General features: G+C 69.5%; 52 protein-coding genes and 6 pseudogenes (1 of these 58 cut by a window edge). 38 read left to right on the top strand and 20 right to left on the bottom strand.

Annotated features, from left to right (window positions below; genetic code table 11):
- Together E4N62_RS26220 and E4N62_RS26215 are read left to right on the top strand one after the other, a co-directional pair.
- Window positions 1-808: the 3' portion of an SGNH/GDSL hydrolase family protein gene (locus tag E4N62_RS26220; RefSeq protein ID WP_230218636.1), read on the top strand. The gene continues 497 nt to the left of window position 1, outside the view; only the last 808 of its 1,305 coding nucleotides appear in the window; its start codon lies off the left edge, out of view; its stop codon occupies window positions 806-808.
- A gap of 101 nt (window positions 809-909) precedes the next feature.
- Window positions 910-1,410, top strand: coding sequence for an Asp23/Gls24 family envelope stress response protein (locus E4N62_RS26215; protein ID WP_230218634.1), 501 nt, complete (start codon window positions 910-912; stop codon window positions 1,408-1,410).
- Window positions 1,411-1,789: 379 nt separating this feature from the next.
- On the opposite strand, the gene E4N62_RS26210 is transcribed toward E4N62_RS26215, so the two are convergent.
- The 3 genes from E4N62_RS26210 to E4N62_RS26200 all read right to left on the bottom strand — a co-directional run bounded on the left by E4N62_RS26210 (window position 1,790) and on the right by E4N62_RS26200 (window position 3,745).
- Window positions 1,790-2,128: a hypothetical protein gene (locus tag E4N62_RS26210; RefSeq protein WP_230218680.1), complete on the bottom strand. Its 339-nt coding sequence runs from the start codon at window positions 2,126-2,128 to the stop codon at window positions 1,790-1,792.
- Entirely contained in the window at window positions 2,059-2,469 is a 411-nt protein-coding gene (locus E4N62_RS26205; protein ID WP_374117066.1) for a trehalase-like domain-containing protein, read from the bottom strand. The genes E4N62_RS26210 and E4N62_RS26205 overlap by 70 nt, the downstream gene beginning before the upstream one ends.
- A 226-nt stretch (window positions 2,470-2,695) precedes the next feature.
- Window positions 2,696-3,745 (bottom strand): S1C family serine protease, encoded by a 1,050-nt coding sequence (locus tag E4N62_RS26200; protein ID WP_230218632.1) that lies wholly within the window; start codon window positions 3,743-3,745, stop codon window positions 2,696-2,698.
- A 564-nt stretch (window positions 3,746-4,309) separates the two neighbouring features.
- On the opposite strand from E4N62_RS26200, the pseudogene E4N62_RS26195 reads away from it, so the two are divergent.
- The 4 genes and pseudogenes from E4N62_RS26195 to E4N62_RS26180 all read left to right on the top strand — a co-directional run bounded on the left by E4N62_RS26195 (window position 4,310) and on the right by E4N62_RS26180 (window position 8,435).
- Window positions 4,310-5,370 (top strand): annotated as a pseudogene (locus tag E4N62_RS26195) (PP2C family protein-serine/threonine phosphatase).
- A 717-nt stretch (window positions 5,371-6,087) separates the two neighbouring features.
- On the top strand, window positions 6,088-7,440 hold the full coding sequence (locus E4N62_RS26190; protein WP_230218630.1) for a DUF2254 domain-containing protein: 1,353 nt from the start codon (window positions 6,088-6,090) through the stop codon (window positions 7,438-7,440).
- 444 nt (window positions 7,441-7,884) lie between these two features.
- Entirely contained in the window at window positions 7,885-8,094 is a 210-nt protein-coding gene (locus E4N62_RS26185; RefSeq protein WP_230218627.1) for a hypothetical protein, read from the top strand.
- 20 nt (window positions 8,095-8,114) lie between these two features.
- Entirely contained in the window at window positions 8,115-8,435 is a 321-nt protein-coding gene (locus tag E4N62_RS26180) for a hypothetical protein (protein ID WP_230218625.1), read from the top strand.
- A gap of 140 nt (window positions 8,436-8,575) precedes the next feature.
- Here E4N62_RS26180 and E4N62_RS26175 read toward each other — a convergent pair.
- Window positions 8,576-9,809: pseudogene (locus E4N62_RS26175) on the bottom strand (IS110 family transposase).
- Window positions 9,810-10,285: 476 nt separating this feature from the next.
- On the opposite strand from E4N62_RS26175, the gene E4N62_RS26170 reads away from it, so the two are divergent.
- Window positions 10,286-10,561: a hypothetical protein gene (locus E4N62_RS26170; protein ID WP_230218623.1), complete on the top strand. Its 276-nt coding sequence runs from the start codon at window positions 10,286-10,288 to the stop codon at window positions 10,559-10,561.
- A gap of 503 nt (window positions 10,562-11,064) precedes the next feature.
- Here the strand turns inward: E4N62_RS26170 and E4N62_RS26165 are convergent.
- Window positions 11,065-11,456, bottom strand: a pseudogene (locus tag E4N62_RS26165) (transposase); the annotation flags it as partial.
- 340 nt (window positions 11,457-11,796) lie between these two features.
- On the opposite strand from E4N62_RS26165, the gene E4N62_RS26160 reads away from it, so the two are divergent.
- From E4N62_RS26160 to E4N62_RS26095, 14 genes and pseudogenes are all read left to right on the top strand, one after another.
- The gene (locus tag E4N62_RS26160) at window positions 11,797-12,801 is read left to right on the top strand and encodes a substrate-binding domain-containing protein (protein ID WP_230218621.1); all 1,005 of its coding nucleotides are present in this window, start codon (window positions 11,797-11,799) and stop codon (window positions 12,799-12,801) included.
- Between the two features lie 5 nt (window positions 12,802-12,806).
- Window positions 12,807-13,877: an ABC transporter permease gene (locus E4N62_RS26155; protein WP_230218660.1), complete on the top strand. Its 1,071-nt coding sequence runs from the start codon at window positions 12,807-12,809 to the stop codon at window positions 13,875-13,877.
- Window positions 13,878-13,882: 5 nt separating this feature from the next.
- The gene (locus tag E4N62_RS26150; RefSeq protein WP_230218619.1) at window positions 13,883-14,794 is read left to right on the top strand and encodes an ATP-binding cassette domain-containing protein; all 912 of its coding nucleotides are present in this window, start codon (window positions 13,883-13,885) and stop codon (window positions 14,792-14,794) included.
- Window positions 14,795-14,910: 116 nt separating this feature from the next.
- Window positions 14,911-15,888 (top strand): 5-dehydro-2-deoxygluconokinase, encoded by a 978-nt coding sequence (gene iolC, locus E4N62_RS26145; RefSeq protein WP_230218617.1) that lies wholly within the window; start codon window positions 14,911-14,913, stop codon window positions 15,886-15,888.
- Between the two features lie 4 nt (window positions 15,889-15,892).
- A complete protein-coding gene (locus E4N62_RS26140; protein ID WP_230218614.1) occupies window positions 15,893-16,765 on the top strand; it encodes an aldolase in 873 nt (290 codons plus the stop codon).
- Complete coding sequence (iolB, locus tag E4N62_RS26135) at window positions 16,762-17,634, top strand: 5-deoxy-glucuronate isomerase (protein ID WP_230218612.1); 873 nt, start codon at window positions 16,762-16,764, stop codon at window positions 17,632-17,634. The genes E4N62_RS26140 and iolB overlap by 4 nt, the downstream gene beginning before the upstream one ends.
- Entirely contained in the window at window positions 17,634-19,517 is a 1,884-nt protein-coding gene (gene iolD, locus E4N62_RS26130) for a 3D-(3,5/4)-trihydroxycyclohexane-1,2-dione acylhydrolase (decyclizing) (protein WP_230218602.1), read from the top strand. The genes iolB and iolD overlap by 1 nt, the downstream gene beginning before the upstream one ends.
- A 29-nt stretch (window positions 19,518-19,546) precedes the next feature.
- Complete coding sequence (locus E4N62_RS26125; protein ID WP_230218600.1) at window positions 19,547-21,049, top strand: CoA-acylating methylmalonate-semialdehyde dehydrogenase; 1,503 nt, start codon at window positions 19,547-19,549, stop codon at window positions 21,047-21,049.
- 30 nt (window positions 21,050-21,079) lie between these two features.
- On the top strand, window positions 21,080-22,063 hold the full coding sequence (locus E4N62_RS26120; RefSeq protein ID WP_230218598.1) for a TIM barrel protein: 984 nt from the start codon (window positions 21,080-21,082) through the stop codon (window positions 22,061-22,063).
- Between the two features lie 225 nt (window positions 22,064-22,288).
- Window positions 22,289-23,071 carry a TIM barrel protein gene (locus E4N62_RS26115; protein ID WP_230218596.1) on the top strand — a complete coding sequence of 261 codons (783 nt, stop codon included), beginning with the start codon at window positions 22,289-22,291 and terminating at the stop codon, window positions 23,069-23,071.
- A 96-nt stretch (window positions 23,072-23,167) separates the two neighbouring features.
- The gene (locus tag E4N62_RS26110) at window positions 23,168-24,211 is read left to right on the top strand and encodes a Gfo/Idh/MocA family oxidoreductase (protein WP_230218594.1); all 1,044 of its coding nucleotides are present in this window, start codon (window positions 23,168-23,170) and stop codon (window positions 24,209-24,211) included.
- 173 nt (window positions 24,212-24,384) lie between these two features.
- On the top strand, window positions 24,385-25,425 hold the full coding sequence (locus E4N62_RS26105) for a LacI family DNA-binding transcriptional regulator (RefSeq protein ID WP_230218592.1): 1,041 nt from the start codon (window positions 24,385-24,387) through the stop codon (window positions 25,423-25,425).
- A gap of 156 nt (window positions 25,426-25,581) precedes the next feature.
- On the top strand, window positions 25,582-25,770 hold the full coding sequence (locus E4N62_RS26100; RefSeq protein ID WP_230218590.1) for a hypothetical protein: 189 nt from the start codon (window positions 25,582-25,584) through the stop codon (window positions 25,768-25,770).
- Between the two features lie 114 nt (window positions 25,771-25,884).
- Window positions 25,885-26,982: pseudogene (locus E4N62_RS26095) on the top strand (RNA-guided endonuclease InsQ/TnpB family protein); the annotation flags it as partial.
- Window positions 26,983-28,198: 1,216 nt separating this feature from the next.
- On the opposite strand, the gene E4N62_RS26090 reads toward E4N62_RS26095, so the two are convergent.
- Together E4N62_RS26090 and E4N62_RS26085 are read right to left on the bottom strand one after the other, a co-directional pair.
- Complete coding sequence (locus E4N62_RS26090; RefSeq protein ID WP_230218579.1) at window positions 28,199-28,903, bottom strand: TetR/AcrR family transcriptional regulator; 705 nt, start codon at window positions 28,901-28,903, stop codon at window positions 28,199-28,201.
- Window positions 28,904-28,954: 51 nt separating this feature from the next.
- Window positions 28,955-30,574: a gamma-glutamyltransferase family protein gene (locus tag E4N62_RS26085; protein WP_230218577.1), complete on the bottom strand. Its 1,620-nt coding sequence runs from the start codon at window positions 30,572-30,574 to the stop codon at window positions 28,955-28,957.
- Window positions 30,575-30,828: 254 nt separating this feature from the next.
- Here E4N62_RS26085 and E4N62_RS26080 point away from each other — a divergent pair, with 254 nt between their 5' ends.
- From E4N62_RS26080 to E4N62_RS26070, 3 genes are all read left to right on the top strand, one after another.
- Entirely contained in the window at window positions 30,829-31,701 is an 873-nt protein-coding gene (locus E4N62_RS26080) for an ABC transporter substrate-binding protein (protein WP_230218567.1), read from the top strand.
- A gap of 105 nt (window positions 31,702-31,806) precedes the next feature.
- Entirely contained in the window at window positions 31,807-32,679 is an 873-nt protein-coding gene (locus E4N62_RS26075) for an amino acid ABC transporter permease (protein ID WP_230218565.1), read from the top strand.
- 115 nt (window positions 32,680-32,794) lie between these two features.
- On the top strand, window positions 32,795-33,538 hold the full coding sequence (locus tag E4N62_RS26070) for an amino acid ABC transporter ATP-binding protein (protein ID WP_268269865.1): 744 nt from the start codon (window positions 32,795-32,797) through the stop codon (window positions 33,536-33,538).
- Between the two features lie 206 nt (window positions 33,539-33,744).
- Here the strand turns inward: E4N62_RS26070 and E4N62_RS26065 are convergent, their stop codons facing one another.
- Together E4N62_RS26065 and E4N62_RS26060 are read right to left on the bottom strand one after the other, a co-directional pair.
- Entirely contained in the window at window positions 33,745-34,329 is a 585-nt protein-coding gene (locus E4N62_RS26065; protein WP_230218563.1) for a hypothetical protein, read from the bottom strand.
- Between the two features lie 205 nt (window positions 34,330-34,534).
- Window positions 34,535-34,735: a hypothetical protein gene (locus E4N62_RS26060; protein WP_230218562.1), complete on the bottom strand. Its 201-nt coding sequence runs from the start codon at window positions 34,733-34,735 to the stop codon at window positions 34,535-34,537.
- A 137-nt stretch (window positions 34,736-34,872) separates the two neighbouring features.
- On the opposite strand from E4N62_RS26060, the gene E4N62_RS26055 reads away from it, so the two are divergent.
- The gene (locus tag E4N62_RS26055) at window positions 34,873-35,205 is read left to right on the top strand and encodes a glyoxalase superfamily protein (protein WP_230218561.1); all 333 of its coding nucleotides are present in this window, start codon (window positions 34,873-34,875) and stop codon (window positions 35,203-35,205) included.
- 147 nt (window positions 35,206-35,352) lie between these two features.
- Here E4N62_RS26055 and E4N62_RS26050 read toward each other — a convergent pair whose 3' ends face one another.
- Window positions 35,353-36,381 (bottom strand): SDR family NAD(P)-dependent oxidoreductase, encoded by a 1,029-nt coding sequence (locus E4N62_RS26050; RefSeq protein WP_230218558.1) that lies wholly within the window; start codon window positions 36,379-36,381, stop codon window positions 35,353-35,355.
- Here E4N62_RS26050 and E4N62_RS26045 point away from each other — a divergent pair.
- A complete protein-coding gene (locus tag E4N62_RS26045; RefSeq protein WP_308185632.1) occupies window positions 36,281-36,703 on the top strand; it encodes a heme-binding protein in 423 nt (140 codons plus the stop codon). The two genes, E4N62_RS26050 and E4N62_RS26045, sit on opposite strands and share 101 nt — an antisense overlap.
- Here E4N62_RS26045 and E4N62_RS26040 read toward each other — a convergent pair.
- Window positions 36,627-37,565, bottom strand: a complete 939-nt coding sequence (locus tag E4N62_RS26040) for a LysR substrate-binding domain-containing protein (RefSeq protein WP_230218547.1) — start codon at window positions 37,563-37,565, stop codon at window positions 36,627-36,629. The genes E4N62_RS26045 and E4N62_RS26040 overlap by 77 nt on opposite strands.
- 71 nt (window positions 37,566-37,636) lie before the next feature.
- Here E4N62_RS26040 and E4N62_RS26035 point away from each other — a divergent pair, with 71 nt between their 5' ends.
- Genes E4N62_RS26035 through E4N62_RS26025 form a run of 3 tightly spaced genes read left to right on the top strand, consistent with a single transcriptional unit; the run spans window position 37,637 to window position 40,187 of the window.
- Window positions 37,637-38,842, top strand: a complete 1,206-nt coding sequence (locus E4N62_RS26035) for a thiolase family protein (RefSeq protein WP_230218545.1) — start codon at window positions 37,637-37,639, stop codon at window positions 38,840-38,842.
- A complete protein-coding gene (locus tag E4N62_RS26030) occupies window positions 38,839-39,534 on the top strand; it encodes a 3-oxoacid CoA-transferase subunit A (protein WP_230218543.1) in 696 nt (231 codons plus the stop codon). Before E4N62_RS26035 ends, E4N62_RS26030 begins: the two co-directional genes overlap by 4 nt.
- Entirely contained in the window at window positions 39,531-40,187 is a 657-nt protein-coding gene (locus E4N62_RS26025; RefSeq protein ID WP_230218541.1) for a 3-oxoacid CoA-transferase subunit B, read from the top strand. The genes E4N62_RS26030 and E4N62_RS26025 overlap by 4 nt, the downstream gene beginning before the upstream one ends.
- Window positions 40,188-40,269: 82 nt before the next feature.
- Here E4N62_RS26025 and E4N62_RS26020 read toward each other — a convergent pair whose 3' ends face one another.
- Entirely contained in the window at window positions 40,270-40,752 is a 483-nt protein-coding gene (locus E4N62_RS26020) for a hypothetical protein (protein ID WP_230218539.1), read from the bottom strand.
- A 419-nt stretch (window positions 40,753-41,171) separates the two neighbouring features.
- Here E4N62_RS26020 and E4N62_RS26015 point away from each other — a divergent pair, with 419 nt between their 5' ends.
- Both E4N62_RS26015 and E4N62_RS26010 read left to right on the top strand, forming a co-directional pair.
- Entirely contained in the window at window positions 41,172-41,729 is a 558-nt protein-coding gene (locus E4N62_RS26015; protein ID WP_230218531.1) for a PadR family transcriptional regulator, read from the top strand.
- 155 nt (window positions 41,730-41,884) lie between these two features.
- A complete protein-coding gene (locus E4N62_RS26010) occupies window positions 41,885-43,609 on the top strand; it encodes an acyl-CoA dehydrogenase family protein (RefSeq protein ID WP_230218529.1) in 1,725 nt (574 codons plus the stop codon).
- 159 nt (window positions 43,610-43,768) lie between these two features.
- Here E4N62_RS26010 and E4N62_RS48155 read toward each other — a convergent pair whose 3' ends face one another.
- Window positions 43,769-44,485 carry a chromosome condensation regulator gene (locus E4N62_RS48155; RefSeq protein ID WP_308185645.1) on the bottom strand — a complete coding sequence of 239 codons (717 nt, stop codon included), beginning with the start codon at window positions 44,483-44,485 and terminating at the stop codon, window positions 43,769-43,771.
- A gap of 191 nt (window positions 44,486-44,676) precedes the next feature.
- Window positions 44,677-44,760: pseudogene (locus E4N62_RS25995) on the bottom strand (DUF664 domain-containing protein); the annotation flags it as partial.
- A 70-nt stretch (window positions 44,761-44,830) separates the two neighbouring features.
- Here E4N62_RS25995 and E4N62_RS25990 point away from each other — a divergent pair.
- The 3 genes from E4N62_RS25990 (at window position 44,831) to E4N62_RS25980 (ending at window position 47,537) form a co-directional block, all read left to right on the top strand.
- Window positions 44,831-46,207 carry a radical SAM protein gene (locus E4N62_RS25990; protein ID WP_230218527.1) on the top strand — a complete coding sequence of 459 codons (1,377 nt, stop codon included), beginning with the start codon at window positions 44,831-44,833 and terminating at the stop codon, window positions 46,205-46,207.
- Window positions 46,204-47,220 carry an aspartate aminotransferase gene (locus E4N62_RS25985; RefSeq protein ID WP_230218517.1) on the top strand — a complete coding sequence of 339 codons (1,017 nt, stop codon included), beginning with the start codon at window positions 46,204-46,206 and terminating at the stop codon, window positions 47,218-47,220. The genes E4N62_RS25990 and E4N62_RS25985 overlap by 4 nt, the downstream gene beginning before the upstream one ends.
- 131 nt (window positions 47,221-47,351) lie before the next feature.
- Window positions 47,352-47,537, top strand: a complete 186-nt coding sequence (locus E4N62_RS25980) for a hypothetical protein (protein WP_230218515.1) — start codon at window positions 47,352-47,354, stop codon at window positions 47,535-47,537.
- 86 nt (window positions 47,538-47,623) lie between these two features.
- Here E4N62_RS25980 and E4N62_RS25975 read toward each other — a convergent pair whose 3' ends face one another.
- Window positions 47,624-47,956 (bottom strand): hypothetical protein, encoded by a 333-nt coding sequence (locus tag E4N62_RS25975; protein WP_230218513.1) that lies wholly within the window; start codon window positions 47,954-47,956, stop codon window positions 47,624-47,626.
- A gap of 457 nt (window positions 47,957-48,413) precedes the next feature.
- Here E4N62_RS25975 and E4N62_RS25970 point away from each other — a divergent pair, with 457 nt between their 5' ends.
- Both E4N62_RS25970 and E4N62_RS25965 read left to right on the top strand, forming a co-directional pair.
- Complete coding sequence (locus E4N62_RS25970) at window positions 48,414-48,845, top strand: hypothetical protein (RefSeq protein WP_230218511.1); 432 nt, start codon at window positions 48,414-48,416, stop codon at window positions 48,843-48,845.
- Window positions 48,846-49,018: 173 nt separating this feature from the next.
- Window positions 49,019-49,291 carry a hypothetical protein gene (locus E4N62_RS25965; protein ID WP_230218509.1) on the top strand — a complete coding sequence of 91 codons (273 nt, stop codon included), beginning with the start codon at window positions 49,019-49,021 and terminating at the stop codon, window positions 49,289-49,291.
- Between the two features lie 93 nt (window positions 49,292-49,384).
- Here E4N62_RS25965 and E4N62_RS25960 read toward each other — a convergent pair whose 3' ends face one another.
- Entirely contained in the window at window positions 49,385-50,083 is a 699-nt protein-coding gene (locus E4N62_RS25960; RefSeq protein ID WP_230218654.1) for an alpha/beta fold hydrolase, read from the bottom strand.
- A 231-nt stretch (window positions 50,084-50,314) separates the two neighbouring features.
- On the opposite strand from E4N62_RS25960, the pseudogene E4N62_RS25955 reads away from it, so the two are divergent.
- A pseudogene (locus E4N62_RS25955) lies at window positions 50,315-51,284 on the top strand (helix-turn-helix transcriptional regulator).
- Here E4N62_RS25955 and E4N62_RS25950 read toward each other — a convergent pair.
- From E4N62_RS25950 to E4N62_RS25940, 3 genes are all read right to left on the bottom strand, one after another.
- Window positions 51,281-51,898 carry a hypothetical protein gene (locus E4N62_RS25950; protein ID WP_230218652.1) on the bottom strand — a complete coding sequence of 206 codons (618 nt, stop codon included), beginning with the start codon at window positions 51,896-51,898 and terminating at the stop codon, window positions 51,281-51,283. The pseudogene E4N62_RS25955 and the gene E4N62_RS25950 sit on opposite strands and share 4 nt — an antisense overlap.
- Before the next feature lie 237 nt (window positions 51,899-52,135).
- Window positions 52,136-52,930: an alpha/beta fold hydrolase gene (locus E4N62_RS25945; protein ID WP_230218507.1), complete on the bottom strand. Its 795-nt coding sequence runs from the start codon at window positions 52,928-52,930 to the stop codon at window positions 52,136-52,138.
- Between the two features lie 126 nt (window positions 52,931-53,056).
- Entirely contained in the window at window positions 53,057-53,431 is a 375-nt protein-coding gene (locus E4N62_RS25940) for a hypothetical protein (RefSeq protein WP_230218505.1), read from the bottom strand.
- Window positions 53,432-54,492: 1,061 nt separating this feature from the next.
- Here E4N62_RS25940 and E4N62_RS25935 point away from each other — a divergent pair.
- Window positions 54,493-55,446: an aminoglycoside phosphotransferase family protein gene (locus E4N62_RS25935; RefSeq protein ID WP_230218503.1), complete on the top strand. Its 954-nt coding sequence runs from the start codon at window positions 54,493-54,495 to the stop codon at window positions 55,444-55,446.
- Between the two features lie 33 nt (window positions 55,447-55,479).
- On the opposite strand, the gene E4N62_RS25930 is transcribed toward E4N62_RS25935, so the two are convergent.
- The coding region (locus tag E4N62_RS25930) for a FadR/GntR family transcriptional regulator (RefSeq protein ID WP_230218500.1) at window positions 55,480-56,104 on the bottom strand (625 nt) is incomplete at its 5' end.

Genomic DNA, 56,104 nt, shown 5'->3' with positions numbered 1-56,104 from the left:
CGACAGCCCTCCGGCCCCGGTCCCCCGGGCCGAAGGCCCGCCCCTGGGCGACGTACGGGCGGTAGCCCTGGGAGACTCGACCGCCGCGGGAAGCGGCAACCGCCCTCTGCCCGACCCCAGTGACCTCGACCGGGCATGCTGGCGCAGCGCGGACTCCTACCCGCAGGCGCTCGCCAGGGCCAACGACTGGAACGTACTCAACCTCGCCTGCTCCGGCGCCACCGTCCGCGACGGCATCCTCGGCGTGCAGATCCTCGGTGAACAGATCGCCCCGCCCCAGATCGCCCAGGCACAGCGAGCCGCCGAGGCGTCCGTCGTCCTGGTCAGCGTCGGAGCCAACGACGTGCGCTGGGCGGACCTGGTCCAGCTCTGCGCGATCTCTCCATCGTGCGACGACCGCGCGTCAACGGCGTTCTTCCAGGACCGGCTCGCCCGCTTCGCACTCGACTACCGCAGGCTCCTACGCATCCTGGCCACCCTTCCCCAACACCCAGCGGTAGTGGTCAACGAGTACTACGACCCCTTCGGCCCGGACGTCAGCTGCCTTGAGGACGAAGGTCTCACCCGGCAGAAGACACAGGTACTGCGCTCACGACTGGCCGCCCTCAACGCCATCCTGCGGAAAGGAGCCGAAGCCGCCGGCTTCACCACGGTGAAGCCGGACTTCGAAGGGCACCGGCTGTGCAGCGCCCAGCCGTACGTCCAAGGGCCGGCGGACCGCGCCCCGCTCCACCCGACGGCCGCCGGAGCCCTGGCCATCGCCCTCGCCCTCGCCGACCAGCAAGCCCTCCTCACCGACGCGAACTGACTGCCCGTCTGGCCACCTTTTTCCCATTAAGTCCGACTGGTCTAGCGTGGGAAGGGAAGACAACACTCGCAAACCCGCTCCGAGAGCGCGAGGTGACCGCCATGTCAGAGACCACGGACCGCACCGGCACCAACACGACGACGAGATCCCGCAACGAAACGGGCGAGAAGGGGACGACCCTGAAAGGCCGCAGGGGCACCGACGCTCCTCCGGGGATACGCGGAGACACCACGGTCGCTGACCGGGTCGTAGCCAAGATCGCAGGCATGGCGGCCCGTGAGATCCCCGAGATCCACAACCTCGGCGGAGGAATGGCCAGGGCGTTCGGGGCAGTGAAGGAACGCGTTCCTGGGGGCGGCAGCGACATCACCCGAGGGGTCAGTGTGGAGGTCGGCGAGCGTCAGGCGGCTGTGGACCTGGACATCGTCGTCGAGTATGGCGCCTCCATCGTCGACACCGCCGGGGACGTGCGCGCCAACGTCATCCAGGCGGTGGAGAGCATGACCGGTCTGGAAGTCGTGGAGGTGAACATCGCGGTCCACGACGTCCACCTGCCCGACGAAGAGGAGGAGTCCGAGCAGGGCGGCGGGCGCGTGGCCTGATCGTCGCACCTCTGACTCCCGGCCACCGGGACCCGCATATGCCCGTTCGTCGTTTTGCTGCACCGTCACTCGGCCCGCAGCCACGGCGGCTCCCACACGGACGGCCGGGTGGTACTCCGACCAGAACTTCGATCCTGCCCACCTCGCCCACCCCCAGGGTCAGCAGTGGAAGAGCAAGGACGACGCAACGACGGAAATACGGCTGCACAACGGAGCCCCCGGACGCTGATCAGCTGATCAGGCACGCGAGTCCTACCACCTGCTCCCGCGTGCCCCGTCGTCTTCGCCGGCTTGTACGGACGGCGATTTCGTCGAATTTGACCATGCGTGTGGAAGAAGCAGGCTCCATGACGTGCAACGTGCACCCGTAGATCCCCACCTACGACCAGGGCCCGCCCCAGCCCATAGCCCGTCGTTCACTCGGCACCGCTCGCCGTCGCCCAGCGGCCAGACCTAGCCAGGAGGCACCCATGACGCGCAGGATGGTTCCGGGGCCCTCGTGCCGGTGCCCGCCCTGCTCTCCTGCGGTCCGGCCCAGGTGGAAGTGCACCGCGTCGCCTGCGGAGACCTCGAACTCGGAAACAGCGTGGCCATCAGGGTGCACGTCGAAGTCGACGCCGGAGTCGACGGTCAGGTGGTCAGGTCCCGCTATGACCTGCAGTCGCCTGCCGTCCGGCCGCAACCAGGGCACGATGCCGCCGTAGTCGAAGCGTGACATGAAGCTGCTGCCATCGGCACGCGACCACGTACGCCCTCGACTCTGCGCATTACATCCGGCCAGCGGTTGCGGGTGGGCATGCAGTCGATGACGCGGACTTCTCCCTCCACGCAGGAGAAGCTGGTCTCCAGGACCAGGCTGTCACCGCGATACCACCCTGTCGCCGCGGGTGACAGGGACCAGTGGCCCTGCTCGGGCCTCCCGAGCAGGGCGGCGAAGCAGGCTCCGGAATCGAACCGCGGGAGACAGAGCCAGTCGATGGAGCCCCTCCGGCTCACCAGCCCGGCCGTGTACGTATCGCCGATCATGACGTAGTCCTCCAACGGTACGGACACCCGCATACCTCCTCACGTGGTACCCCGCCGGGATCCACGATGTATGCGATCTGCCGGGTACCGCCGTACCTGGATGGAAAACACAGCACCGGCGGGACCGGCACCACTGAGCTGCGCATCGACTTCATGGAAGGGGACGAGGAGTCCGCTGCAGGAGCCGGTCGGGGGCGAAGTGCTTGCAGATCCAGGGTGTCGGCCGGACCCTTTGATCACGCTGAGTCGGTCCGTTGATTCATGCCTCGCCCAATGTCACGTTCACCGCCCCCGGCTCTCCGTCCCGCAGGTACATCACCCGCACCGTCTCACCCGGTCTGCGCGACGCCAGCTCCTCGGCCAGGGAGGTGATGGTCCGGATCTCCGCGTCATCCACCTTCGTGATGATGTCCCCGCGCCGCAGTCCCGCCTTGTCCGCTGGGCCCCCCTCCGTCACCTCGACCACCGCTACACCCAAGGGCTCGTAGTTCTCATTGAGCACCGTGCGGGCCGTGATGCCCAGCGCCGCCCGGCCCGAGTCCGTGACCCTGCCATCCCTGATGAGCTGGTCGGCGATCTTCTTGACCGTCGAGGCAGGGATCGCGAATCCGATCCCTGGTGCCGCACTGTCGTCCAGCCCCGGATCCCTCGCCGCCAGCGTCGGGATGCCGATCACCTCACTGTCCAGATTGACCAACGCGCCCCCGCTGTTGCCCGGGTTGATCGGAGCCGAGGTCTGCACCATGTTGGCGATGGTCACCGTGGGGCCGCCACCTCCGCGGCTCTCGCTCACGGTGCGGCCGACCGCCGAGACAATGCCTTGGGTGACGCTGCCGGACAGGCCCAGCGGCGATCCCATGGCCAGTACGATCTGGCCCAATTCCACCTTCGACGAGTCGCCGAGCACTGCGGGCTTCAGGTCGGCAGGGACCCGGTCCAGCTTCACGACGGCCAGGTCCTGCTCCGGATAGGAGGCGACCAATTTCGCGGTCAGCGGCTGCTCGCCTGTCGCCACGGTGACCCTGAACTCTCTGGCGACACCGACCACATGCGCGTTGGTGACGATGTGCCCCTCGTCGTCGTAGACAATGCCCGAACCAAGACCTCGTCCCGTCTCGATCTGGACGACCGACGGCAGCACGTTGTCAATCACGGTCTGATAGTCGTTCTGCAGATCGTTCTCGGCCCTCTGAGCCGCCGCACGCGCAGGACTCGTCGGCGCCGGGCTACCGGAGCAGCCGCCGGCCAAGGCGACGACCGCGGCGGTCACTGGCAGCAGCAGACACAGGCGCGCAAGCCATGGAACCATGTCCGGAGTATCACATTTGTCAGGCCGGATCATGCGGCGCACACGAGGACCTGGTCTGAGGCAAGCGGCCTTCAGCCCAGGTGGGTCGGCGGTGGGTCGGCTCTGCAGTTGTCCGGTGCGGCGGGCACCTGAGCGGTCCTTCCCGCGCTGGTTGGCCCCGTGAGTTCTTCGACGGCGAGAAGCAGCCAGGCGGAGCTCTCCTTCGCCAGTGCTTTAACCAGTCGTGTGCGGTTCGCCCCGGAGCCCCCGCCTTCGGGGAGTGTGGACAAGCCCGCGCCCCGCCCCCGCCTAACCTTCCGCCGCTGCGGAGGTCAGCCCGCCGGCTGTGTACTGCGCGAGCAGCCAGCCGCGGCAACGCCCCACCGGCCAGTACCCACCCGCCCAGGAAAGCCGGTTGCCTCATCGCGTCTCCCCGAAGGTCGGGTGATGTCGGATCGCGGCCTCGGTTGGGTAGAGGGCCGCGACGAGAGCCGTCGCCGTAACAGCCACTGCATGGCTAAAAGTGTGGGAGGGGCGCCGGGGGTCTGAGGCGCTCCGGTGTCGCGAAGCCACTGGAGTACACCAATGACCGTGAAGAAGCCGCAGTCAGGTACCCGGGTGCTGTCCAGCATGCCGGTCGTAGTGATGGCGGTGGTGGCTTGTGTCGACATCATGGCCGGCCCCAGGGTGGGGCTGCTGCCGCTGGTGTCGCTCGGGCCGGCGTTCGCGGGGTTGGTCGGAGGCTGGCGCCGTACGGCAGTGATCGGCGCGGGGGCGTTCCTGCTGTGTGTGGGGCTCGGCCTCTACAACGGACTGTTCGAGGAGCGCCGGGGTTTCGCGGCCATGGGGTCAGTGGCGGGGGTCACCGGCGCTGGGATCGCGGCCGCTGCGATGCGCTCCCGCCGGGAGGCGGAACTGGCCAGCGTGCGCTCGATCGCGGAGGCCGCCCAGCGCGTGCTCCTGCGACCGGTCCCCCTGACAGCCGGCCCCTTGCGGCGGCGGTGTCGTACACCTCGGCCGTCGCGGAGGCACGGATCGGGGGAGATCTGTACGAGGTGGTTTCCTCCCCCCCCCATGGGATCCGAGTAATCGTGGGCGATGTGCAGGGCAAAGGGCTGGCCGCGGTCGAGACGGCCGCCGTAGTGCTCGGCGCCTTCCGGGAAGCGGCCCATGACGAACCCGACCTGCTGGGACTCGGTGAACGGCTGGAGCGCAGTGCGGCACGGGAGTTGGAGGATGAGAAGTTCGTGACGGCGATCCTCGCCGAGGTCAGTTCCGACCATGAGGTTGTCTTCCTGAACTACGGCCATCCGGCACCGATGCTCGTACGCCGGAACAGCACCGCCGAGTTCCCGCAGCCCGCCTCGTACGCGCTTCCCCTGGGACTGGGCACACACGGAACCGAGAGCCCGGAGCCCTTCCGTGTGAGGTTCGGGCCGGGTGATCAGCTGCTGCTGTACACCGACGGCGTCACCGAGGCCCGTGACGACCACGGCCACTTCTATCCGCTCGCCGAGCGGGCCGATCTGCTCAAGGACCCCAACGCGCACCGTGCCCTGGAAGCGCTGCGCGAGGACGTGGCGCGACACGCCGCCGGCCCGCCGCATGACGATGCCGCGATGCTGCTGCTGCGCTACCGCAGTTAGCCATCGGCGTGCGCGCGGTGGAGAGATCGCATGCCGGAGCCCGAAGCCCCCGGGAGGGCCTGTGTTGACGCGCTCTCTTCGCCTTCCGCGTACCGGCAGGGTGTCGTCGACCACGGCGCCTGTCCGCCACAGAGGCGGCTGGTAGCCCGGAAGGCAATGACCGCTGTGCATATGGTGAGGACCACGGCGCGGTCACGTGGCAGGAGGGGAAGCTCGCTGTCGACGGCAGCTCGGAGGTCCGACGCGGAACGTCCGGCCGGTGGCGGGCCACCAGTACGGGAAGAGCGTCACCTGACCCACCAGTGCCGGGCCGAGCAGGACCAGCGGTGCCGCAAGCTACGAGGCACGGTCACTGCGAGCGTGCCGACTACGGCGACGCATGCCGCGATCCCCAGGGCGCCCCCGAGAATCCGCATCCCCTCGGCGATGTCATTCATCCAGGGGGTGCTCATGTTCGCCAGACCCTGCGCAACCGCTCGGTCTCAGCCACGCGGGTGTGCGCCCCCTCTGGCCTCCGGCCCTCTGCCGAGGATCCCCACGCCGTACAGGGCGCCGGCGACCAGTGTCCAGGCGATCAGAAGTGGCGTTTCAGCGTTCGCCCGAGTTGTCACGGTCTGTACCGTGGGCTCGTGCCAATGCCCAAGCACTTGCCCACTCCTCCCGCCTCGGCGGCCCCCTCGCTCCCGACCGGGCTACCGACTCACATCCCCTGTGCCCATGCGTGACACGCTCCGGGCGCAGCTGTGGCCGCTACCGACGCTGGGAGTCACGCTCGCCGTCGTCGCAGGCGTGGGAATGCCGCGGGTGGACAAACGAACCCAGCACGACATGCCGTCCTGGCTGAGGGACTACCTGTTCAGCGGCAACTCGGACGCCGCGCGCTCGGTGCTGGAGGCGATCGCCGGCTCCCTGGTCACGGTCACGGCACTGACCTTCTCGCTCACGGTGCTGACGCTGCAACTGGCAAGCAGCCAGTTCTCCCCGCGCCTGCTGCGGACCTTCACCGCCGACCGGTACGTCCAGACGACTCTGGCACTCTTCCTCACCACGTTCACCTACGCCCTGACCGTGCTGCGCACCGTACGCACCGGCGAGGACGAGCAGAGCGACTTCGTCCCGCAACTGTCGGTCACGGTGGCCTTCCTGCTCACGCTGGCCAGCATGCTCGCCCTCGTGCTCTTCCTGTCGCACCTGGCGCGAGAGATCCGCGTCGAGACGATGATGAGCAGCGTCCACTCCGCCGCCGACCGCACCATCCAACGGCTCCTCCCGGACATGAAGGACACGCCACGTGGGGACCCAACTGCCAGAAACCATCGTGGCGCACCACCGGAACCACCCGCGAACGCGCTGCCCCTGACCGTCGGCGCTTCCGGCTTCTTGACTTCCGTGGACGAGGAAAGCCTTCTGAAGGCAGCCATGGAAGCCGACGCCGTCCTGCTCATCGACCGCAGCCCCGGAAGCTCTCTGATCCGCGGAACACCCATGGGAGCCGCCTGGCCACGCGCCGGCGAGCCGTTCGCCCTCCAGACACGGGCACGTCTGATCGAAGCAGCCGCCGAAGCAGTGATCACCGGTGCCGAACGCACCGACCTCCAGGACATCGCCTTCGGCCTGCGGCAGCTCACCGACATCGCCGCCAAAGCACTCTCCCCCGGCGTCAACGACCCGACGACCGCTATCCACGCCCTGTCCCACTCCTCCGCGCTGCTGTGCGAGCTGGCGCAGCGCGACCTCGGCTCCCACCTGCTGTTCGACGACGACCAGCAGGTCAGAGTGGTGCTGCGACGCCCGAACCTGGACGACCTGCTGGATCTGGCGGTGACCCAACCGCTGCGCTACGGCGCCGCCGAGCCCGCCGTCCTCGCCCGCATCGCGATGCTGCTGCGCGAGCTCGCCTGGAGCAGCGCACCCGACCGGCATCCGCCCGTCGTCGCCGCACTCACCACGCTGCGCTCCACCATCGAGGCCCAAAATCTCCACCCCGCCGAGCGCGTCGGGCTGACCGAGCTGACCCAGCGCGTAGAACAGGCGCTGGCCGGGCGCTGGGCGCACAGCCCCGCCCCCTGACCGCATGGCCGGGTGCCGCCGTTCGCCGACCGACGGGTGACACACCCGGCGTCGGGGGGTGTGTTCCTGGTGCACGCCGACTGTTGCCGGCCTCCGGCAGCCGTGCACCCTGCCTGCTGCACTTCTGCCCTCATCGATGCCGGTGCGCCAGGCCGTGGAGCCCTGGTCCCCTTACCGTGCCCGCCTCCCTCACATCGGCGCGTCTTCACGGCACCCGTACCCAACCGGCTCCCCGAGGAGAAACGCCCGGTGTGCATCCGATGCCCTTCTGCTGCGGTGTCGGCCACCGCCGCACCGGGCCGGGTTCCGCGCCTGGTCGGTACCTGCACCTCCGCAACCGCGACCGCACCCTTCTCTACGGCGCCCCCGTCGGGTGGCGGGCTCTGCGGAACACGGACGTGCGTGGCACGACTACTCGGCGCCGAGAGGGGCAGTCGGCGCTCTATGCCCCACGTTCGGGCTCGTGCCGCGCGGTTCACCGCCGACGCCGTCCGTGCCACGGCGCTGGTCAGCGCCATCACTGTCGCCGCCACCTCCGGGGACGGCGCCGTATACCTGGGCCTGCTGTTCCTCGTCCTGCTCGTGCCCCGCGCCACCCGGCTCCCGGCTCCCGGCTCCCGGCACCCCTCGACCTCGTCTTCTGCGCGGCACTGACCTGGGCCACATGGTCCTCCGTGGGCCACTGGTACCGCGTGGCCGACTGGTACGACACCGTCGTGCACTCCATCACACCCGGCGCCACGGCGGCCACGCTGCACCTGCTGCTGTCCAAGTGGCGGCTGCTGCCCGCGCCCGGTGACCCAGCCCTGCGCCGCCCCGCCGGCCCGCTGATCACCGCCGCTCTGGGAACCACGATCGCGGCCGTGTGGGAAATGTACGAGTGGCTGGCCACCGAAGTGGCCCACCAAGAGATCCCGGTCGGCTACACCGACACGGTCGCCGACCTCACCGCCGGGCTCGGTGGATCCCTTGCCGCGGGGCTCCTGCTGCTCTGATGCGCACTACGCCACCCGCCCGGGCAGAAGAAGGACCACATCGTCCTCTGACGCGTAAATAGGAGCAGGTCAGGAGGGGTGTGGGCAGGGCTGGGTGCCCGGTGGCTGTGGAGGCCGTCGGGTGTCCGGGCTCGGGGCGGTCAGGCTGGGGCTTCCATCGGGTTGAGCGTGACGGTGTAGCCGAGCTGGTTCAATGCGGTGATCGCACGGCGGGTGGCGCGTTCGGGGTCCCGCTGGGTGAAGTAGGTGCCGCCGAGTTCGTGGATCGGTGAGCATGTGCCAGACCGCGGTGATGATCGAGTGCTCAATGGCGACCAGGGCCTTCAGCGGGCCGCGACGTGCGGCCAGCCGCTTGTAACGGTCCTGCAGATAGCAGTCCTTGGTTCGCGCCGCGCTGAACGCCGCGATTCCGAGGGCGCCTTTGAGGTAGGGGTTGCCGGGCCGGACCTTGGTGCTCTTGGTGCGGCCGGCGGACTCATGGTGGCCGGGGCAGACCCCGGCCCAGGAGGCGAGGTGCTTGGCCGAGGTGAACCGGGCCATGTCCCCGCCGGTCTCCGCGATGATCACGTCGGCGACTCCCCGGTTGATGCCGGGGATGGTGTCGAGCAAGTCCAGCGCGGGACGAAAGGGGGTCATCGCCTCCTCGATCCGCCCCGTGAGCTGGTCGATCATGGCGGTGAGCTGGTCGTACTGGTCCAGATACAGCCGGGCCAGGAAGGCGTGGTGTTCGCGGAAGCGTCCCGTGAGTGCTTCGGTGAGCTCGGGGATCTTGTTGCGGAGCTTGCGTTTGGCGAGGTCGGCGAGGATCTGCGGGTCGCGTTCTCCGCGGATGAGGGCTTCGAGCATGGCCCGGCCGGAGACGCCCATGATGTCGGAGGCGACCGCGGAGAGCTTGATCCCGGTGTCCTCCAGCAGCTTCTCCAGGCGCTGGACTACACGGCCGCGTTCGCGCGTGGTGACGGTGCGGGCTCGAGTCAGATCCCGCAGTTCACGCACCGGCTGCGGCGGGACGAAGGAGGGACGGACCAGCCCGTGGGCGCCGAGCTGGGCCAGCCAGGCGGCATCCGAGACGTCGGTCTTGCGGCCGGGCAGGTTCTTGACCTGCCGCGCGTTGACCAAAATGACCTTCAGATCCTCGGCCAGCACGTAGTAGTAAGGCTTCCGGTAGTCCGAGGTGGCCTCGATCACCACGAGCGTCACCTGCGCGGCAAGCAGATGATCCCGCAGGGCCAGGACCGCGTTGGCCGTGGCGCCCCAGGTCGTGGTCTCGGTCGTGAAGGACCCCCGGCGCCGGGCACTCGGCGTCCGGACGCACACCTTGGCGTCCTTCCTGCTGATGTCCATCCCCGCGCAGCGTTCGTGCAGCACGTCCACGGCCCGCTCCTTCCATCCATGAAGGGCCAGGAGGAACGCCGTCCCGGGAGGGCCGGGGTGGATCAGGAATTCTGACGCACGTGCTCACAGCAACGCTCCACGGTCCCCGTGGTCGGCCCTCAGCACCATGCTGACCAGCGAGCTGCGCAGCATCACAGAGGCATCGGTTTCGGCCGGAACGACCACTTCACGATCCCGAACAGGGCCCGTCCCTCATCAGGGCAGACAGAAGCATCTCCGGCGCGTGCCACGGCATTTACCACGCCCCCGGCGCGCACCGAAGGTGCGCTGGACTGCTGACCAGATGAAACGCGTCACGCGCGTTGTCGACAGGCCGGCAGGCCCCGAAGGCATGCCCGCAGAAGGACCGATGCTCGGCGCCCCGCATTTTCCGCGCATCGTTTTTGTGTCCTGGGCAGGACTGTGGGGTACACGGTCAGCGTCGCGAGTACCAGTGGAACAGTTCCCTCGAGGAGATGACCCAGATGATCGTCCTCGGATTGCTCCTCCTGGCGGCCACAGGGGTCTTCACCGGCCTGGTGATCGCCGACAACCTCTCCGGCGGGCCCGAGTACACCGTGTCCGTACTCGGTCAGGACATCGCCACCATGAACGCGCTGGCCATCTTCTGCTCCGGCCTGGCCCTCGCACTGATCTTCTGTCTGGGCCTCAGCGCGGCAAGCACAGCCATCCATCGCCACCGCGCGCACCCTCGCGCGCACACGCCTCACCCTGGCAGCCCCGACCACTGAGGGACAGGCGCTCCACACCTGCATGTCCTCGATCAATGTGCCGGAAAGCACGTCTTGTCCGCAGCCAGCGCTGTGCTTCGGTCACACGATGCGGCCTTCTGTGGCGAACAGCCGCCTTGCGGAGGGCCTGTGCGTAGTCGTACCCCACCGCAGGCAGGGGGCTTCCGGCTCGTTCTCCACCGGGGCACCGCAGTCAGCCAGGACGCAGAGTGCCGCCTCCAGTTCGCATTCTGTCTCGCTTCCATGGGCGGCCCCGCGCCAGACGCCCGCCACGTCGGCCAGCCCGGACCATACGAGCGCCTCCCTCGTGCGGCAGATCCACCGCCCCCACCCGCACGAAGCACCCACCGCTCCACCCTCCCAAGCTGAAGCTGACGAGTACCGACGGGAGTCGTCCCGCGGCATTGGTGGTGCCGGAAGAAGACTTCACGTTGTAGTCGGCGCTGCCCGGATCTGTGTAGCGAACGGCCCTGTCTCACATTCGGTGGTGACGGAGCGTGCCGCTATCCGAGGAGGATGCGGTGCCGAAGCAGGGTGAAGCCTGCTCGTCCGTGCATCTGGCGTGCGATCCGCTTGGTCTTGGTGTTGACGCCCTCGGTGGGGCCGTTGCTGTATGGAAGCGTGAGCCCGGCGATCACGGCGTCGACGTCCCGGTCCAGCCCCGGGTGAAGGCATGTAGATGGGGCAGGTCGGCTGCTCGGACTTGGGCGATCCAGCGCGTGAGCGAGTCGGCGTTGTCGACGCCCTGGTCGAGCAGCCCGTGGACCTGGTGCCAGCGTTCCAGGGTCGTCTGGGCGCGGGGCCCGTCGTAGATGGGCGCGTCCAGCACGGTGGCCCAACAGGTGCTGTGCGCCTTGACCTCGCTCAGAGCGGCTTCGCACAGGTTGTGCCACACAGTACTGGTGGGCCGTCGGCGAGGTGCCTGCTGAGCAGGAGCGAACGCCCGACATCCTCGAGATCACGTCGGCGGCCAGGCAGTCCATGTTGTCGATACGTCCTGACAAACCTCTTGACATCGCCAGCGGGGCATCCAATAGTACGGGCATCTAGAACGTACTAGTAGCACGTTCTAGATGCTGCCGAGCCGCACACACCCATTGGCTGCCGCAGACGACACCTTCCGCCGCACACGGCGTTCTCATCAACCGCTCGCCCGCGCCACTCGGCCGGGCGCGGGCCTTCCCGAGGCCGGAACCCCATTCCCACCCTGATCAGCACAGCGAGGTGCAAGGGACATGCACAGACACCACAGAGCCGCCGCACTGGCCGCCACCGTTCTCACCGGTGCTCTTCTCGCCACCGGCTGCTCCAGCAGCTCAGGGGGCAAGAAGTCCGAGGAGACCGCGAACGGCGCGTCGGCGGGCAAGGCCACCACGCCCCGCATGACCGTCGCGCTGGTCACCCACCAGGCCCCCGGCGACACCTTCTGGGACACCGTCCGCAAGGGCGCCGAGGCCGCCGCGGCCAAGGACAACATCAAGCTCGTCTACTCCGCCGACCCCAACGCGGGCAACCAGGCCAACCTGGTGCAGAACGCGATCGACCAGAAGGTCGACGGCATTGCCGTCACGCTGGCCAAGCCGGACGCCATGAAGTCCGTCCTGGCCAAGGCGCAGCAGGCCGGCATACCCGTGACCGGCCTCAACGCCGGCCTGAGCCAGTGGAAGAGTCTGGGCCTCCTGGAGTACTTCGGCCAGGACGAGACCGTGGCGGGCGAGGCGTTCGGCAAAAAGCTCAATGACATCGGCGCCAAGCACGCCGTCTGCGTCGTCCAGGAACAGGGCAACGTCGCCCTGACCCAGCGCTGCGACGGCGTGAAGAAGACCTTCTCCGGCAAGACCGACGTCCTCTACGTCAACGGAGCCGACATGCCGTCGGTGAAGTCGACGATCACCGCCAAGCTCTCGGCAGACAAGTCCATCGACGAGGTGGTCACGCTTGCCGCGCCGATCGCGCTGACCGCCACGCAGTCGGTCTCGGACGCTGGCAGCAAGGCGAAGGTCGCCACCTTCGACCTCAACAAGGACCTCATCAAGGCCATCCAGAAGAACTCCATCCAGTTCGCCGTCGACCAGCAGCCCTACCTCCAGGGCTACCTGGCCGTCGACGCGCTGTGGCTCTACAAGAACAACGGCAACTACAGCGGCGGCGGTGAGCAGCCCGTGCTGACCGGCCCGGCCTTCGTCGACAAGTCCAACGTCGACGAGGTCGCCGCCTTCGCCGCAAAGGGAACCCGGTGACGAGCATGACCCAGTACGCCGAGCCGGCGGTGACCACACCGTCGGCCCCCGGCCCCAAGGACACCGACGGGCGCACCGCCGAACGGTCCATGATCGTAAGGCTGTTGGCCCGCCCCGACGTGGGCGTCTTCCTCGGTGCCGTGGCCGTCTACGTGTTCTTCCTGATCGCGGCGCCGCCGGTGCGCGACGCCAGCTCGATGGCGAACATCCTCTACCAGTCCTCCACCCTGGGCATCGTGACCGTCCCGGTGGCACTGCTGATGATCGGCGGCGAGTTCGACCTGTCGGCCGGCGTCGGAGTGATCACTTCGGCGCTGACCGCGAGCATGACCGCCTACCAGCTGAGCATGAACGTCTGGGCCGGCGTCATCGCCGCCCTGATCGTGTCGCTGGCGATCGGCTTCTTCAACGGCTGGATGCTCGTCAAGACCGGACTGCCGAGCTTCCTGGTCACCCTGGGCAGCTTTCTGAGCCTGCAAGGGGTCAACCTCGCGGTGACCAAGCTGGTCACCGGCAACGTCGCCACCGACGACATCAGCAACATGGACGGCTTCGACCGGGCCAGGAAGGTCTTCGCCTCCAGCTTCGACATCGGCGGCGTCCAGGTGAAGATCACCGTCTTCTGGTGGCTGCTGTTCGCGGCGACCGCCACCTGGGTGCTGCTGCGCACCAAGTACGGCAACTGGATCTTCGCGGTCGGCGGCAACAAGGAGTCGGCCCGCGCGGTCGGCGTCCCGGTCGCCTTCACGAAGATCTCGCTGTTCATGTTGGTCGGCGTCGGCGCCTGGTTCGTCGGCATGCACCAACTGTTCTCGTTCAACACCGTGCAGTCCGGCGAGGGCGTCGGCATCGAGCTGATCTACATCTCCGGCGCGGTGATCGGCGGCTGCCTGCTGACCGGCGGCTCTGGTTCCGCAATCGGCCCGGTCTTCGGCGCGTTCATGTTCGGCATGGTGCAGCAGGGCATCGTCTACGCCGGCTGGAACCCCGACTGGTTCAAGGCCTTCCTCGGCGTGATGCTCCTTGGCGCTGTCCTGATCAATCTGTGGGTCCAGCGCACAGCGACCCGGAGGTGACCCGAATGACAACCAACGAAACCGGCACCCACGGCGCTGTCCTCGCGGACAGGGCCCCCGAGAAGAACTCCCCGGTCGTCGAACTGCGCAACGCGGGCAAGGCGTACGGCAACATCCGTGCCCTGCACGGCGTGAGCCTGACGGTGCATCCCGGCCAGGTCACCTGCGTGCTCGGCGACAACGGCGCCGGCAAGTCCACCCTCATCAAGATCATCTCCGGGCTGCACCAGCACACCGAGGGCGAGTTCCTCGTCGACAACACCCCGGTGCGCTTCTCCACCCCGCGCGACGCGCTCGACAAGGGCATCGCCACCGTCTACCAGGACCTGGCGACGGTCCCGCTGATGCCGGTGTGGCGCAACTTCTTCCTCGGCTCCGAGATGACCAAGGGCCCCTGGCCCGTGCGCCGCCTCGACATCGAGAAGATGAAGAAGACCGCGGACGAAGAGCTGCGCAACATGGGCATCATCCTGGACAACCTGGAGCAGCCCATCGGCACCCTGTCGGGCGGCCAGCGCCAGTGCGTGGCGATCGCCCGCGCCGTCTACTTCGGCGCCCGCGTGCTGATCCTGGACGAGCCCACCGCCGCCCTCGGAGTCAAGCAGTCCGGCGTCGTGCTGAAGTACGTCGCCGCCGCCCGCGACCGCGGCCTGGGCGTCATCTTCATCACCCACAACCCGCACCACGCCTACATGGTGGGCGACCACTTCAGCGTGCTGCGCCTGGGCACCATGGAACTCTCCGCCGAGCGCAGCCAGATCACGCTCGAGGAGCTGACCAACCACATGGCCGGCGGCGCCGAACTCGCCGCACTCAAGCACGAGTTGTCCCAGGTCCTCGACGTCGACGTCGAGGAACTCCCCGAAGAGGCCGACCTCACCGCACCCGTAGCAGTCACCGAGGAAGCCGCCTCCTGATATCCGTGGCGGCCGGCCCCGCCCACACGTCTCCGCCACCGACGGGCGCAACCAACTCAGACGCCAAGTCCACCTCTCCACCCCCGGAGTCTCCGGAGCGAAGGGAAATCAGTGCTATGCCGTTCGAAGTGCTGACCATTGGCCGCGTGGGAGTGGATGTCTATCCACTTCAGACCGGCGTGGGGCTGGCGGAGGTCACCTCGTTCGGCAAGTATCTCGGGGGTAGCCCGACCAATGTGGCGGTGGCCGCGACCCGGTACGGGCACTCCTCGGCTGTGATCACAAAGACGGGCAGGGACCCGTTCGGGGACTTCGTCCGGCAGGCACTGGAGAGCTACGGCGTCGACAGCCGGTTCGTCGGTACGTCGGACATCGCACCGACGCCGGTGACCTTCTGCGAGATCTTCCCACCGGATGACTTCCCGCTGTACTTCTACCGGCTCCCAAAGGCCCCCGACCTGGACATCACCGCTGGTGAGCTGGACCTGGGGGCAGTACGGGACGCGGCGGTCCTCTGGGTGACAGGTACCGGGCTCAGCGAGGAGCCGAGCCGCTCGGCCACGCTGGCCGCCCTCGCTCACCGGGCCAAGGCGGGGACGACGGTCTTCGACCTGGACTGGCGGCCGATGTTTTGGGCCGACCCGAACCAGGCGCGCGGGTTCTACGCGCAGGCCCTGCGGCACACGACGGTTGCTGTGGGCAACCTTGACGAGTGCGAGGTGGCCACCGGCGAGCATGAGCCGTATGCGGCGGCGAAGGCGCTACTGGCCGCCGGAGTGGAGCTGGCCATAGTCAAGCAGGGCCCCAAGGGGGTCCTGGCCATGGACCGGGACGGTTCTACCGCCGAGATCCCGCCGGTTCCGGTGGAGGTCGTCAACGGGCTCGGCGCCGGAGACGCCTTCGGCGGCGCGCTGTGCCACGGCCTGCTGTCGGGCTGGGACACCCGCCGCACCGTGATCTTCGCCAACGCCGCCGGCGCCATTGTCGCGAGCCGACTTTCCTGCTCCGACGCGATGCCGACCGAGGCCGAGGTCGACGCCAAGCTCGGCGAGGCGGCCGGAACATCCACCAACGACTCCCAGCAAGAGGTGTGACGACGTGCTGTCCGAGAATGTGAGCCGGGTCGTGAACGCCCGGGTGAGCGACCCCGGCGCCGTCGCGGCCGCCGCTGCGCGCCGGGTGAAGGCTCCCTCCCTGCTCGGCGAGCACGGCAAGGCGATGATCATCGCCGCCGACCACCCTGCCCGCGGCGCCAACGGCGTCGGCGGGGACCCGAATGCGATGGCGGACCGGTTCGAACTGCTGGAGCGCCTGTGCATCGCGCTGGAGCGGCCCGGCGTGACCGGTGTCCTGGGAACCGCGGACATCCTCGAGGACCTGCTGCTGCTCGGCGTGCTGGACGGTAAGAGCGTCTTCGGCTCCATGAACCGGGCGGGCCTGGCCGGTTCGGTGTTCGAGATCGATGACCGGTTCACCGGCTACGACGCCGCCACGATCGCCGCCATGGGCTTCGACGGCGGCAAGATGCTCACCCGCATCGCGCTGGGCGACCCCGCCACACCGGCCCTCCTGGAGAACAGTGCCCGAGCGATCGATGAGCTGAATGACCGTCAGCTCATCGCGATGGTCGAGCCGTTCCTGTCCGCCTGGCAGGACGGGAAGATCCGCAACGATCTGTCCACCGATGCCGTCGTCAAGTCCGTCACCATCGCCTCGGGGCTCGGCCGGCGTACCGCCTACACCTGGCTCAAGCTTCCGGTGGTGGAGGACATGGGACGGGTGCTGGCCTCTTCCACCCTCCCGGCGCTGCTGCTGGGCGGCGAGGTCAAGGACGCGGACGCGGCCTTCGCCTCATGGGGCAAGGCGTTGCAGCAGCCGACCGCGCAAGGGCTCGTCGTGGGCCGGTCTCTGCTCTACCCCTCGAACGGTGACGTCGCCGGTGCGGTGGACAAGGCGGTGAGCCTGCTGTGAGTAAGTACCACCTGCCGACGGGGACTTCTTCCGATGGCCCCTATGACCTCCTGGTCACGCCGGAGTCGGCGGGCTGGGGATACTCCGGCCTGAGGATCCTGACCCTCAAGCCGGGCGAGGCACACGCCGTATCCACCGGCGACTCCGAGTTCCTGGTCCTGCCGCTGACAGGCTCCTGCACCGTCACCGCGGACGGCAGCGTCTTCGAACTCACCGGTCGGACAGGCGTGTTCGCCTCGGTCACCGACTTCGCCTACCTCCCCCGCGAGTCGGAGGCCCTGATCAGCAGTGCGGCCGGCGGCCGGTTTGCACTGCCCAGCGCCCGTACCGGGCGGAGCTCACTCTCCGCCCGGTACGGGTCCAAGGAGAACGTGCCCGTGGAGCTGCGCGGTGCCGGGGCCTGCTCAAGGCAGGTGAACAACTACTGCCTGCCGGGCACCTTCGAGGCCGAGCAGCTGCTGGTCTGCGAGGTCCTCACACCCGGCGGCAACTGGTCGTCGTATCCGCCGCACAAGCACGACCAGGCCCGGCCCGGCCAGGAGTCGGAGCTGGAGGAGATCTATTACTTCGAGGTCTCCGGCGGCGAGAACGGCTTCGGCTACCAGCGGGTGTACGGGACCGCCGAGCGGCCGATCGACGTGCTGGCCGAGGTGCGTTCCGGGGACACGGTGCTGATCCCGCACGGCTGGCACGGGCCGTCCATCGCCGCGCCCGGCTACGACCTGTACTACCTCAACGTCATGGCCGGCCCCGGCCCAGACCGTGCCTGGCTGATCTGCGACGACCCCGCCCATGGCTGGGTGCGTTCGACCTGGGACGCCCAGGACATCGATGACCGGCTGCCGTTCGCGGCCGAGGAGAACCACTGATGAACAAGATCAGACTGACCACCGCTCAGGCCCTGGTGCGTTTCCTGGCGAACCAGTACAGCGAGCGCGACGGCCAGGAGCAGCGCCTCATCCCCGGGGTGTGGGGCATCTTCGGGCACGGCAACGTGGCCGGCATCGGCCAGGCGCTGCTGCAAGCGGCCACGACCGGCGAGGCCGACCTGCCCTACTACCTCGCCCGCAACGAGCAGGGCATGGTCCACGCCTCAGTGGCCTACGCCAAGATGCGCGACCGGCTGGCCACCTTCGCCTGCACCGCCTCCACCGGCCCCGGCTCCACCAACATGATCACCGGCGCGGCGCTGGCCACCACGAACCGGCTGCCGGTCCTGCTGCTGCCCTCTGACATGTTCGCCACCCGCGCCGCCGACCCGGTGCTGCAACAGCTGGAGGACACCCGCGCCGGGGACGTCACCGTCAACGACGCCTTCCGCGCCGTATCCAAGTACTTCGACCGCATCTCGCGGCCCGAGCAGCTCATCCCGGCCGCCCTTGCGGCCATGCGGGTGCTGACCGACCCGGTCGAAACAGGTGCCGTCACCCTCGCGTTGCCGCAGGACGTGCAGGCCGAGGCGTACGACTGGCCGGTGTCGTTCTTCCGGCGGCGGGTGTGGCACGTGGGACGCCCGGTGCCGGAGGCGGCCGCCGTCGAGCGGGCCGCCCGTCTGCTGCGCAATGCCCGCAAGCCGCTGATCGTGGCGGGCGGCGGGGCCGTGTACTCCGGCGCCGAGACCGTGCTGCGCGCGTTCGCCGAAGCCACCGGGATCCCGGTCGCCGACACCCACGCCGGCAAGGGCGCCGTCCCCTGGGACCACCCCTACTCCGCCGGCGGCATCGGCTCCACCGGCTCGTATGCCGCCAACGAACTCGCCCGCGAGGCGGACGTGGTGCTCGGCATCGGCTCCCGCTACTCCGACTTCACCACCGCCAGCCACACCGTCTTCGGCAATCCGGACGTCACCTTCGTCAACCTCAACGTGGCCCGCCTGGACGCCGTCAAACACTCGGCGGAGCCGATGGTCGCCGACGCCCGGCTCGGCATCCAGGCCCTCGCCGGAGCGCTGGACGGCTGGGAGGTCGAGGAGACCTACCGCCGTCACATCCGCCAGCTGATCGCCCGGACGCGGCAGATCGAGGACGAGTGCTTTGCTCCCGAGCGGAACACCGGCGATCTACCCGCCCAGACGCAGATCCTCGGCGCCCTGAACGAGGTCCTCGGCGACCGTGACGTGGTCATCAACGCGGCCGGCTCCATGCCCGGCGACCTGCAGCAGCTGTGGCGCGCCAGAGACCCGAAGGCCTACCACGTCGAATACGCCTATTCCTGCATGGGATATGAGGTCGCCGCCGGTGCCGGTGCCAAGATGGCCGACCCGACCCGCGAGGTCGTCGTGCTGGTCGGCGACGGCTCGTATCTGATGATGGCCCAGGAGATCGTCACCATGGTCTCCGAGGGACTGAAGGTCATCATCGTGCTTGTCCAGAACCACGGCTTCGCGTCGATCGGTTCGCTGTCGGAGTCACTCGGCAGCCAGCGCTTCGGCACCAAGTACCGGTTCCGCGACGGCGATTCGGGCCTCCTCGACGGCGACGTCCTCCCGGTCGACCTCGCCGCCAACGCCTCCTCCCTCGGCGCGGACGTCCTGCACGCAACGTCGGTGGAGGAGTTCCGGGCGGCGATGGAGAAGGCCAGGGCCGCCACCCGCACCACCGTCGTGCACGTCGAGACTGATCTCTACGGCCCCAACCCGCCCGGCCACGGCTGGTGGGACGTCCCGGTCAGCGAAGTCTCCGCCCTGGAGAGCACCCGCACCGCACACGAGACGTACTCCGCGAACAAGCGCGCCCAGCGGCACTACCTGTAACTCCCGTACCCGCAAAGGAAACCCGCACCGTGACCACCATCCAGCACTGGATCAACGGCGCTCCCGTCCAGGGCACCGCCACCGCCACCCAGCCGGTCTTCAATCCGGCCACCGGCGCCGAGCAGGCCCAGGTCGTCCTCGGCGGCGCGGCCGACGTGGACGCCGCCGTCCAGGCTGCCTCTGCCGCCTTCGAGACCTGGTCGGAATCGTCGCTCACCCAGCGCACGCAGGTGATGTTCGCCTTCCGCCAGCTGCTCCTCGGGCACGAGGAGGAGCTGGGCCGGATCATCTCCGCCGAGCACGGCAAGACCGTCGACGACGCCCGCGGCGAGATCACCCGGGGCCGCGAGGTCGTCGAGTTCGCCTGCGGCCTCGGCGACATCCTCAAGGGCTCATTCTCCGACCAGGTCTCGCGTGGCGTGGATGTGCACAACTTCCGCCAGCCCCTCGGCGTCGTCGCCGGCATCACCCCGTTCAACTTCCCCGCGATGGTGCCGCTGTGGATGCACCCCATGGCCATCGCCACCGGCAACACCTTCATCCTGAAGCCGAGTGAGCGCGACCCGTCGGCCGCGAACTTCGTCGCCGAGCTGTACAAGAAGGCCGGCCTGCCCGACGGTGTCTTCAACGTGGTGCACGGTGGCAAGGACGCGGTCGACGCGATCCTCACCCACCCCGGCATCGAGGCCGTCTCCTTCGTCGGGTCGACTCCGATCGCCAAGTACGTGCACGAACAGGCCACCGCGCACGGCAAGCGCGTCCAGGCCCTCGGCGGCGCCAAGAACCACGCCGTCGTCCTGCCCGACGCCGACCTCGAATTCGCCGCCAACCACATCACCGCTGGCGCCTACGGCTCCGCCGGCGAGCGCTGCATGGCCGTCGCCGTCGCCGTCGCCGTCGGCGACGCCGCCGACGGACTCGTGCAGGTGCTGGAGCGCAAGGCCCGCGAGGTGAAGGTCGGCCCCGGTGACCAGCCCGGCACCGAGATGGGGCCGCTGGTCACCAAGGCCGCCCAGGAGCGCGTCGAGAGCGCGGTCGGCGCCGCCGCCACGCAGGGCGCCACCGTCGTCGTCGACGGCCGCGGTCTCAAGCTCGACGACCCCGCCTACGCCCAGGGCTTCTTCACCGGCCCCTCCCTCCTGGACCACGTCACCACCGGGATGGCGGCGTACAAGGAGGAACTCTTCGGCCCGGTGCTGGCGATCCTCCGAGTCGAGACCCTGGACGAGGCGATCAACGTCATCAACGCCAACCCCTACGGCAACGGCACCGCCCTGTTCACCGCCTCCGGTGAAGCCGCCCGCCGCTTCCAGCGGCGCATCAAGGTCGGCATGATCGGCATCAACGTGCCGGTGCCCGTGCCGATGTCCTACTACTCCTTCGGCGGTTGGAAGGACTCCCTCATCGGCGACTCCCCCATCCACGGCCCCGAAGGCATCCGCTTCTACACCCGCCCCAAGGTCGTCACCACTCGCTGGCCCCAGCCCAAGCAGCAGGTCAGCGCGGGCTTCAACTTCCCCACCTCCAGCTGAGTTTCCGTGCCGCTCTCCGAAGGACACACCATGGCAACGGCGCCACCCCCCTTCCGCACCACTGCGGGCAACCTCTGCCTGGGCTCGGCCCCCGACTCGTGGGGCGTCTGGTTCCCCGAGGACGAGCACCAGGTGCCGTACACCCGCTTCCTCGACGAACTCGCCCAGGCCGGCTACGAGTGGCTGGAGCTCGGCCCCTACGGCTACCTCCCCACCGACCCGCAGCGCCTCAAGGACGAACTCGACACCCGCGGCCTGCAGGTCTCCGGCGGCACCGTCTTCGGTGCGCTGCACCGCCCCGACGCCTGGGACGACATGCTCGCCCACGTCCGGCAGATCGCCGGCCTTACCGCAGCCGCCGACGCCCACCACCTCGTCTTCATCCCGCCCATGTACCGGGACGAGAAGACGGGCGCGTTCACCGAGTCGCCCGAGCTGACCGCCGAACAGTGGGCGGGCTTCGGCAGGGCCACCGACCGGCTCGGCAAGCTGCTGCTCGACGAGTACGACGTACGCCTCGTCATCCATCCACACGCCGACAGCCACATCCAGACCCAGCCCGAGATCGAACGGCTGCTGAACGAGTCCGACCCCCGCTACACCAACCTCTGCCTGGACACCGGCCACGTCGCCTACGGCGGCGGCGACAACTTCGACCTCATCCGCCGCTTCGGCGAACGCGTCGGCTACGTCCACATCAAACAGATGGACCCCGCCGTCCTGGCCCAGGTCGCCGCCGAAGACCTCTCCTTCGGCGAGGCCGTCAAACGCGGCGTCTGCGTCTCCCCGCCCGCCGGTGTCCCCAACCCCGCCGACATCGTCACCGCACTCACCACACTCGACGCCGAGCTGTTCGTCATCGTCGAACAAGACCTCTACCCCTGCACACCCGAGGTACCGCTGCCCATCGCCGTCAGCACGCGCGAGCACCTGGCCACCTGCGGCCTGACCGGCACCCGACGCCCGAGGCTGACGCTCCCTGCCGACGAGCAGCCGAGCAGCGCCCCCAAGTAACCAAGCCACCGGCTCGCGCGGTGGCCAGCGCATGGAGACCCCCGACGCAGTTGACGCGCCGTGGCGGGCTTCTATGCGGTACTCACGGCTTCCACGCGAGACTTCTAGAACGTTACAGGCCTCATGGCCACCGGACACTTGACAGCGACTCATGATGACTGGCGCACTGGTCAAAGCACGTAGAACGTTCTAGTTCCCGGTCGTCCGGAGATGAGGAGAACCACGATGTACGCACTAGCGGTCTGTGCGGAGATGGTCTTCCGCGACCTTCCGATCGAGGAGCGGGCGCGGCGTATCCACGAGGCCGGCTTCCAGGTCGAGATCTGGGACTGGACGAACCACGATCTCGATGCCCTCGCCCGCTCGTCCGCCGAGATCGTCTCGATGACGGGGTACGTGAGCGGCAGCCTCACCGATGACGACGGCGCCGCCGAACTGTTGCGCACGGCCGAGGAGTCACTCAAGGCGGCCGAGCACCTGGGCTGCACTCGCCTGAACCTCCACGGAACCGGTCTGGACGGCCAGGGGCTGCCCGTGGTGCCGGTACCCGGGGAGCCCACCGGCGCGATGTGGATGGCCGCGCACCGCACACTCACCCGGCTCGCCGAGCTCGGCGAGAACGCCGGGGTCACCTTCACCCTGGAGAATCTCAACACCTCCGTCGATCACCCCAGGGTGCCCTTCGCGAAGGCTGCCGACACCCTGACGCTGGTTGCCGCCGTGAACCGACCCGGTCTGCGCATGAACCTGGACCTGTACCACGCCCAGATCGGCGAGGGGAATCTGATCGAGCTGGTGCGCCGCGCCCACGGCGCGGGACTCATCGGTGAGATCCAGGTGGCGGACGTGCCGGGCCGCTGCGAACCCGGCACGGGAGAGATCAACTACCCGGCCATCGCCCACACCCTCGCAGACATCGGCTACGACGGCACCGTCGCCATGGAGGCATGGGCCTCCAGCGACAGCGAGGCCGCTCTGGAACGCTTCCGGGCCGCCTTCACCGTCTGACAGGAGCGGCCGCGGGATGTCTGCCCCGCCCTCGCGTCCGCGCACCACGGCAGCCGCCACCACCGAAGCCACGACGTAGATCACGGAGTATGTGCCATGACCTCCCCCCAGTCCCTCGCGGTCGGCCTCATCGGCGCCGGACGCATGGGCTCCTTCCACGCCGAGACCCTGGCCCGCCGCCTCCCCGGTGTACGGCTGGCCGCCATTGCCGATCCCGCACCCGGGGCAGCGAGGGCTCTGGCCGATCGTCTCGGCTGCCCCAAGATGTACACGGAGATCGGTGACCTGCTCGACGACCCCGAGATCGAGGCGGTCGTGATCGTCACGCCCGCCCGCACCCACGCCGGACTCATCGAGGCCGCAGCACGCGCCGGCAAGTCGGTCTTCTGCGAGAAGCCGATGGCCATCACCCTCGACGAAGCCGACCGCGCCATCACCGCCGCACATGAGGCGGGCGTGGCGCTCCAGGTGGGCTTCAACCGCCGCTTCGACGCCGGCTTCCGCGCCGCCCACGAGAAGATCACCGCCGGTGACATCGGTACCCCGCAGCTGCTGCGTTCCCTCACCCGGGACCCCGAACTGCACGACCCGTCGCGCATCCCGCCATGGACGATCTTCCTGGAGACGCTCATCCACGACTTCGACGTCCTGCGCTACCTCAACCCCGGCTCAGAGCCCGTCGAGGTCTTCGCCATGGCCGACGCCCTGATCCGGCCCGACTTCAAGGACCACGGACTGCTCGACACGGCCGTGGTGACGATCCGCTTCGACAACGGCGCCATCGCCACGGCGGAGGCCAACTTCCAGGCGGTGTACGGCTATGACGTCCGCGGTGAGGTCAAGGGCTCGACCGGCATGCTCACCCTGGGTGACTTGCGCAGCAGCCACCTCACGTCCTACGGTACGGCTGGCGCTGCCGCCGAGTGCGTCAGCTACGACCAGGATCTCTTCCACGCGGCCTACGTGGCCGAACTGGCCGAGTTCACTGACAGCGTCCGGGACAAGCGTGCTCCGTCAGTGACCGGCGAGGACGCTCGGGCCGCGCTGGGCATCGCCCTCGCCGCGATCGGTTCGATCGCCACAGGCGGTGCGGTCAGCGTGGGTGACATCAGGGAGAGCCCGGTGACAGTGCGGCCGTAGCACCGAGCACACGCACGCCGCCTCGGCGGCGCCGTCTCCAGCCCAAGCGGCCGCCGCCAGGGTCGTACCTCTCACGTCGCCGTGCCGTTGCCGACCCCCCTCCTGAAGCAACGCCCAAATGGAACGTTCTACAATCGGTCCCCAGCAGACGAGACCGACCAGGAGAGGACAGGATGCCTGCGACCCCGGCGGTCCCGGACGGGAAGCGGCCGACGCTCGCCGACCTGGCGACGCGGGCAGGTGTGTCCACCGCGCTGGCCTCCATCGTGATGCGCGGGGCGAAGGGGGCCAGCGCCGCCACCCGCGAGCGTGTCCTGGAGGCCGCGCGGGAGATCGGCTACCGCCCGGACGCCCGGGCGAGACTGCTGCGCAGCCACCGCTCCCACCTGCTCGGCGTGCAGTTCGGCCTCCAGCATCCCTTCCACGCCGACCTGGTGGAGGGCATCTACGCCACCGCCGAACCAGCCGGATACCAGATCGCGCTGAGCGCCGTGACCGCCGGACGGGGTGAGCAGCGTGCCGTCGAAACCCTGCTCGACGACCGCTGCGAGGCGCTGATCCTGCTAGGCCCACAGGCCCCCGCCTCACGGCTGACGAAGCTCGCCGGGCAATTGCCGGTCGTCTCTGTGGCCCGCCGCCTGCGGCCACCCGTCCCCGGCCTGGAGGTCGTACGGACCGCCGACGACAAGGGCGCCCGCCAGGCGGTCGACCACCTCGTGGCGCTGGGCCACCGCGCCATCGCCCACATCGACGGCGGCAAGGCACCCGGCGCAGCCGACCGGCGACGCGGCTACCGCACCGCCATGAGCCGCCACGGGCTCACCGAGCACATCCGCGTCGTGCCCGGGGGCCTCACCGAGGCAGAGGGCGCCGAGGCCGCCCAGGTTCTCGCCGCCTCCCACCCGCGCCCCACCGCGGTCTTCGCCTTCAACGACCGCTGCGCGACCGGTGCCCTCGATGTCTTCCTCCGCAGCGGCATTCCCGTCCCGGGCGCCATCTCCGTCGTCGGCTTCGACGACAGCCATCTGGCCCGCCTGGCCCATATCGACCTCACCACCGTCGGGCAGGACATCCCCCGCCTCGCCCACCTCGCCGTGGACCGGGCCATCGCGCGCCTGGACGGTCGCGACACCGGTACCAGGGAACAGGTGGTCGCTCCACACCTCGTGGTCCGGGGGACGACGGCCCCGCCCTCTACCGCACCGGCCACCTGAGCGTCGTCTGGGCCAACCTCGCACCGCACACAGTCCCACGCGCCTCCAGTACCTGAGGAATGGGGCACAACAGCGAACTCGGCGACTTTCCCCGCCCCCGTCGCGCCCTCCTCACCCCGAACACCGCCGGGCTGCCTCCGGGCGCGGGGCGCGCCGGTGCCCAAGCTACGCCGTGAGGAGGTCGCGCCCCTGGCGGGTGTCACCACCGACTGCACCCGCCTGAAGCAGGGCCGCCACCCGCACCTCTCCGAAGCCGTCCTGGCCTCCGTCCCCCACGCCCTGCGTCTCGACGACGAACGCGGCTACCTCTTCGCCCTCACCCGCCCGCGTCCCACCGCCCCGTAGCGCCGGCGCACGCCCCGAGCGGAGCGGACCCGGTCCGCGGCGGTGGTCACGCCACCGACCACCCCGCCTCGGCGGGGTCTGTGTAGCGAACGGTGGAACTCAGTCGGTTTTGTTCAGCGGCGTCCGGCGGTGAGCCGGCCGTCGAAGGTGATGTCGAAGGCTTGGAGTGCGGCCTTCCAGCAGATCCGCGCGTTCGATCCCGAGCGGCAGGGCCGCTGGTCGTTCTCCTCCCAGCAAGCCACCCTGCGCCGCCTGGACAAGGCGTTCCAGGCGTTCTTCCGCCGGGTCAAGGCAGGCCAGACGCCGGGCTATCCGCGCTTCAAGGGCGTCGGACACTTCGACACCGTCACCTTCCCCAAGGACGGCGACGGCTGCCGCTGGGACTCCACCCCCGACGACGCGCAGACCCGCGTCCGTCTGCAAGGTGTCGGGCATATCCGCGTGCACCGGCATCGGCCCGTGCAGGGCCGCGTCAAGACGGTCTCGGTGAAGCGTGAGGGGAACCGTTGGTACGTCGTCCTTGCCTGCGACGAGGTGCCCGCCGAGGAACTGCCGCCTGCCGGGGCGGTCGTCGGTATCGACATGGGCGTCGCCCACTTCCTGACCACCTCGGACGGCGGACACGTCGGCAACCCGCGCTTCCTCCAGGCGATGGCCGACGAGCTGGCCGAAGCGCAGCGGCACCTCGCGACGTTCCCCAAGCGGACCCGGCAGCGCACCAAGCGCCACCGCGCCGCAGCCCGGAAGGTCGCCAAGCTGCACGGCAGGATCAGGCGGCAGCGCGCCGACTTCCACCACAAGACCGCCCGCGCCCTCATCACCGGCCACGACGTGATCGCCCACGAGCGGCTCAACACGGCGGGCATGACCAAGAGCCCCGCACCCAGGACCGACCCCGAACAGCCCGGCAGCTTCCTGCCCAACGGCGCTGCCGCGAAGGCCGGACTCAACCGCAGCATCCTCGACGCGGGTTGGGCGCAGTTCCTCCGAATCCTGGCGAACAAGGCTGAGAGCGCCGGTCGCCTCGTGGTCCCGGTGGACGCGCGCAACACCTCCCGCACGTGCCCCGAATGCGGGCATGTCGCGAAAGAGAACCGCGCCACCCAAGCGAAGTTCGCATGCACAGCGTGCGGGTTCGCGGCGAACGCGGACCACGTCGGCGCGACGAACGTCCTCAACAGGGCCGGGCTGGTCCTCTGCGCGGCGGCTTAGCCACCGACGCAGGAAGCCCGCGCGTTTACGCGTGGGTGGAGTCACATACGTACCTGTCGTCGGCGATCCCTGTGCGCGGGTGCCAGCGGCGCGCGTCCACGGCGGCCTCACGTGCCGGAACACGATCGCAGCCGCACGGCTGAGGGTTCGACAGCAGAGGGCTGGGCCCGGTTGTGCTTCCGCGAGAACGGAGCGGCGGAGCGGCCAACCGTCTCTCTCGATCACCGTGACTTCCCCAGCCATGGCTTCGCCCCCGCAGGGCTCGGCGACCCCGGCCCCAGCCGACACGGCCGGGTTCCGGTCGTCCTCCATCGACAAAGGGCGGACGAAGACTTCCGCATGACGGCAAGGGTTTCGCCGCGCCGGGCGTAAGTCGATGAACGGCTCGCGCCGCAGCCCGAAGACCGTGCGGCCTCGAAGGAGAGCCAGTAGGGACGCCCACCGCGGCTGTCCGGCAGGGGAACGAGCCAGCCACGCCGACGGGCCGTCACCGTCCACCGTCGCGAAGGCGGCGCCGGGATGCCGTTCGGACAGACGACGCGGTACTGGGGCGAGATGTTCGGGCTGAAGTCCCAGGGCAAGGTGGACGCGCAGAACTCACGCGCTCGCGAGCTGGCCCGGGGACGAGGGCATACCGGTCCGCCGTCAGGCGATCGGCCGTGACGCGCCGAAGGCCAAGCGGCCTTGAACCTCGTGTACCGGCAAATCCGGTGGTCTCCGGCGCCCTCGCCCCATCCGGGGCGCCAACCCGGACAACACCAGCGGCTGGGCCGAGGCCGGCGTCGTCCTGCGCAACGACCTGACGGACGACGGCTCCTCCGCCGGATACGCGGCCGTGGTGGGCGACCCCGAACAACGGCGTCAGCTTCCCAGCGGGACTCCAACGCCGACGGCTACCTCGACCTGCTCACGAACACCGCCGCCACAGTCAAGCCCAACAACTGGGCCATGGCCGGCCGGATGCGGCGAAACAACATCGCCTCCGCCGATTCGTCCACGGGTACATCGCCCTCGCCACCACCCCCGGCAGCGGCGTCGTCCTGTGACCGGATTCCAACAGCACCGCGAGCTTCAGCCAGTTCTCGATCAACCGACGGAGGAGGTTCCAGCACGAGCACCGACATCAGCTCCGCGTGGTGGTGCGGATGCCCACCACGCGGAGCGTCGACACGCACGCCGACCTGCCGGAGAAGGACGGTGACACGCCCGCCGACGCCTATGTCTTCGCCGTCGCCGTCGCCCGGATGGTGTCGATGACCGCTTGGACGGCCGTGACGAAATTCTGGGGGTCGTCCAACGCCCGAAACCGCGGGGCCAGTCGGGCGATGTTGGGGTACTTCTCGGGCGGCAGGGTGAGGTAGTCCGTCTTCCACGCCCGGAGATCCGCGTCCCGGATTTCCGGGGACAGGGACGCCAGACTCGCGTCCATGGCGCTGTAGGCGAGCACCAGATCGGCGAAGACACGGTAGTAGCGGGTCGCGTCGTCCCCGTCGAGGCCGGCGCGGAGCATGCAGTCCAGCTTGCGCTCCACGGTCCGGAACTCGTTCTCCCGACGGGCGGTACGCGCGGCGGCGAGCGCCCCCACCCGCGGGTGCCGGAGGAACGCCTGGTGGGTGTGGACCGCGATCTGCATCAGGTCGTGGGCCCAGTCGTCCGTCGGCGGCGGGGTATCCGCCAACGCCTCCTCGTGCAGAGCATCGATGAGAGCCAGCAACAGCTCGTCCTTGTTGCGGAAGTGGCGGTAGATCGCCGTCGGATGAGCGCTCAGCTCACGGCCGAGCGCCGAGAACGTCAGCTTGTCCATGCCGGACGAGTCGGCGACCCGGAACGCGGCTTCGACGATCATCTTTTGGCTCAGCGTGCCGCGGGGCAACCGGCTCCGGCCCGCACTCTCGGTCGTACCGCCGTTACTCGTGGCCATATGTCCTTCCTCGTTCGTCGCCTTCCATGGTGATGCAACGATGCCGCCGGATCAGCCCGCGACGGCCGAGCCGTCCGCACGCGGGTCGGTGGCCGCGACCAGGCCGGGGCCGTCGGTGCCACCCTCGCGGCGGACCAACTGGCCGTGCCCGACGCCGTCGTCCAGCGCGTCGATCAGGTCGACGGTGAAACCCGTATCCTCGATCGCGCGGACGCCCGTGGAGGACACGTCCCGCTCCGCCTTGACCGTACCGGCGCCCTCCGTCACTCCGGCCTCCATGGCCCCCAGGACCCAGCGCGGCGCCGACACGGCACGCCTCGCAGAGGCGCCGGCGGCGAGGTGCAGGGCCAGGTGGGTGTGCACCTGCGGCTGCGCGCGTCCCCCCATGACACCATGCGCTCCGACGAGTTCGTCGGCCTCGCGGACCAGGACGGGCATCAGTGTGTGCAGGGGGCGTTTGCCGCCGGCGAGCCGGTTCGGCGACGCCGGGTCGAGCGAGAACGACGCGCCCCGGTTGTGCAGAACGACACCGGTGTGGGGATCGAGCAGCGCGGCACCGAAGCAGTGGAAGACGCTCTGGATCAGCGAGACCCAGGTACCGTCCCGGTCCGTCACCACGACCGCGACGGTGTCACCGGACGCCTTGCGTTGGCCGAGCAGGGCGACCGGTGTGCCCGCCATGGCCTGCTCGGCGATGTGTCGCACGCGCGGGCCGGACAGCAGTTCCTCGGCCGGGACGGTCTCCTCCCGCTCCGGGTCGCAGCAGAAGCGGTCGCGCTCGGCGGCGGCTTGGGCGAGCACGGACGCCACCACGCCCGCGTCGCGGCCCAGCGGATCCAGGGTCCCGCGGACGGCGCGTACCACGTCCAGTGCGCGCAGGCCCTGGAGGAAGTACAGCCCCTGCGAGTTGTCACCGCCGGAGAGGTACTCGACGCCGTCGTACACCGCGCCATGGGTCCCCGACACCCGTACGGTGTGTTCGGCGAGGTCCTCGACCGTCATCGCCGATCCCTGCTCGGCGAGCAGTTTCACCAGGCTCATGCCCACGTCTCCGCCATACAGGGCGGACGGGCCGTACGTACCGATCGACGCGAGCGTACGCGCGAGGGCGGGCTGCCGAAGAGTCTGGCCGGCCTGCAGTACATCCGCGCCGACGAAGAACACACCGAGCATGCCGGGGTCGCGCAGCAGGTTCTGTCGCTCCCTGCGCAGGTCCAGGGCCAGTCCGGGGGCGACGGGGACGCCCTCGCGAGCGGCTGTCTCGGCTGGGGCCAGTGCCGCCGAGAGCGGACGAGTCCCCCAGGTGTCGGCGAGCGTGGCCCAGCCGGCCACCGCACCGGGGACAGTCACCGGGAGCGCGCCGAGGACAGGCATCCTCGCGTACCGTGCCGTCATCTCGCTGACGTCGACGGCCCGCGGGGCCCGGCCGCTGGCGTTGACGAAGCGAACCTCGCCGTCGGCGGTGCCCACCAGCGCGAGGAGGTCGCCGCCGACCGAACACTGGTTGGGATAGACGACGGTCAGCATGGCTGCGGCCGCGAGTGCGGCATCCACCGCGTTGCCGCCGTCGCGCAGTACATCGGCGGCGATGCCACTCGCCGTCATGTGCGGTGTCGCGACGGCCCACTCACCGCCCTTGGCGGAGAGTCGACGATCAGTGAAAACGGACATGATTCCCTTCCCCGGCGCACCAACGCGAATCCCCTGAGGAGTGCCATCTGTTTCCCGGCACGGACGAAGCCGTGATGCCGGGTGCGGCGACTGGGCTCCACTCGCCGGGCAGATCGGCGTTAACCGCTACGTAACGAGAGATTCCTTGACAGTACTGAAGCGTGCGCCCTAGCTTCCCCTTATGGTCAACGCCATTGACTATCGCATTGACTATGAGCCCACGCAACCACGGAAACCCCTGAAGGGGGCCGGCAATGGCAAGAGCGTTCCGTCACGCCCGTCGCACGACACTCCCCTCGGCCTGCGCCTTCGTCGCGGCCGCGGCCATGCTCGCCGGGTGCGGCGGCTCCACGGGGACGGGGGCACCGTCCGCGGCCTCACCCGCGGTCGATGTGCCGGCCGGGACATTCGTGAAGGACGGGCAGATCACCTACTGCTCGGACATCAGCGCGCCGCCACTGACCTATTACGACGCCGCGCAGAAGCCGGTGGGCGCCGAGATCGAACTCGGGGACGCGCTCGCGTCCCAACTCGGCGTCAAGGCCAACTGGGCCAACACCGCCTTCAACGGCATCATCCCGGCGCTGCAGGCCAAACAGTGCGACGCGATCATCACCCAGCTCTACATCAAGCCCGAGCGGGAGAAGGTCGTGAACTTCGTCCCGTACATGTATGCCTCCAACACCCTCGTGGTGTCCGCGAAGAACGAGAAGGGCATCGAGAGCGCGTCCGACCTGTGCGGTAACAGGGCGGCGGCGCAGACGGGCACGACCGTAGCCGACTACCTCGCCGACCAGTCGAAGAAGTGCCGGGCGGACGGGAAGCAGAAGGTCGACATCCGGCTGTTCAACAAGGACACCGATGCCCTTCAGCAACTGCGCCTCGGACTGGTCGACAGCTACGGAACGACCCTGGAGACCGCCGCATACGTACTGAAGCAGCAACCGGACACGTTCGCGCTCGCCGGGAAGCCGTTCAACCGCATCAAGGTGGGCGCGGCGACCCGCAAGGACGACACCGCTCTGCACGACGCCCTCACCAAGGCGTTCGCCGCGGTCCAGAAGAACGGCGAGTACGCCGCCATCCTCAAGAAATGGAACCTGACGGGCGACGACATCGCCGGTTAGTCGGCACCCCGCCCGTACGACCGGTGGGGCCGCTCGACCGCCGTACATCCAGGCAGGCAGTTGTCCGGCCCGACCGCATCCGCACACACCCAGGGAGAGGATGACGTGGCTGACACGTCCTTGCTCGCAGACTCGGCGCAGGTGGCCGGCTTCGACTGGTCGTTCTTCTGGCACTACCTGATATCCCCTTCGGGCACATTCCTGGAGGGTCTCTGGCGCACCGTCTACATCTCGGTCGTCGCGCAACTGCTCGGTGTGCTGCTGGGTCTCGTCATCGCACTGGCCCAGCGCAGCCGCTTCGCCGCGCTGCGCTGGTGCGGCCGGACGTATGTCTGGCTGATCCGGGGAACTCCCCTGCTCGTCCAATTGGTTCTCGTCTACAACGGCCTCGCGGCGGCAGGTGTCTACCGTTTCACCGACGTCTCGGTGGGCGGCCTCGTGCTTCTCGGCGTCGTGCAGGCCGCCGTCCTGACGCTCGCGGTGAACGAGGCGGCCTACATGGCCGAGATCATCCGCGCGGCGCTCGACGCCATCGACCGTGGGCAGACGGAGGCGGCGCAGGCCCTCGGCATGACCCCGTCGCTGACCATGCGGGTGATCCTGCTGCCCCAGGCACTGCGGATCATCGTTCCGCCACTGGGCAACGAGTTCAACCTGATGATGAAGTCGACGTCGCTGCTGTCGGTCATCGGGCTGCAGGAGATGTTCCTGACGGCCCAGTCGATCAACTCGGCGACCTTCAAGACGTTCGAGATCTTCCTCGTCGTGGCGTGCTATTACCTCGGCCTGACGACGATCTGGTCGTTCGTCCAGCGGTTCATCGAGCGAAAGCTCGCGGACCCCGGTACCGCCCCACCGCCCGGCCCTTCGCTTCGGGAGCGATTCGTCGGCGGCGGTGGCAGGGGCGGCGGCTCGGCGCGCCCCGAGAAAGGACTCGCCGCCAAGGAACACGCACTCACAGGCAGGAAGGCGTACTGACGTGGAACCGATCGGGATCACAGCAGGGGTGAACGACGCGTACGACCATGCCTCCACCGGACACACCGGCCCGGCCGGACCTGCGGATCCGTCGGCGGTGCTGTCGGCGCGCGGGATGGTCAAGGCGTTCGGTGACGTACGGGTGCTGAACGGTGTCTCCATGGACGTCCGGGCCCGCGAGGTGGTGGTCGTCGTCGGACCGTCCGGCTCGGGGAAGACGACGTTCCTGCGGTGCCTCAACCATCTGGAGAGCATCGACGAGGGAGAGATCCTCGTCCACGGGCGCCGGGTCGGATACAAGGACGGCCGGGACGGACTGGTCGAGGAGCGCCCGAGGACGATCGCCGAACGCAGACGCAACATCGGCTTCGTCTTCCAGCGCTTCAACCTCTTCCCCCACCTCACGGCCCTGGAGAACGTGGCCGTCGCCCCGGTGAAGGTCCTCGGCCTGCCGAAGGCCGAGGCGAGAGAACTGGCGCACACCCTGCTGACCAGAGTCGGCCTCGCCCACAAGGCATCGTCACGTCCGTCCGTTCTTTCCGGAGGCCAGCAACAGCGGGTCGCCATCGCGCGCGCTCTCGCCATGAAGCCGGAACTGATGCTTTTCGACGAGCCGACGAGCGCCCTCGACCCGGAGATGGTCGGCGAGGTCGTCACCGTGATGAAGGAGTTGGTCGAGGACGGACTGACAATGATCGTCGTCACCCACGAGATGGGTTTCGCGCGGTCGTCCGCGGACCGGCTCGTCATGTTCGACCAGGGTGTCATCCTGGAGGAAGGGACACCCCAAAAGCTCATGACGGACCCCGAACACCAGCGCACGCGCGCCTTCCTCCGGCGCATCGACGGACACGCATGAGCAGCGAGGAGCCGCCGTGCCGGATCGACGCCCTCCCGTGAGAACGGCCCCGCGCTGTGAGAGAACGCACACGCCACGCTGACCTGAGGCACCCCGAAGCAGAGCTGAGCCCCGTGGGCAAGGGGGTCGTGTACAGCCCGGTGTCAGTGGACAGCTCGTCGCGGACGAGGCTGGGCGGACCGGACCGCTGTTCGACTGGGCCGTGCTCATCCTCGATGATCGCGCAGCCAGTCGGGTACGTCGCCGGTCAGTTCGCGGACCAGATCGGCCACAGTGGGATCCGCCCGGTACGCATCGATCAGCACCGCCGCCAGCCGCATAGCCGTCTCCCGGTCCTCGGCCTCCTGGGCTCTGCCCAGTCCCTCCAGCAGCGGCCGTGCGCTCTCCCGTGGGCGCAGTGTGGCCAGCACCATGCCGTGGAGCAGCAGGGCCTCCACCTCCTCGTAGGCGAAGGTCCCGTCGTCGGTGGCGAGTTCCCTGCAGAGCGCGAGGGATCGCGCAGCGAACGGTTCGGCTTCAGCCGCCCGCCCCTGCTCCAGGAGCACCGCCGCGTGGTTGCGGGACGCGTCGGCCAGCGCGCTCCGCGTCCCGGGGTCCCCGTGGGCGTGCAGTTCCTCCAGTGCCTCGACGGCGCCGCTGCCGGCAGCCCGGTGACCAGCCGTCCCCAGCGCAGGGGCGGCAGACCGTCCGGAGACGGCACCGCTGCCGGCGGGGAGATCCGGAGGACGGCGGCGTCCATGCGGGTGTCGGCGGGCTCCTCGGCTTCGTAGCGGTACCACTCCACGTCGCACGGCAGGTAGTCCCGCGAGCCGGGCAGCCGCACCGTGACCTCGGCCTGTCTGGGGTCGTCGCGGCTGACGACGTGACCGGCGGTCAGCACGAGGCCGCCGTCGAGGAGATACCCGGTGCCGCTGCCCCGGCCGTCGGGTCTGCGGCTGTAGACCTCGACGACGCGGGGGTCCGTACGGTGGTCGACGGGTGCCGGACCGGGTCGTGTCACCGCTCGGGCAGCTCGTCTTCTTCGTCGCCCACTTCGGAGAAGTAGGACCAGGTCTCGCCGTTCGGCTCGTCGAGATCCGTGTCCTGGAAGGTGGGGCCGGCGGCATTCTCTGCGGGCGCGGCGGGCGCGGCCTTCGGCGGCTGTGGGGCGGGAGCGGCCTTGGCGGCCTGCTCCGAAGTCTTGGGCTTCTTGGGCACGTTCGAACTGCCTTGGCGGGGTGGCCGTTCACCGGGGATGCGCTTCACCGGGGAGGCGCTTCACCGGGGATGCGTGGGCCTCAGCCCAGTGCCGCATCAGGCAACGTTCGCCCTGGGCGGTCTGCGAGGATGACTCTATGGACGAGGAAGTCATCCCCATTCTTCGCGTCGAGGACGCTGCGGTGGCGGTCGCTTGGTACGAGCGGCTGGGCTTCGCCAAGCAGTGGGAACACCGTTTCGAACCGGGACTTCCTGCGTTCGTCGAGGTCGCCCGGGGCGGGGTGCGGTTGTTCTTGTCGGAGCACAAGGGCGACGCCCGTCCTGACACGTTGGTCTACCTCCGCGTTCGTGATGTCGAGGCCATCGCCTCCGAGTTCGGTGTGCAGGCAAAGGACGCTCCGTGGGCGCGTGAGATTGAGCTGCGCGACCCTGACGGCAACCGGCTTCGGATCGGCACGCCGACGGAATGACACTCGCTGGCAGCGCGCGGCAGGGAAGCTGTGCTGGTGGCTGTGCGAGTACGGTTCCGCGAGATCGATGACGACGAGGGGCAGCGCCTGGTGCGGATCATCCGCCGGGCCAGCCGATAGACCAGGGCGTGGAGCGCCGAGGCCAGTTCACGGGGTGCGTCGGTCGCGGCCCGGGCGTGCGCCACGACCTGTTCGGCCATCCGCACCGCCCGGCCGGCGAGCACCACCGTGTGGCGGGGTACCGCCGCGAGCAGTTCGGCGCAGAGCGGGCCACGCCCATGCGGCCCGTCCAGTACCGCGTCCACCGCGGCCCAGGGCGTCGTACCCCTCCCGGGCGAGGACGTCGACCGCGGCGGGTGCCAGCGGCCGGGGCCGGCCGACGACCAGGCGGACAATCCGCTCGTCGATCGGCGGGGGCGCTCCGGCGGACGCCGGCTGACCAGCCTCGACGTCCGGCTCTGCCCGTCCAGTACCGAGGCCCCCTGCGGCCCGCCCTGGCCATGTGGCACAGGTCACGAAGCCGTCCTGCGGCCTTCCCTCTCCCGTGGCACCGGATGCCCTTCCCGCCCTACCGGCGCGTACCGCCGCCGTCCGCGGCGACCAGCTGGCCCGTGATGAACACGGCGTCGTCGGAGGCGAGGAACGCCACGGCGCCCGAGACGTCGGCGGGCAGCTGGACGCGCTTGCCGTGCGGACCAGGCCCGCCGCGACGGCGTTGACCGTGATGTCGTGGGCGGCCAGGTTGGCGGACAGGACCGAGGTGAGCCCGTTCAGCGCGCCCTTGGCCGCGACGTAGGAGACGAAGGGTGGCGGCGGGGTCCAGTGACTGGACGACGTGATGTTGACGATCAGCTCCGCCACCAGCCGGTCGCGGCCGAGGTCGATGTCCGCGAGCAGGACGACGGCGGCGTTGTTGACCAGGATGGCGGCGCCACCGAGTTCGGTGCGGACCCGCGCGGCGAACTCCTGGACCGCGCCCTCGTCGGACACGTCGACCTCGTCGCCGAGAAACCGCCGGCCGGTCGCCATGACGAGTTCCCGCGTCTCCTGCGCCGGGTCGAGGTCCGCGACCGCGATGTCCGCGCCCTCCGACGCGAGCCGTCGGGCGATCTCCTGCCCGATGCCGGCGCTGCCCCCGGTCACGACGGCCGTCCGGCCCGACAGTCTCCCCGCCATGGCTCATCACTCCTCGCTTCGGCCCGCACGGGCCGTCACTACCGGATTGTGCGCGACCAGGCCAAGGACGGAGGCGCTTGTTCGTCCCATGAACACGTCCGTTGAGCGTGACGGGCGTCACCTACTGCCGGTCGCGGGCGGCGTGCCGATCGTCACTGCCGACGGGGAGGTCATCGGCGCCATCGGCGTGGGCGGAGCGGACGATGTGACCGACGACCGCATCGCGCAGCAGGCCCGGGACTCCGTCACGAAGATCGTCGCGTGGGCGACACGGCTCCCCCGGCACCGGAGGAACGGACCTCGCTCGTCGTCGCCCGGATGACCCCCACCGTGCGAGCCAGATGCGGCTCGGCACGGTCGGCGCGATGGGCGACCGCCAGCTCCACCCGCGCGTCGGCCCCGGCCAGTGGCAGGTAGGCCACACCGTCGAGCGCCAGCGCGGTGACCGGCTCCGGTACGACGGCGACGCCGAGGCCCCCTGCCACCAGCGTGACGAGGGTCGAGGTCTCGCCGACCTCGTGGCGGATGTGCGGCTCGATGCCGGCGTCGCGCAGCAGGCCCAGCACTACGTCGTACATCACCGACCGGCGGTCGGCCGAGTGCACGATCAGGTCGGCACCGGCGAGGTCCGTGACCCGCAGCCTTTTCCGGCGAGCGAGCGGATGGTCGACCGGCACGGCCACGACAAGCCGGTCCCGGCGCAAGGTGTGCACCGTGAGGGAGAGGTCGGCCGCGGGCGGGCGCAGCAGCGCGACGTCGATCGCGCCGGTGCGCAGTGCCTCGACCTGGTCGGGCGCGAGCATCTCACCGCGGAAGGAGAAGTCGACGCCCGGGAGTTCCTCCGTGAGCCGGCGCGAGAGCGCGGGCAGGAGGCTGTACGTCGCCGAGCCGACACACCCGATCGCGAGGTGACCCACCGAGCCGGCCGCGACGAGCCGTGCGTGGTGGGCGGCCTCGTCGACCTCGGCGAGGATCGCGCGCGCCCGCTCCAGGTAGGCCAGACCCGCCTCGGTCAGATCGACGCGCCGGGTGGTGCGGTGCAGCAGCTCCACACCGAGCTCCGTCTCCAGTTGACGGATCTGCTGGGACAGGGGCGGCTGCGCCATGTGCAGCCGCTCGGCTGCGCGGCCGAAATGGCGCTCCTCGGCCACCGCGACGAAGTACCGCAGGTGCCGCAGATCCATATCTCGTCCATATCAATCGGCTGCCATATGCGTACTTCAGAATATCGCGGCTGACATCTAACGTCGTTGCCATGAGCGCTTTCCTCTATGCCGCGACACGGACACCGTTCGGCCGCTTCAACGGCGCGCTGGCCGGCGTCCGCCCCGATGACCTCGCCGCCGCCGCGATCACCTCGACGCTCGCGGCGGTGCCGGGCCTCGATCCCACCGCCATCGACGACGTGGTGTGGGGCAACGCCAACGGCGCCGGGGAGGAGAACCGCAACGTCGGCCGCATGGCGGCGCTGCTCGCCGGCCTCCCGGTGAGCGTGCCCGGCACCACGGTGAACCGCCTGTGCGGCTCCAGCCTCGACGCGGCGATGGCGGCCAGCCGGACCATCGAGTCCGGCGACGCGGAGGTGGTGCTGACCGGCGGCGTCGAGTCGATGACACGGGCGCCGTGGGTACTGCCCAAGCCGGCGAAGCCGTTCCCGGCCGGCGACGTCACCGCGGTCTCCACGACCCTGGGCTGGCGGCTGGTCAACCCGAGGATGCCGAAGGAGTGGACGGTCAGCCTCGGCGAGGCCAACGAGCAATTGCAGGAGCGCTTCGGCATCTCCCGGGAGCGGCAGGACGAGTTCGCCGCCCGCTCCCACCGACTCGCCCACGCCGCCTGGGAGTCGGGCTTCTACGACGACCTGGTGACGCCGGTCGAAGGAGTCGACCTGACCCGCGACGAGGGCATCCGCCCCGGATCCACACCGGAGGTGCTGGCCGGCCTCAAGCCCGTCTTCCGCACCCCGGAGCAGGGCGGCACCATCACCGCGGGCAACGCCAGCCCGCTCAACGACGGTGCCTCCGCAGTGCTGCTGGGCAGCGAGGCGGCCGCCGCCACGATCGGGGCCGACCCGGTCGCCCGAATCGCCGGCCGCGGCGTGATGGCACTGGAGCCGCCGGCCTTCGGCTACGCCCCAGTGGAGGCGGCAAACCGGGCGCTGGCCCGCGCCGGGATCGGCTGGGACCAGGTGGGCGCGGTCGAGCTCAACGAGGCCTTCGCCGTGCAGTCGCTCGCCTGCGTCGACGCGTGGAAGATCGACCCCAACCTCGTCAACCAGAAGGGCGGCGCCATCGCGATCGGCCACCCGCTCGGCGCCTCGGGCGGACGCGTCCTCGCCACGCTGGCCAAGGTGCTGCGCGAGACGAGGCAGCGGTACGGCGTCGCCGCGATCTGTATCGGCGTCGGCCAGGGCCTGGCCGTCGTACTGGAGAACTGCGACACCACGGAGGCGTCCCGATGAGCCGGGCGGAGATCGTCGAGAGCGCCGATGCCGCGGTCGCCGGGATCGAGGACGGCTCCACCGTCCTGGTCGGCGGGTTCGGCCTGGCCGGAATGCCGTTCGACCTGATCGACGCGCTCATCCGGCAGGGTGCCAAGGACCTCACCATCGTGTCGAACAACGCCGGCAACGGCGACGTCGGGCTGGCCGCGCTGCTCGCCGCCGGCCGGGTGCGCAAGGTGCTGTGCTCCTTTCCCCGTCAGGCCGACTCCTGGGTCTTCGACGACCTGTACCGCGCGGGCAAGATCGAGCTGGAGGTCGTGCCGCAGGGCAACCTCGCCGAGCGGATGCGCGCGGCAGGGGCCGGCATCGGCGCCTTCTACTGCCCGACGGCGGTCGGCACACCGCTGGCCGAGGACAAGGAGGTCCGGGAGATCGACGGCCGCACCTACCTGCTCGAATACCCGATCAAGGGTGACTACGCGCTGATCGGCGCCCATGTCGCGGACACCCTGGGCAACCTCGTCTACCGCAAGACGGCCCGCAACTTCGGACCGGTCATGGCCACGGCCGCGACGACGACCATCGTCCAGGTCGACCAGGTCGTCGAGGCCGGCGAGCTGAACCCCGAGGCCGTCGTCACCCCGTCCATCTACGTCGACCGGATCGTCCAGGTGACGGCCCGCCACTACACCGTGCAGGGGGCACGATGACCACGACCTCAGGCGTCCAGGCGTCCGCCGACCACCGGCTCTCCATGGACGAGCTGGCCGCCGTCATCGCTCGCGACATCCCGGCCGGCTCCTTCGTCAACCTCGGCATCGGGCAGCCCACCAAGATCGCCGACCATCTGCCGGCCGACTCCGGAGTGGTGCTGCACACCGAGAACGGCATGCTCAACATGGGTCCGAAGGCGGAGGCCGACGCGATCGACCCCGACCTCACCAACGCCGGCAAGGTCCCGGTGACCGAGCTGCCGGGGGCGGCGTACTTCCACCACGCCGACTCCTTCGCGATGATGCGCGGCGGCCACCTCGACGTCTGTGTCCTCGGCGCCTATCAGGTCGCCTTCGACGGTGACCTCGCCAACTGGCACACCGGCCGCCCCGACGACATCCCCGCCGTGGGCGGCGCCATGGACCTCGCCATCGGTGCCAAGGACGTCTACGTGATGATGACCCTCTTCACCCGCTCCGGCGAACCCAAGCTGGTACCGCGGTGCACCTACCCGCTCACCGGCGTCGGCTGCGTCAGCCGCGTGTACACCGACCACGGCGTCTTCGACGTCGGCCCGAAGGGAGTACGGATCCGGGAGACGTACGGCATCGACGCCGACGAACTCGCCCAGCTGCTCGGCATCCACTGACACGCACGGTCATCGGCTCCGTGGGCGCGGACCGGCTGTCCGCGCCCTTGCGTCACCGCTTACGCCACCGCCCGGGGCTGTTTCAGACCTGGACGAGGACGGTGCACCAGACCTCGTTGTTGTCACCGATGCCGCAGTCGGCGATCTCCCCGCTCCGGATCTTCGTCCAGACGCCCTTCTTTCGCCAGTGCCACGTGCCGACACGTGAGAACCGCTCGTGGTAGCCGTGGGTGGCGAAGGTGAAGGCATCGACGTCCTTGCCGGTGCCGTTGCCGCCTATCGTCCCCCTGTTGAACGACTGCTGCTCGCACGCGGTCTGGTCCCACTTGCTCGTGGTGCCGCCGTCGATGTTCCACACGTCGCACAGGTGCGGGCCGCTCCCCAGCCTCATCGTGTAGTGCATCGGCTTGCCGGTCCTGTTCTTCACCGCACCACAGAGGTACTTGCCGGGACCTCCGCACGCATCGGCGGAGGCGGTCGTGGCCCCCGCGACGACCATGCCGGCCGCCATGAGGACGGCGGTGCCGATGGCCAAGGCGGTCCGGTTCGTTCGGGACTTCATCATGCGTATGCAGTTCCATTCCTGTGTACGTGCCGACTCGGCCCGCCCCCCGGCGTGACCGTCGGCAGGGAGCGGGAGCGGCACCGCGCCGCTCCCCGACTGCCCTACGCGGGTCAGCATCGACGTTCTCTCCGAAGGACGGCAAGCGCACCGGCGTCTCCTGGGACGCTGAGATGAGCCACCCACTGTGACCTGGACGTTTCTCCGCCCTCTGGGACGGTACTGACACGCGGGCCCACCTTGGACAGAACCGAACCCGCCGCCGCGTCGGCCTCCGCGTCCACCGTCGGACCACAAAGAGTCGGACGCGGGACGTCACGAACGCCTTCCGAAGGCGACGGCCCACCGGACCCGCACCGGGTGAGCGGCGTCTCACCGCCACGGCGTTGCTATGCAACGAGGTGCATAGCAGGATCGTGCACATGGCGCTCGAACACGCGATCCTCGTCTCCCTGCTGGAGAAGCCGGGGTCCGGCTATGAGCTGGCCCGGCGGTTCGAGCGGTCCATCGGGTACTTCTGGACCGCCACCCACCAGCAGATCTACCGCGTACTCAAGCGGATGGAGAGCGACGGCTGGGTCGACGTCCGGGAGGTCCCGCAGTACGGGCGTCCGGACAAGAAGGAGTACTCCGTCGCGGGGCCCGGACGGGAGGCGCTCTCCGGGTGGCTCCACGAACCGACCGAGCCCGACAGCGTCCGCCACGACCTGGCGGTGAAGATCCGCGGCGCCGCCTTCGGCGACCCGGCCGCCCTGATCAGCGAGGTCGAACGGCACCGACAGGCGCACACGGACCGCCTGGACCACTACCTCGCGGGCGTGGCCCGCGACTTCGGAGACCCCCCGGCGGACGGCCCCCTCGACGCCGAACGGGAACTCCAGCACGTCGTGCTGCGCGGCGGCATCGCGTACGAGCGCATGATGATCGCCTGGCTCGACGACGTACTCGCCACACTCGCCGGCTTCACCCCCGGTCACTGACCGGCCGGCCGAGCCGGCCACCAGGGCGTGACCGAGCGACTCAACCCCACGACACGACCCGAGCGGATGGCCCCGGACATGACCGGGGACGTGAGCCGAAACTCGTGTCCGCACCCCACCCTCACCCCTCACCACTCAGCCGAAAGGCGGCATCCATGGCCGACGCGCTGCTCTTCAACCCGCGGACCTACGACCCCGCGCACTTCGACCCGGAGACCCGCAGGCTGCTGCGTGCCACCGTCGACTGGTTCGAGGAACGGGGCAAGCACCGGCTGATCGAGGACTACCGGACCCGTGCCTGGCTCGGCGACTTCCTCGCCTTCGCCGCCGAGGAAGGGCTCTTCGCGACCTTCCTCACGCCCGCCTCCGCCGCCGCGGAGGCCGAGGGCGACAAGCGCTGGGACACCGCCCGCATCGCCGCGCTCAACGAGATACTCGGCTTCTACGGCCTCGACTACTGGTACGCCTGGCAGGTCACCATCCTCGGACTCGGCCCGGTCTGGCAGAGCGACAACCCCGCCGCCCGCGCCCGTGCCGCCGAACTGCTGTCCCAGGGCGAGGTGTTCGCCTTCGGCCTGTCCGAGAAGGCGCACGGCGCCGACATCTACTCCACCGACATGCTCCTGGAGCCCGACGGCACGGGCGGTTTCCGGGCCACCGGCTCCAAGTACTACATCGGCAACGGCAACGCCGCCGGGCTCGTCTCTGTCTTCGGGCGCCGCACCGACATCGAGGGCCCCGACGGCTATGTCTTCTTCGCGGCCGACAGCCGCCACCCGGCGTACCACCTGGTCAAGAACGTCGTCGACTCGTCGAAGTTCGTCAGCGAGTTCCGCCTGGAGGACTACCCCGTAACCCCGGACGACGTCCTGCACACCGGCCGGGCCGCCTTCGACGCCGCACTCAACACCGTCAACGTGGGCAAGTTCAACCTGTGCACCGCCTCGATCGGCATCTGTGAACACGCCATGTACGAGGCCGTCACCCACGCGCAGAACCGCATCCTCTACGGCCGCCCCGTGACCGCCTTCCCGCACGTGCGGCGGGAGTTGGCCGACGCGTACGTCCGGCTGGTCGGGATGAAGCTGTTCAGCGACCGCGCCGTCGACTACTTCCGCACCGCCGGTCCCGACGACCGCCGCTACCTCCTCTTCAACCCGATGACGAAGATGAAGGTGACCACCGAGGGCGAGAAGGTCATCGACCTGATGTGGGACGTCATCGCCGCCAAGGGTTTCGAGAAGGACAACTACTTCGCCCAGGCCGCCATCGAGATCCGCGGCCTGCCGAAGCTGGAGGGCACCGTCCACGTCAACCTGGCGCTGATCCTCAAGTTCATGCGCAACCACCTCCTCGACCCGGTGGCGTACGAGCCTGTCCCGACCCGCCTCGACGCGGCCGACGACGCCTTCCTCTTCCGACAGGGCCCGGCTCGCGGTCTCGGCTCGGTGCGCTTCCATGACTGGCGGCCGGCCTTCGACACGTACGCCCACCTGCCCAACGTCGCCCTGTTCCGCGAACAGGCCGACGCACTCTGCGAGTTCGTCCTCACGGCCGCGCCCGACGAGAAGCAGAGCCGCGATCTCGACCTGCTCCTCGCCGTCGGACAGCTCTTCGCGCTCGTCGTGCACGGGCAGCTGGTCCTGGAGCAGGCGGCCCTGTCGGATCTCGACGCGGACGTGCTCGACGAGCTGTTCGCCGTCCTCGTGCGGGACTTCTCCGCCCACGCCGTCGAACTGCACGGCAAGGACTCCGCGACCGAGGAGCAGCAGCGCTGGGCGCTCGGCGCGGTCCGACGACCGGTCGTCGACGAGGCGCGTTCGGAGCGGGTCTGGCAGCGCGTGGAGGCTCTGTCGGCGGCGTACGAGATGATGCCGTGACACCTTGACGGGCACACCGGCGGAGGACGGGGGGTCGCCCCCGGTCCTCCGCGGCGCATGCGCGTACGTGTACGTGTACGTGTACGTGTACACGGGACCAACCCGGCGTGGCAGCACGCGAGTTGTATGTATCCAGGTCCCCAGCTCTCGGTCCCGGCCTTATGGAACCCGGACTCCGGACCAGGATTCGACCGCGCACTGCCCGTCGGTGTTGTTCCCCGTCGACACGACCGTGCCGTCGGCACGCAGGCCGAGGGTGTGTGTCGAACCGGCCGCCACGGCGATGATGTCGCGCCAATCGCCGACGTCGCACTGTCCGTGGCTGTTGTCTCCCGTTGCAAGGGCTCGCCCGGACACGGTGACACCGACGGTGTGGTAGCTGCCCGCGTCGAGCGCGACCACTTCCTCCCACGCGTCGACCTCGCACGCCCCGGTGGTCCTGTCTTCGGTCGCCACCACCCTCCCGTCGACCTTGAGGCCGACGGTGTGGACATACCCGGCAGCGATGGCGGCAAGGTCACACCATTCAGCAACGGCGCACTGACGTCGCCGGTTGTTGCCCACGGCCAGGGCGGAACCGTCCGACCGGACGCCGACCGAGTGCCAGTCACCGCACGACAGCGCGACCATCTCGCGCCAGGACTGTACGTCGCACTGCCCTTCCGTGTTCCGGCCGGCTGCCAGCACGCGGCCGTCCCGGAGCAGCCCGAGCGTACGGCGCCACCCCGCGGCCACGGCTGTGACTCCACGCCATCCGGCGACATCACACTGCCCGTCGCCGTTCCACCCCGTTGACAGCACCGTGCCGTCCGACCGAAGTCCCACCGTATGGGCCCTGCCCGTGTTCCTCGCCGTATGGACGTTCCCGGCCGCCACCGCGACGACGTCCGCCCAGCGGTCGACACGGCATTCGTCGACTGCGGTACGGCCCACGGCAAGAACGGTCCCGTCCCAGCGCCGCCCGACCGAATGACGCCTGCCGGCCGCCAGCACAGAGAGATTGGCTAGCACTCGCACTCCGCCTCCGTATCCGTGTCCGCGTTCTTGTTCCCGTCCGTGATCCGGCGCTACACCCCGGTAGTGCCATCGACGCGTTCCCGGACCAGGTCGGCGTGGCCGTTGTGGCGGGCGTATTCCTCGATCATATGGACGTCGGGCCTCGCGTCGACCGCTGGATCAACCCGCTTTCAGACGATAGAGATCGTCAAGCATGATGACGGGATGAACCACAGCGACCAGCGCTTCCACGTCATCGTGCTGTCGAATTTCGCGAAGGGCTTCGACAAGTACGCGTTCGCATACGACAAGGCGGGGATTCCGCAAAGCACCTATCCCGACCGGTTTCATCTGCTGACGCGTACGGAGTTGGGAATCGGCATAGGCAAGGCGCGACGCCTGCTGGACCGTCTGGCCGTTCCCGGTGACCGGCTGCTGGTGCTGGAAACCATGGTGGACCCCGACGAGCTGGTGCCCAACGTCTCGACCGGCCTCGGCATGGAACTGCACGAGGCTCGCATCCGGCTGTCAGCGGTCCACGAACTCGACGAAGCGGGCGCAGCAGCCACAGCAGACGCGGCAAGCGCAGCAAGCGACGAGTTCACCCTGCGCCCGACCACCGTCGAGGACGCGATGGCCGCCTCCCTGCACCTGCAGGGGTCGGCACTGCGTCGCTACGACGACACACGACCCCGCTCGGTGTCGATTCTGCCGGTCGCCTCCGCCTGCCAGGCCCGGTGTTCGTTCTGCTTCTCATCCGCTTCGATCTCCAGCGACCAGACGCCGGCGCGGGTCCCGTGGGACGCGGTCGCCCTCTGGCTGGAGCGTGCCCGTGCGGCAGGTGCCGAGCGTGCGGTGATCACCGGTGGCGGGGAGCCCACGCTCATACCGTTCGAACAGCAGGTACGGCTGGTGTCCGCCTGTTCCGCGGCCTTCCCGAAGGTCGTCCTGATCACCAACGCGCACACCCTCGCGAAAGCCGAGAACGCCGACCGGGCCGACCGCCTCGCAGCCCTCAGCACCGCGGGGTTGAGCGTGCTCGCCGTCTCCCGGCACCATCACGGCGACACCGTCAACGAGCGGCTCATGATGCTGCGTACGCCGGTGAGCTCGGTCATCGACGCCTGGCGCGTGGAACGGGACCGCTGGCCGGGGCTGCGGATGAGACTGATCTGCGTGCTCCAGCACGGCGGCGTCGCCGACGCGGCCGGGGTCGCCGACTACCTTTCGTGGGCCGCGGCTCTCGGTGTCGAGGAAGTCTGCTTCAAGGAACTCTACGTATCCACCAGCACCGAGTCGCTGTACTTCGACCGCACGGCCAACGTCTGGAGCCGAGACCACCAGGTTTCGCTGTCCGTCGTCACCGGGTTCGCCGAGCGGCACGGGTTCGAACTGGCGAGCCGCCTGCCCTGGGGCGCGCCGGTCTACCAGGGCAGCTGGGCCGGACGGCCGATCCGGATCGCCGCCTACACCGAGCCCAGCCTGCTCTGGGAACGCACCCACGGGATCGCACGAAGCTGGAACGTCATGGCCGACGGACGCTGCTACGCCTCCCTGGAGGACCGGGCCAGCGAGATCGTGCCGGAAGGTGCGGCGGCGTGAGGTTCGAGGGGTTCCAGGAGTTCCGGCAGCGGCAGCTCGATGCCTCCTCGGCGCTGCTGGACGCCGCCGAGACCAACGTGTACCGGGCGCTCGCTCCCTTGCGGCCGAAGCCGCCGACCGACGAGCGTACGGTGTACCGGTGCGATCTCGCCCGTGCCTGGCTGCGGCGCTTCGAGCTGCCTGAAGAGTGGTCCGGCCACGCCATGGTCTGCCGAGGGGTCCGGCACGGACTCGGTGTGGTGTTCCCCTGGCTGCGCGCCGTGCGAGCGCGGTTGTGGCTGCCCAATGACGTGTACCCGGTCTATTTCGAGCTGGCCCGGGCCGCCGGTCTCGAGCCCCTGTCCTACCCGACGCTGCCGGCACCGACCCTGCCGACGTCGCCGCCGCCGGACCACCACCCCGAATACCTCCTGCTCGCCAATCCCAGCAAGCCGCTGGGCCGTTGCCTGTCCGATGCGGAGTGCGCGGCGGTGACCTGCTGGTTGCGAGAATCACCGAGCCGCCGCTTGCTGATCGACAGCGTCTACGACCTGGGAGCCCCATTCGCCGCCGGCACACGACGGTTGCTGGGCACCGGTCGCGCGGTCCTGCTGCATTCGGTGACCAAGGGATGGCTTTGGCCACGCACGTTCGGCGTGGTCCTGCTGGGCCGGGGACAGACCGAACTGGCCGAAGCGTTCCGGGCGGATCCGCCGACGCCGGCGCAGCTGAGGCTCGCCGACCGTCTGCTGACCGAGCACGGCGACGTGCCCCGGCAGGTCGTCGACGAACTGACCGCACGGGCTGAGCAGTTGTTCGCACGATTGCCGGACGATGTGATCGGCGCGATTCCCGAGACCAGCCGGACCTGTCCCGGCAACTACTTCTTCCCCGTCGAGATCCCTGCGGAGACGCTCCGGCGCGAGTACGGCGTGCTCGCCATACCGGTCAGCGTGTTCGGGGACAGCGACTGGTCCGGCTCGATCCTGACCAGCCTCGCCGACGCCTTCGCTGCGGCCCACCATCACGGATGACCGCCGCAGTGCCCAGCCCTGGCCGGTGAACGTACGTATGCGATTACGTAGTTCTACTGGCGCCTCCGGAAAGCAGCGTGGGGAGACTCTGCCCAGTCAATGAGCCCAGCTGAACAGGGGAGAGTCCTGCGGTGGTTTCCAAGACTCGGGTCCTTGTCGGCATGCTCGTGCTCCTGGCACTGGCCATCGGCGCCATCGCCCTGCTCGCGGCCATGAAGGCCGACGCCACCTGGTTCACGATCATTCCGATCGGCATCCTCGTCATCGGTGCGACCGTCGTCCAGTCGCTCGGTTGGTTCAACAAAGAGGGCCATTGACTGGCCCGGCCGGCCCATCGGGAGCGGGGGTTCCCACCGCCGCCGGAACCCCACACTGCGAGCCGTACATCAGAGGGCAGCCGCGGTCATGCGAGCGGCCCCGCCGCCCGGCCCTCCGCCTCCTGCTCCCTGGCAGCCAGGGCCCTCGCCAGCATCTTCGCCCGGTAAGGGTTCGACGTATCGAGGGCCTTGGCCACCTCCACGGCCTCGTCCAGCAGGGCCAGACGCCGCTCAGGCACCTCCCGAAGCAGCGGCGACCCGCTTGCCTCCACCAGGACGTACGCCAGCTTCGACCCATACGTCTCCGGCTCGACCTGCGTCAGCAGGCGGTAGATCCACAGGCCCTCGGCGCCACGCACCACCCGCAGGTTGGCACTCAGCAGCTTGATCCTCGCCAGTACGATCATGTCCTGATCCATCGGTCCCCCTCCGTCACGCCACCCCCCTGCCCGTGCACGTCACACGGTGAGACAGCACGCCGACCGCGCCGGCAACCGAGCACGGTTGCCGACACGTTGGCCGGAGAGTGGATGACGACGAGTCTGACGCGCGGCACCAACTGCCACAAGCACAAACGGACGTGCGCTGTGTCCTACCGAAAACCACGTCCGAACAGGCATGATGGACCTGACACTCACTCAAGGCCCGTCTTACGTGGTCGGGTGGCCGGCGCCGGGAAGGACTCGGCACCGCTGGTCATCGCCGTGTCAGGCGAGGCCGCGACCCGTACGAACATTCCGGTGGTCCGTGATCGGCGTGCGTCGAGGGGGCGGTATCTGGCACTGACGGCGGGTCGGGAGGCGCCCGGCGGGAGCGGCTGGTTCGCCACGTACCGGGTGCGCACGCCCCGAGGCCGGGGTGTACGCGCTGACCGCCGTGGCCACAGCCCCCGTCGAGAGGGCGCGGGCGGGAGCGGTCGCCTCGTACATGCGACTGCGCGTGAACGACGGTCCGTTCACGGAGGTCGCGTTCTCACCACCGCGCTGGTACGAGTCGAGGCCCGCCTGGGGTGACCTGTCCGTGCTGGACTTCGACGAGGTCGAGCTCCGGAGGGTCGAGAGCGCGGTCGCTTTCCGCGTCGGCGAGGCCGTCCCGGTCGACGACGCCGTCGTGTACGTGTTCCGGCTCGACCATGTCACGTTCACCCCGCGGCGGCCCCGCGCCGGGCGGCCCGTGCCCCGTGAGGTCTCGGTCGCCGTCCACCGGCACGGCGATCCCGCCCCGCCGCTGTGCGTGCGGTTCGAGGCCCCGCCGTCCGTACACATCACGTGCGCTACACGGTCACCGCCCATCACGGGCGGTGTGTAGCCGCCGGACGGGTGACGCTACGGGCGGGGAGCGCGACGGCGACCGTTCGGCTCCCCCGACTGCTGCCGGGGCACCACCGGGTCGAGGCCAGGGGGATCGCCGGACAATTCACCTGTCTCCCGAGGCAGTTACCCGTCACCGGTGCCGCGAGCCGGTTCGGGGTCAACGTCTGGGTGTCCTCTCTCGTGCCTCCGGCCCGGCTCGACGCGTTCGCCGACGCGCTACGGCAGATGGGTGCGGGCTGGGTGCGCCGCGACGGTCAGTCCTGGCCCGCCGAAGCCGACACCTCGCGCACCGACCGGCGACAGCGGCACGGCGAGAGCGCGAACCAGTCCCCGGTCGTGGCGGCGCTCAGCCCCCAACCGTGTCGGACGCCACAGCGGACGCTGACCGCGAATCCCTCCCAGTACGTCCGCAGGCCACCCTGCGGGCCCCCACCCGGGTGACGGCCGTCCGCAGCGACCCGCGTTCACGCCAAGTCTTGACCCCGAGGAACACCAGTTTTCCGTACGGTCAGTGCGCCGGCGGGCCTGGCCACTTCACGTTCCGTCGGCCGCCGCTTCGGCTGCCGTGGCCAGGATCCGGGCCAGCTCGGCAGGCTTGGTGATCATGGGCCAGTGGCCCGAGTCGATGTCGGCGAGGTCGACGTGCTTGGCCCGGGCGAGTTCCGGGACGTCGCCGGCGTCGATCCACTCCTGAGCCTGCGCGGGCGTGAACTCCGGGCATACGACCACGACCGGGACGTCGAACCGCAGGTCGTCCGCCAGCCGCACCACGCCCTGGGCCACACCTTGAGGCACGGGGATCGCGGCAGCCGCCAACTCCCGCCGGGCCTCGTCGTCGAGGTCGGCGGCGTCCGGCCCCTCGAACGGGCCCCAGCCCGGGAAGGGCATGACGCCATCCCACACCTCGAAGAAGTCGGCGTACAACTGGCCATCAGAGGACGGGAAGCCGCCGATCAGGGCGACCTTGGCCAGCCGCCCCGGCCGTCGGTCGGCGGCCAGCCAGGCCAGCGAGCAGGCGGCGGAATGCCCCACCACCATGAGCCTGCCGGGCACGGCGTCCACTGCCGCGAGCACGGTCTCCACCTGGTCGTCGAGCGTTGCGGACGTGGAGCCGTCCCCCTGGCCCGGGAGGGTGAGCGGCACCGGGCGATGGCCGAGCGCCTCCAGCACGGAGGCGACGCGGCCCCACACGGATCCGTCCAGCCACAGGCCGCCGATGAGCAGGATGTTCATGGTCAGTTCCCCTTCTTCCGCCGCACTCCTGTGCCGCACGAAGGTCACCGTAGGAGGAGATCCGGACGATCCACTGCCGGTTTGTACGGCGATCACCCGAGCGCCCGCCGAAGTCCCGTGCGGGCCAAGGGGGAACGAACTGTCCTGCGCGCGCCCTCGCTCCTCACGGGGCGGGGGGGATTCCCACGGACTCTTGTGCCCGGGCTCAGCGGGGCGGACTAGCCTGCTTGCGTGCCGAACGATCTCAGCCCCACCGCGCGAGCCCTGCGTACCCTGGAGATCATCCAGTCCCGGCCCGGTACGACGGCCGGTGAACTCGCCGGACGACTGGGCGTCACGGAGCGGGCCGCACGCCGCTACGTCGAGATACTCCGGGAGGCCGACATCCCCGTGGAGTCGACCCGGGGGCCGCACGGCGGCTACCGGCTGGGGCGCGGGACGAGGTTGCCCCCCCGTGCATTTCACGCAGGCGGAGGCCCTCGGCCTGGTGATGGCCGTACTCAGCGGCCAGCCGGGCGCGGCCGACGCCGACGACCTGGTCAGCACCGCCCTGGGCAAGGTCGTCAAGGCGTTGCCGGAGAGCGTCGGCCACCACGCGGCGATGCTGCGGGAGTACGCGTTGGCCGCACCGGACCCGTATTCGGCCCGCCCGGATCCGGCCGTCACCGGCGAGCTCGTCGATGCCGTCGCCGCCCGGGAGCGCGTGTCGGTCACGTACCGCAGCGGGGCGGGCGACGAGTGGGTGGCGGAGGTCGATCCCTGGTCCCTCGTCGTCCGCTACGGGCGCTGGTACCTGCTCTGCCACTCCCACCGCGCGAACGCCATCCGTACGTACCGGGTCGACCGGGTCCACGCCGTCCGGAGGACGGGACACGGGTTCGAACCGCCAGAAGGTCTTGATCCGGTGGCGGTGCTGGAGGAGAACCTGGGCCTCGGATGGGAATCCTCCACGCGGGTGGTGTTCAACCTCCCGTTGACCGAGGTGGCCCCCTGGATCCAGCCGCCCATGGGACGACTCGAACCCTTGGGAGACGGGTGCGTGCTGGTCGGCAGCACGCGCAACCCGGCCATGTACGCGCAGGAATGGCTCGCGAGGCTGCCGTTCGCGTTCCGGGTCGAGGGCGGCGAAGAACTGCGTGCGGCGGTCGCGGCGCTCGTGACGCGGTTCACGGCAGCCGTGGCCGACCCTTCACGCCCCTAGTGTGAGTCCAGGTCCAAGGCTCGGGCCAGGGCGGCGGTGACGGCGGTGGCGAACGTGGGCAGGTGGTCCTCGGCCCAGCTTCCGGCGAGGTCGTGGAAGTCCCGCAAGTCCTGCTGAGCGCCGAAGACCAGCGCGCGCACCTCGTCCACCGGCAGCTCGATCACCGGGCTGCCGTCCCCCGCGTGGACGTCGAGCGTCAACCGGACGATGTCGCCGACGCGTTCGGCCATCGAGGACGGGTCGTGGCCGAAGGAGGCCCAGCCGGTGCCGTCGAGCACCTCCAGCCATTCCCGCCATGTCTCCAGGCCGTTGCAGCATCCCGGGTCGATGAAGACGGAGCCGGTTGCGTCGTCGGTCACCCGGAATCCGCCGGCCGCCAACAGGTCGGGCATGGTGAGCATCCCGTGCAGGAACACGCCGATCGGGTCGCCCGGGCACGGCCCGTGCTCCTCCTCCGGCTCGAAGGTGTTGCACTCGGCGATCCGCATGATCGCCGTCCCGACCTGCTCCGGAGTCAGCTGCCCGTGCAGCGCGAGACAGCCGTACGACTCGTGCTCGCCGATCGGCCAGAGCGCGAAGCCGTCGGCGGCGACGATCTCCAGGACGGGTTGCATCACGATCACACGGCGATGATGCCGGACCCACCGCCCCACCGCCCCACCGCCCCAGGCTGCCGCTGCGGCATCAGGTTCAAGGCGGGCTCCGACCGCCCAGGTCGCAGAGGTCCTTCAGGCCGTAGCTGCGGCGGCGTCCGCCCCCAGCGGACACCCGTCTTGTTTCGGGATGCGGCCGCGTTCTCCGCGCCCGGGAAGAACATCAGCCCCATCCTGCGCTCCCTGCTTTCTTCGCCCTCAGGATCGACCGGTCAGGAATTCGCGGATGGCGGGAGCGGTGGCGCGGGCGAGGTCCTCGGCGGTCCTGAGGTCGTCGCCGATCGGGATCATGGCCAGCTGTCCGTTGGGGAGGGTCTCGGCGGCCTGTTCGGCGAGAGCGGTGGGGTGGCGTGGGTCGGTGCCCGGGAAGACGAGGGTCGGTGCGGTGATCGTCGCGAGTTCGTCCACGCTCCGGAAGGAACGGTCGTGGCCGATGGCAGCTGCGGCCACGATGCTGGCGGGGTCCGATCGGGGGATGGCGTCGCGCACCATGGCACCGACAACGGGAGGGAAGCCGGCGAGGATGGGCTCCCAGCCCGCCTCGATGCCATCAGCCTCGACGCGGGCGGCGAACTCGTCGAGGAAACGGATCTCGGCCTTCTTGGCCTCGTCGTCCTCGATGTCCTCAACTCCGATGAGTACGGCCGCCAGGACCCGCTCCGGGTACGCGGCGGCCGTCCGAAGCGTGATCGTGGATCCCAGGCCAGCCCCGGCCAGTGCGGCACGGGCAATACCGAGGTGGTGCAGGAGCCGCATGACGTCCTCGACGTACTGGGCCCAGGTATGGCGGGCCGGGTCCGTACAGACCGACCGGCCGTAGCCTCGCAGGTCGGGCAGTACGACCGTGAAGCGATCGGCAAGACGCTCGGCCAGCGGGAGCATGCTCTTGTGGTCTGGGCCGCCGGCATGCAGGAGAACCAGGTTCTGCCCCTCTCCGGTGACGGTGGCGTAGAGGGTGCAGTCGTCGGCCGCCTGGTAGCTGGTCTCTTCCATGAGCCGAATCTAGAACGGCCACAGCAGCGTTCGGTGCGCCTTGATCCGCCGACGGATATCGCGGAGCCCGCCAGGAGGTGACGGCTCCGGCGCCTCTCGCACCAAGAACACCTGTTGCTGAGGACGTCAGTTGAAGGCGTCGGTCATGCAGTCCGCCCGACAGTCGGCGGCCTCATAGCGCCGGCGGAGGGCGGCGGCCACCTCTTCGCGCTCCTCGAAGAGATGCCCGTAGTGCTGGTACGCCACCCTGGTCACGTCTCCGACCGTGACGATGGCCGGTTCGCCGTGGGCGGCCCGGCGGCGCGCTTCGGCGATGGCCATGTCCGCGGAACACAGCAGATTTCTCGAACGGTCCCGGCTCACGGCCGCTTGGGCCCGCTTGACCGAGAGGGGGCGCAGGACACCTCCCCTCCAGACGCAACCGACGGCGACAAGGACGAGACCGAGCACTATGAACAGGAGTGCGCCGGGGTCGAATCGCATCCGTCCAGTCTTCACCATGCGCGTGAGGATCGTCATGCCCGCGCTGGCGTGACCCCGCCGATTTTCGCGGCAACTCGGTGTCCGTGGGGCTGAATGTCATCGATCGCCGCAGGAGACACCGCCCGGCGGGCGTGATCTGCGCGAGAGCGTCGTGCTGTTCGGCAACAACCGCGAGGTCTGGTTCCAGGTCGGCAACCACCGCAATGACTGGTTCCGCGGAGGTCCAGGGACCCGGTTGGCGACCGGACGGTCCCGGTCGGTCGAGGACACCTCGCCCGAGGCGCGTGCGTACCGGCGGTATGTGGCCAGGCTGCGTGCCCCTCTCCCCCTGCGGGCGGGATCGCCGTCTCGGAGTCGGCTGCGCTCCGATCAGAATCCGTTTGTCCCAGTCCCCCGGCACTCCTCCCCAGGCGTGCCGCCCACGGAGATGACGCATGAAGCGGGGCAGGTCGATCGTCGCGCCGCATGGGATCAGCGCGTCGGCGTAAGGCTCGCCCGCGACGAAGTGGATCCTGAACTCCAAGCCGTACAGCCGCCCGCGGACCTTGTTCCTGATGTGGATCGGGAACGTGTGCGCGTCGCCATGGCTGGAGCGATGCGCGGCAGGGACGTGCCGAATCAGGTGCTCGAACGTCAGCGTTTCCCGATCAGCCCACAGACCTGGGATCCGGTCGACCGAACCGTGCAGCAGATAGAGACACATCAGGTCCACCGGATGCGCCTCGTGCGCCAGCCGCGTGAAGAATCCCTCGGAATAGCGGTCCCGCACAGGTGTCTCCAGCCGTTCCGTCCCCTGCCGCGTCGTGGGCACGGGGCAAATCTACGGTCAGCACGGAGGTGATCCCCAGGCGGGCGGCGGTCTGTGCGACCTGACTGACATCATCGACCTGCGAGAGGCCACGGTGAGGCACGCTCGACCCTTCGACAACGAACCGCGAACTGCGTTGCTACGGGGAGCTGTTCGAAGGTCTGATCGTCGGCGCCGAGCTGCCCGCGCTGGTGTACGCGGCCGCGGCGTCGGGACAGCCGAATCCGCTGGGATCCGACGTCGGCCGGGGCCCTTGCTGATCTCGTACTCGATGGAGAAGATCCTGGACGTGGAAGCCTCACTCTCCGATCCATGGCTCGCGTACTTCGCCGACCGTGGGCACACCGGTGTCCGTCGTATCGGTGCTGGTGTCGAGGGCGTCGTCTACGCGCTGGGCCAGGGCCGGGCGGCCAAGGTGTGGAGCGGTCGGCCAACGGTCGACCTCGACCTGACCCGCCAGGTGTACGCGGACATCGCGCGGCACTCCCTGCCCTTCGCCACCCCGGAGATCTTCGACGTCGAGGACCCCGAGGGCGTCCTGGTGACGTACGAGCGTGAATTGCCCGGGGGGCCGATGCGGGTCGACTCCGCGCGCGCCGCCTACGAGCGCGACCTGCCCACCCCGCACAAGGACGCACTCCTCGCCGTGCTTCGGGGCCTGGCCTCCGTGCCCGGCACCGACGCCATGCGTGCGTTGACGGTCCAGGGTGACGACCGTCCGTTGTGGCAGGATCGCGACAGTTTCCGCGACGCCCTCGCAGCCCTGGTCGCCCGGGCCGCGGCCCGGAACGGTGCCGCCCTGGCCGCCCACGTGCCGGACTTCGACACGGGAGTCGAACGCACACTGGAGGCGCTGCTCGCGCTCCCCGACGCCCCGGTGACAGTGATCCACGGCGACCTCGTCCCGCCCAACATCCACGTCGACGCGACCGGACGGACCGTCGCCCTGCTCGACTTCGGCTTCTGCACGACCGCCGGTGACCCAGCCTTCGAGGCCGGCGTCACCGCCGCCGTCCACGACATGTACGGGCCGTACGCCGCAGAGCACACCGCTGAGCTGACCGCGCTCTTCGCCCACGAGCTGGGGTACCCGTCGGCGACGCTCACCACCTATCAGGCCGCATACGCACTCGTCACCTATGACCTCTTCGGCCTGGACGACCGCGACGGGCACTTCCGGTGGTGCGCGCAGCAGCTCCGCCGCAACTCCGTGTTCAGCGCCTGAAGCGAGCCTCCGTCACCGCTGATGGTCCTGCTCTCAGCCGGAGTTCGCGGTGGTGGCCGAAGGAGCAACACCTTCGGACTCGAGGTGTTCGCGCAGCCACTGTTCCGTGCTGCTCACATGCAGCAGCGCGGCCGCCTGGCTGAGTGTGGCGTCGTGGGCGGCCAGCGCCTCGTAGATCGCCTCGTGCTCCATGACGGTCCTGGCCGCGACCTGCGCGTCGACCCGGCCTCGCCAGATGCGGGCGCGCAGCGTGCGACCGGAGACGCCTTCGAGCAGTGCCAGCAGGGACTCGTTGCCCGTGGCCTCGACGACGGCGCGGTGGAAGGCCGCGTCGTGCGCGTTGAGGAGTTCGACGTCGTCGCGGGCCTCCCGCATCGCGTCGAGATGGGTTTTGACACCTGCCAGTTGCTCGTCGGTGATGCGGGTGGCGCAGAGCCCGGTGGCGGCGGGTTCGAGCAGCCGCCGTACTTCCATCAGGTCCAGTAGCGCGCCCGCGTCGGCCTGGAGCAGTTCCACGGCGCCGCCGAGGCCCTCCAGCAGTACGCTCGCCTGCAGGCTGGTGACATAGGTGCCGTCGCCCCGCTTGACCTCCAGCACACGGGCGACCGCCAGCGCCTTGACCGCCTCGCGCGCCAGGTTGCGGGACAGCCCCAGCTGA

The organism is Streptomyces sp. MNU76, from assembly GCF_020982545.1.
In the GTDB taxonomy this organism is placed as follows: domain Bacteria; phylum Actinomycetota; class Actinomycetes; order Streptomycetales; family Streptomycetaceae; genus Streptomyces.
Note: the sequence above shows the minus strand (reverse complement) of the source record. Positions and strands in the feature narration are given on the sequence as shown.

Bases quoted from the DNA above. Each gene is read 5' to 3' on its own strand.
- E4N62_RS26080 (WP_230218567.1), top strand. From the start codon at position 30,829: ATGGCAAGAGCGTTCCGTCACGCCCGTCGCACGACACTCCCCTCGGCC.
- E4N62_RS26185 (WP_230218627.1), top strand. From the start codon at position 7,885: ATGCCCCACGTTCGGGCTCGTGCCGCGCGGTTCACCGCCGACGCCGTC.
- E4N62_RS26170 (WP_230218623.1), top strand. From the start codon at position 10,286: ATGACCCAGATGATCGTCCTCGGATTGCTCCTCCTGGCGGCCACAGGG.
- E4N62_RS26015 (WP_230218531.1), top strand. From the start codon at position 41,172: ATGGCGCTCGAACACGCGATCCTCGTCTCCCTGCTGGAGAAGCCGGGG.
- E4N62_RS26070 (WP_268269865.1), top strand. From the start codon at position 32,795: ATGGTCAAGGCGTTCGGTGACGTACGGGTGCTGAACGGTGTCTCCATG.
- E4N62_RS25950 (WP_230218652.1), bottom strand. From the start codon at position 51,898: ATGCAACCCGTCCTGGAGATCGTCGCCGCCGACGGCTTCGCGCTCTGG.
- E4N62_RS25975 (WP_230218513.1), bottom strand. From the start codon at position 47,956: ATGGATCAGGACATGATCGTACTGGCGAGGATCAAGCTGCTGAGTGCC.
- E4N62_RS25935 (WP_230218503.1), top strand. From the start codon at position 54,493: ATGGAGAAGATCCTGGACGTGGAAGCCTCACTCTCCGATCCATGGCTC.
- E4N62_RS26050 (WP_230218558.1), bottom strand. From the start codon at position 36,381: ATGGCGGGGAGACTGTCGGGCCGGACGGCCGTCGTGACCGGGGGCAGC.
- E4N62_RS26085 (WP_230218577.1), bottom strand. From the start codon at position 30,574: ATGTCCGTTTTCACTGATCGTCGACTCTCCGCCAAGGGCGGTGAGTGG.
- E4N62_RS26090 (WP_230218579.1), bottom strand. From the start codon at position 28,903: ATGGCCACGAGTAACGGCGGTACGACCGAGAGTGCGGGCCGGAGCCGG.
- E4N62_RS26150 (WP_230218619.1), top strand. From the start codon at position 13,883: ATGACAACCAACGAAACCGGCACCCACGGCGCTGTCCTCGCGGACAGG.
- E4N62_RS26215 (WP_230218634.1), top strand. From the start codon at position 910: ATGTCAGAGACCACGGACCGCACCGGCACCAACACGACGACGAGATCC.
- E4N62_RS26110 (WP_230218594.1), top strand. From the start codon at position 23,168: ATGACCTCCCCCCAGTCCCTCGCGGTCGGCCTCATCGGCGCCGGACGC.
- E4N62_RS26210 (WP_230218680.1), bottom strand. From the start codon at position 2,128: ATGTCACGCTTCGACTACGGCGGCATCGTGCCCTGGTTGCGGCCGGAC.
- E4N62_RS26105 (WP_230218592.1), top strand. From the start codon at position 24,385: ATGCCTGCGACCCCGGCGGTCCCGGACGGGAAGCGGCCGACGCTCGCC.
- E4N62_RS26120 (WP_230218598.1), top strand. From the start codon at position 21,080: ATGGCAACGGCGCCACCCCCCTTCCGCACCACTGCGGGCAACCTCTGC.
- E4N62_RS26190 (WP_230218630.1), top strand. From the start codon at position 6,088: ATGCGTGACACGCTCCGGGCGCAGCTGTGGCCGCTACCGACGCTGGGA.
- E4N62_RS25960 (WP_230218654.1), bottom strand. From the start codon at position 50,083: ATGAACATCCTGCTCATCGGCGGCCTGTGGCTGGACGGATCCGTGTGG.
- E4N62_RS26035 (WP_230218545.1), top strand. From the start codon at position 37,637: ATGAGCGCTTTCCTCTATGCCGCGACACGGACACCGTTCGGCCGCTTC.
- E4N62_RS26040 (WP_230218547.1), bottom strand. From the start codon at position 37,565: ATGGATCTGCGGCACCTGCGGTACTTCGTCGCGGTGGCCGAGGAGCGC.
- E4N62_RS26115 (WP_230218596.1), top strand. From the start codon at position 22,289: ATGTACGCACTAGCGGTCTGTGCGGAGATGGTCTTCCGCGACCTTCCG.
- iolD (WP_230218602.1), top strand. From the start codon at position 17,634: ATGAACAAGATCAGACTGACCACCGCTCAGGCCCTGGTGCGTTTCCTG.
- E4N62_RS26025 (WP_230218541.1), top strand. From the start codon at position 39,531: ATGACCACGACCTCAGGCGTCCAGGCGTCCGCCGACCACCGGCTCTCC.
- E4N62_RS25945 (WP_230218507.1), bottom strand. From the start codon at position 52,930: ATGGAAGAGACCAGCTACCAGGCGGCCGACGACTGCACCCTCTACGCC.
- E4N62_RS26010 (WP_230218529.1), top strand. From the start codon at position 41,885: ATGGCCGACGCGCTGCTCTTCAACCCGCGGACCTACGACCCCGCGCAC.
- E4N62_RS26205 (WP_374117066.1), bottom strand. From the start codon at position 2,469: ATGCGGGTGTCCGTACCGTTGGAGGACTACGTCATGATCGGCGATACG.
- iolC (WP_230218617.1), top strand. From the start codon at position 14,911: ATGCCGTTCGAAGTGCTGACCATTGGCCGCGTGGGAGTGGATGTCTAT.
- E4N62_RS26045 (WP_308185632.1), top strand. From the start codon at position 36,281: ATGTCCGCGCCCTCCGACGCGAGCCGTCGGGCGATCTCCTGCCCGATG.
- E4N62_RS26155 (WP_230218660.1), top strand. From the start codon at position 12,807: ATGACCCAGTACGCCGAGCCGGCGGTGACCACACCGTCGGCCCCCGGC.
- E4N62_RS25940 (WP_230218505.1), bottom strand. From the start codon at position 53,431: ATGGTGAAGACTGGACGGATGCGATTCGACCCCGGCGCACTCCTGTTC.
- E4N62_RS25990 (WP_230218527.1), top strand. From the start codon at position 44,831: ATGAACCACAGCGACCAGCGCTTCCACGTCATCGTGCTGTCGAATTTC.
- E4N62_RS26160 (WP_230218621.1), top strand. From the start codon at position 11,797: ATGCACAGACACCACAGAGCCGCCGCACTGGCCGCCACCGTTCTCACC.
- E4N62_RS26055 (WP_230218561.1), top strand. From the start codon at position 34,873: ATGGACGAGGAAGTCATCCCCATTCTTCGCGTCGAGGACGCTGCGGTG.
- E4N62_RS26020 (WP_230218539.1), bottom strand. From the start codon at position 40,752: ATGATGAAGTCCCGAACGAACCGGACCGCCTTGGCCATCGGCACCGCC.
- E4N62_RS26030 (WP_230218543.1), top strand. From the start codon at position 38,839: ATGAGCCGGGCGGAGATCGTCGAGAGCGCCGATGCCGCGGTCGCCGGG.
- E4N62_RS26200 (WP_230218632.1), bottom strand. From the start codon at position 3,745: ATGGTTCCATGGCTTGCGCGCCTGTGTCTGCTGCTGCCAGTGACCGCC.